Raw genomic sequence first — 57,671 nt, forward strand, 5'->3', positions numbered from 1 at the left:
ACATTGATGGGTGCGAAGAGGATGCTCATGGACTCTTACGCACACATCTTTACTTGTACATACAAGCATATGCAAGGTTGTTGCCAACTCGACGTGTCGTTAAACAGAGAGGCCTGTAAGGCGCTGAAACACTTGAGTTGCGAGGCCAGCCCTCCGCGAACCCATTGCGCGAATCAACCTTGGCGAGGAACTTGCGCACGGTATTGAGGCACAAAGTAACAATCTGCCAGAAGCTGGTGCGCGCACGAGTAACATCCCACGGCATTGACCCGCGCGCGTGCACCTGTGGTCACAACCCGTTACTGTCGACCCTGGAAAGATCAGGCCCGCGGCGAAAACACGCACTCAAGGCTTTTGAGATTTTCGTGCCAAACCACGGTTTTTCGTACCCAGCCCAGAAATTTGAGAGAAAATGCAAACCCAGCACACGGTCCGTTGTCATTTGCCCCATGCGTAAACTTCTTGGCTTCACCCTCATCATGGCCCTGGTCGCCGCCGTTTCCGCCTATCTGGTCTGGACCCAGGAGCGCCCCGTGGGCCATTACCTGTCCGACCTGCGGATCAACCTGGCCGTCGACCAGGGCGTGCCCGCCGACCGCGGCAACCTGCTGGGCATCCAGCCGGAACTGTTCCCCGCCGACTACCAGAGCCTGGAACGCCTGCACCTCAAGCTGGCGGCCTACCTGCAAAACGCCCGTGACCAGGGCCTGATCAACGACAAGACCATCGTGGTACTGCCGGAACATATCGGCACCTGGCTGATGGTCAGCGGCGAAAAGAACGAGCTGTACCAGGCCACCAACCTCAAGGAAGCGATGAACTGGTTGTCGGCGAGCAACCCACTGCTGTTCCTGCGGGCCTTGATCAGCGCCAAGGGTGACGACCGCATCGACGACGCCTACCTGCGTATGAAGGCCCCGGCCATGGCCCGCGACTATCAAGTGCTGTTCGGTGGCCTGGCCAAGGAATTCGGCGTAACCCTGGTGGCCGGCTCCATTGCCCTGCCCAACCCGAGCGTCAGCCAGGGCCAGCTGCAGATCGGCCATGGCGCGCTGTACAACACCAGTGTGGTCTTCGACCGCGATGGCTTGCCGCTGGGCCAGCCGCAACGCCAGCTGTATCCGATTTTTGACGAGCGCGGCTTTATTGAGCCGGGCGATGAAAACAGCGTCAGCGTGGTCGACACCCCGGCCGGGCGCCTGGGCATCCTGATCGGCAGCGACAGCTGGTACCCGGACAACTACCGCAAGCTCAACGAGCAAGGCGCCCAGTTGGTGGCGGTGCCGGCCTTCGTGATTGGCCGCGAGACCTGGGACAAGCCGTGGCGCGGCTTCAAAAGCGTGTCGACGCCGCCGGAAATCAGCCTCAAGCCCGAAGAACTCAGCGAAGGCGAAGCCTGGCACCGCCTGACCCTGATCAGCCAACAACCCATCAGCCAGGCCACCGCCGGCATGAGCGTGTTCCTGCGCGGGCAGTTCTTTGACATGGGCAGCGCCGGGCAAAGCTTCCTCAGCAGCAACGGCCAGGTGTTCGCCGACGGCAATGCCCGTGGCGCGCGCCTGCTGAACGTGTGGCTGTAACACGATGAAACCGGTGCGGCTTGGGGATTTGTCGGTGGGCTTCGTCCACACCTTGGCCGATGCGATCCACAGCCATGGCCTCGACCCGCAACCGTTGCTGCTGCAATACGGCCTTGACCCGGCACGCCTGGCCGAGGCGGGTGCACGCTTGTCGATCCCGCGCTATATGCGCCTGGGCTTTGCGGCCATCCAGTTGACCGGCGACGCCAGCCTGGGCCTGCGCATGGGCCAGCTCAGCCGCCTGAGCCAGGCCGGGCTCGCCGGGGTCACCGCCGCCCAGGCGCCCACCGTGCGCGAAGCCGCCCGTACCCTGACGCGCTTCGAAGCCTTGTACGGCTCCAACTATCGCGGCCAGTCGAGCTTTCACGAGGACACGGATGGCGCCTGGTTGCGCTTCTATTCCATCAGCCCCTACAACGCCTACAACCGCTTTGTGGTGGATTCGATCATCGCCGGGTGGCTGCATCAGTTGTCGAGCCTGAGCCTGCAACCGGTGCAGGCGCAACGCATCGAAATCGAATTCGAAGCACCGGACTACAGCGAGCGCTACAGCGTGCTGGGGGACTGCCCGATCCAGTTTGGCGCCGAGCACAACCAACTGCGCCTGAGCCAGCAAACCCTGGCCCTGCGCAACCCGGAACACTGCCCGAGTACCTGGCAATTACTGGTGCAATTGTGTGAACGGGAACTGGAGCAGTTGACGCGCACCCGCAGCCTGCGCGAGCGCATTACCCGCTTGCTCGGGCCGATGCTCAATGGTGGCCGGGAACCCGACCTGGAAGAAGTGGCGTCACGCTTGAAACTGCCGACCTGGACCCTGCGGCGCAAGCTGGCGGAAGAAGGGACTCAGTTCCGGGCGATTCTCAACGACACTCGCCGCGACCTGGCCATGACCTACATTCGCGATACCGAACTGGCGTTCGGTGAAATTGCCTATTTGCTCGGTTTTGCTTCAGCGGAAGCCTTTCAACGGGCGTTCAAGCGCTGGAACAGCCAGACCCCAGGGGAATTTCGCCGCAGTCAGCGGCATTCCGCCTGACGTCTGTCTTACAGCTCGGTGGCATCATCGGCCGGATCCAGCGGATCCAGTTCAAAGGCGTGGTACTCGAGCAATTCTTCCTGGTAATCGTCCATGGTTGACTCCTTGTTTTATGAAAAGGGGTTGCTTAGTGACCTGCACAACCAGCCTAAAGTGCCGTCATGACGAAAAAATGTCCGTGGCATGACGTTCCTGCACTTCAGGATTAAACGTAGCAGGATTGCCTTGATTTAGCCGGATGAATTTTAGATGCAACTGCAATCATTGCAATTGCAATCGTAAGCCGAATTCCTTTAGGGTATGGGCACCCGTTGCCAAGCGACCCTGCTCATGACTGCCAGCACCGAACGCTCTGCCCTGATCTGCATCGACGCCCTGAATGCAACGCAGCAGCCCCGCTGCTCGCCCCTGTATAGCGTGATGACCATGGCCAACACCCTGGAGTCCAGCCGGCAGGCGTGGGTGATTCGCGGCCAGTCGCGCTCACGCCGAGTGGTGAGCTGGCCCACCTGGTTCGCGCGCAATACCGGGGAAAAACCCATGCTGTACCTGCACACGGCCGCATCATCGGCGCAGTTGCGCGCGCTGTCCGGCGAGACCCGTCAGCGGGGCATCCTGTGCAACGACAATGCAACCCAGCCCTCCCCTTCACTGCCCTTATGGCTGGCCAGCAATCCTCACTGCACACCTTATGACCCGGCCTCCGGCGAGGAAGCCCGGGCGATTGTGCTGGCGGGTTTGCAGGCGCTGTATGTCGACGGCGAGCCGGGGTTCTACTACCTGGCACTGCACGATCAACACGAAGGGCCAGGGCTGAGCCCGCAGGATAGTGAGCATGCGCTCAGGGGCATGTACCGGGTCCGGCGCTCATACACGAGTGAATTGAGGGTGCGGTTGCTGGGTGCGGGTCGAGCGTTTGAAGAAGTCGTGCACGCCGCGCAGTTGCTCGAGACGGATTGGAACGTCGAGGCGCAACTGTGGAGTTGCCCCAGCTATACACGGCTGGCCCGCGAAGCGGATGCAGCGCAACGCTGGAATCGCCTGCACCCGTTGGCACCGAAGCGCAGTTGTCATCTAAGGGATTGCCTGGCTGGGGATGGCGCGCCGGTGGTCGCAGTCACCGGGAATCCGCAGCCTATCGTTGACCAGTTGGCAGGGCATGTGGATGCGCGTTTTGTAGCGTTGGGTGCGGGCTCCGTGGAAACGTCAGCACCCAGTCGATATTGGGTAGCGGTGCTGGCATTGAAGGCGTTGGCGGATGACGGCTGGATCGAAGCAGAACAGGTGGAGACCGCCCTGAATCGATATCACCTGAAATGACGATCTGCAATCCATCGCAGATCAAATGTGGGAGCGGGCTTGCTCGCGAAGACGGTGTGCCTGTTGATATTACTGTTGCTGACACACCGCTTTCGCGAGCAAGCCCGCTCCCACACGGAATCCGCGTCGCCTGGAGTCTTTGCTTCAGGTCTTACGTCGCCCGCGGGTCTGCACGCCCGCCTCCATCGCCAGCCCCGCGGTACGTTCCAATGCCTCGGCAAAAACCCGGCGTTGCTCGCTGTCGAGCTGCGACAAAAACAATTCATCCACGCTGCTTTCGTAGATTTTCCACATCTTTTTACGCAATACCCGGCCCGCGTCGGTAATTGAGACAAAGGCAGCACGCCCGTCACCGTCGGAGCGCGAACGCACCACCAGGCCGTCCTTTTCCAGGCGGTCGACCAGGCGCGTCAGGTTGTAGCGTTCGATGGCCAGCACATCGGCCAATTCGTGCATGCGCCGGGTGCCATCGGGGCCACTTTCCAGGCCCCACAAAGCGTCGTACCAGGCATACGGCGGCAGACCGGCATCGGCCAGGCGCCGTTCGATTTCACGGATGACCGTCCTGTGGGCCCGAACAAAACGGAACCAGACATCAGGCTCTTTCGACGACATGCAACACCATCCGGGGAATTTCAAGAAGGTTGCAATAGTAGCTCATCCCGCGCTAGATTCAGCCATGTAGTTGCAATTGCAACTACATTCGCAAAGCTCCCACAAGGAGCCCACACGCTGAAACCCGTCCACCCTGGAGCCTGACATGACCCCGAACACTGCAGTACGCCTCGACGACGATCCACAGGAAACCCGCGAATGGCTGGAGTCCATCGAATCGGTGCTGTCCACCGAAGGCCGCCCGCGCGCGCATTACCTGATTGATCAGTTGCTGGATTTCGACGTGGCGCGGCATGGCGACTTCTACGGGCGGGTGACCACCCCGTACGTCAACACCATCCCGGTAGACCGCCAGTTGCCCTACCCCGGCAACCTGGCCACCGAGCGCCGGCTGAATGCGTTTATTCGCTGGAACGCCATGGCCATGGTGCTGCGCGCGGGCAAACATTCCGGCGTGGGCGGGCATATCGCAACCTATGCGTCGGCTGCGGTGCTGTATGACGTAGGCTTCGACCATTTCTTCCGTGGCCGAACTGAAAGCTTCGATGGCGACCTGGTGTACATCCAGGGCCACTCCGCGCCGGGCATTTACGGGCGGGCGTACCTCGAAGGCCGGATCAGCGAAGCGCAGCTGGACAACTTCCGCCGGGAAGCCGGTGGCGACGGTTTGTCATCCTATCCGCACCCTCGCCTCATGCCAGACTTCTGGCAGTTTCCTACGGTTTCCATGGGCCTCGGACCGATTACCGCCGCGTATCAGGCGCGCTTCATGCGCTACCTGGAGTTCCGCGACCTCAAGCAGCACCAGGGCCGCAAGGTGTGGGCGTTCCTCGGTGATGGCGAGATGGATCAGCCGGAATCCCTGGCAGCCATTTCCCTGGCCGGGCGCGAGAAGCTCGACAACCTGATCTTCGTGGTCAACTGCAACCTGCAACGCCTGGATGGGCCGGTGCGCGGCAATGCCAAGGTGATCCAGGAATTCGAAAGCCTGTACCGCGCCGCCGGCTGGAACGTGATCAAGGTAATCTGGGGCGGCGGTTGGGATGCGCTGCTGGAAAAGGATAAAAGCGGCTTGCTGCGCCAGCGCATGATGGAGTGCGTGGACGGCGACTATCAGAACTACAAATCACAAAACGGCGCCTACGTGCGGGAACACTTCTTCGGCAAATACCCGGAGTTGCTGGCGCTGGTGGCAGACATGTCCGACGACGACATCTGGAAACTCTCACGGGGCGGCCATGACCCGGACAAGGTCTACAACGCCTATGCCGCCGCCGTGCGTCACAGCGGCCAGCCGACGGTGATCCTGGCGAAAACCGTCAAGGGCTTCGGCATGGGCGAGGCCGGCGAAGGCCAGAACATCAACCACCAGCTGAAAAAGATGGGCGCTGAAGCCGTCAAAGCCTTCCGCGATCGCTTCGGGCTGGAAGTGGCCGACGACCAACTGGCTGAAATCCCGTATCTCAAACCGGCCGCCGACAGCGAAGAGGCCCGCTATTTCGCCGCCCGCCGCCAGTCACTGGGCGGCTACGTGCCGGCTCGCCATAGCGCGGTCGAGTCGCTGAAGATCCCGGAACTGGATGCCTTCGCCACCCAGCTCAAGGACACCGGCGAACGCGCGATCTCCACCACCATGGCCTTTGTGCGCATCCTCGGCACCCTGCTCAAGGACCCGAACCTGGGCAAACTGATCGTGCCCATCGTGCCGGACGAGTCCCGCACCTTTGGCATGGAAAGCCTGTTCCGCCAGATCGGCATTCACTCCGCCGTCGGCCAGCTCTACACCCCACAAGATGCCGGCCAGCTGTCCTACTACAAGGAGAGCAAGGACGGACAGATCATGCAGGAAGGCCTGAATGAATCCGGCGCCATTTCCTCGTGGATCGCAGCAAGTACGTCCTACGCCAACCACGGCTTGATGACCGTACCGTTCTACATTTTCTATTCGATGTTCGGCTTCCAGCGGGTCGGCGACCTGGCCTGGGCCGCAGGTGATGCACGGGCGCGGGGCTTTCTGCTGGGGGCGACGGCCGGGCGCACCACGCTGATGGGCGAAGGCCTGCAGCATGACGATGGCCACAGCCATGTGCTGTCGTCGGTGATCCCGTGCTGCATTTCCTACGATCCGACGTTTGCCTTCGAGCTGGCGGTGATCATTCGCGAAGGCATGCGCCGGATGTACGTCGAGCAAGAGGACATCTACTACTACATCACCCTGCTCAACGAAAACTACCCGCACCCGGCGATGCCCGAAGGCGTCGAGGACGGGATTCTCAAGGGTATGTATCGGTTGAAGGCGGCTGAAGACACCACGCAACCACGGGTACAGCTGATGGGCAGCGGTTCGATCATGCGGGAAGTCATCGCCGCCGCGGACCTGCTGCGCGATGATTTTGCCGTGGCCAGCGATGTGTGGAGTGTCACCAGCCTGACCGAGCTGCGCCGGGAAGGCCATGCCGTGGAGCGCTGGAACCTGCTGCATCCTGAAAGCGAACCGCGTACCAGCTATGTCGAGCAGTGCCTTGAGGGCCAGCCCGGACCCGTGGTGGTCGCCACCGACTACATGAAAATCTTTGCCGATCAGATTCGCCCGTTTGTACCGGGCCGGCGCTTTGTGGCGCTGGGCACCGATGGCTTCGGGCAATCGGATACCCGCGAAACCTTGCGCCAGTTCTTCGAGGTGGACCGGTATTTCATTGCCCTGGCGGCCTTGAAGGCGCTGGCGGATGACGGCCTGATCAGCCGCGCCAGGGTGGCGGAGGCGATCAGCCGCTACGGGATCAACGTCGACAAGGCCAACCCCGTAGCGGTGTAGTTACTGCGCAGGCGTCGGCAGAGGCGGAATCGCTTCGGTCGGCGCCGGCAGCGCAGGACTGGTGGCCTCTGGCGCAGGTGCCGGGGCTTCCTTTGGTGCAATCGGCGCAGGTTCCGCCGGTGGTACCACCGGCTCCGATGCCGCTGGCACTACCGCCGGCGTCACTGGGGCTGCCGGTGTGGCCGGCGCTTCTTTTGGCACTTCTTTCGTCGCTTCAACCTTATCGGCCTTATCGGCCGCCGGAGCTGCCTTAGGTTCCGGGATGCCCAGGTCAGCCTTGGGCTTCTCTGGAATATGCGCTGCCTTTTTCACTTCCTGGGGCAGGAAAACGTCCACCAGGGCGAAATAACGCTCATAAAATTTCGGCGCAGACACCGTCTCGCTGGCCACCTTGACCATGGAGTCGTCGGTGGAGCCAATCGGCATCGACACCGAACCCAACACACCCACACCGAGGCTGGCGGAGTTGTTGACCTTCTTCAAGGCGTAGCGATCCTGCAAGGCGTTGGCGAACATCGTCGAGTGATGATTGCCGCTGCCATCGTCGGCACACACCACGTTGAAGCTGATCTGCAGGTGAGTTTCGCCGGTCTGCTGGAAGCTCTTGTTACCCGCCACCAGCTTTGGATCGCTGCTGGTGATGATGTAACCCTGGCTCAACAGCGCACGCCGCGCCGCTTCGCAGGCCGCCGTGTCACTGACCGGGTAATCACGGGAAAACGTGCCGGAGTCGTCGAAGTTCTCATGTTCATAAATAGCGGTCTTGGGTGACGAGCAGCCCGCAGCGCCCGCCAGCACCAGCGCCAACCCGAGGCTACGCAAGTGAAATGATGTCGACATCGAAAATCCTGAGGAAAACAGTCAGGGCGGTATTGTGCAACAGAACGTGGCCTCGGCGCGCGAATTCCTGTCGGTAAAACGTCACAGCCTTACGGGACGGTGTCCGCAGGAAAAAGCCGCTCGCCCATATGGTCGATAAACACGCGCAATTTCGCCGAGGCATGGCGACTTGATGGCCAGAGCATCCAGAAGCTGCCGCTGTGCTCCAGGTAATAGTCCAGCACCCGTTGCAGCCGGCCCTGCTCCACCGATTCGCGGACCATGAAGTCTGGCAGGCAGGCAATCCCCAGGCCTTCATGGGCCACGTGCATCAGTGATTCGATGGTGGTGGAGACCAGCGGCGCACGCAGGGTCGGCTCCGGCAGGCCCGACTCCGGGCGCAGTGGCCAGGTTTCCAGCTTGCCGGTGGCGCAGAATTTGTGGCGCAGGCAGGCGTGGTCGCTCAAATCCCGGGGCTGGCGCGGCGTACCGTGCAGGCGCAGGTACTCCGGGGACGCCACCAGCACCAGGCGGTAACACCCGAGGTGGCGCGCCATCAAGCGTGAGTCCTCGGGTTTGCCGGTGCGGATCACCGCGTCGAAACCCTCCTCGATCACATCCACCATGCGGTCGGAGAAGTCCACGTCCAACTCGATCTCGGGATAGGCGCGCATGAAATCCGTCAGTACCGGCATCAACAAGCCGCGCACTTGCGGCAGGCTGACGCGCAACTTGCCTCTGGGGGTGGCGGATGCCTGGCTCAGTTCCTGTTCTGCGGCTTCGACTTCCGCCAGGATGCGCCGGGAGCGTTCGAGAAACAGCGCGCCCTCGCTGGTCAACGTGATACTGCGGGTGCTGCGATGGAACAGCCGCACCCCCAGGCGCTCTTCGATGCGCGCGATGCTTTTGCCAATCGCCGAGGACGACACCCCCAGCATGCGCCCGGCCTCGGTAAAGCTGCGGGTTTCGGCCACCTGCACAAACACTGAAATACTGCCCAGGCTGTCCATCGTCTCGCTCCCGAGGATTGCGGACATTGGCGTCCGATAAGTTCGGAACCTTAGCCTGTTTTTCTCCACCGTGCAGCACCCTACTCTGGCTCCCTGCCCTTTCGTCTGAAAACCGGAGCCAAAAAACATGAGCGACAGCGCCCTATCTTCCACGACCCCCACGGTGAGCCGTGAACGACTGCCTCTGGGCGGCCTGTTGGCATTGGCTACCGCCGGCTTCATCACCATCCTCACCGAAGCCATGCCGGCGGGCTTGCTCCCGCAAATGGGCGCCGGCCTCGGGGTGTCCGAAGCGTTGGTGGGCCAGTTGGTGACCCTGTACGCCCTGGGCTCGCTGTTGGCCGCGATTCCCCTGACCATCGCCACCCGGGGCTGGCGCCGGCGGCCATTGCTGATGATTGCCATCGGCGGGTTTGCCTTGGTCAACAGTGTGACGGCGTTTTCCAGCGATTACCTGCTGACCCTGGTGGCCAGGTTCTTCGCCGGGGTGTTCGCGGGATTGCTCTGGGCGCTGCTGGCCGGTTATGCCAGCCGCATGGTTGCGCCGCACCTGCAAGGCAGGGCCATTGCCGTGGCCATGCTCGGCGCGCCATTGGCGCTGTCACTGGGTGTACCGGCCGGGACATTCCTGGGCACCACGGTTGGCTGGCGCCTGAGCTTCGCGATCATGTCCGGCCTGACGGTTGTGCTGCTGGCCTGGGTGCGCTGGCAGGTCCCGGACTTTGCCGGGCAACAGGCGGAAAAACGCCTGGGGCTGCGCCAGGTGCTGGCACTGCCAGGGATTCGTCCGGTGCTGTTGGTGACTTTCACCTACGTGCTGGCTCATAACATTCTCTACACCTATATCGCGCCGTTCCTGGTACCTGCCGGGATTGCAGCGGACATCGACCAGGTGCTGCTGGTGTTTGGCCTGGCGGCGCTGCTGGGTATCTGGATCGTCGGCGCGCTGATTGATCAGCGGCTGCGCGCCTTATTGGTAATCAGCTGCGCAATGTTCGCGCTGTCGGCCCTGGCGCTGGCGTTCTGGATCACCTCGGCGACGGTGATCTACACCACGGTGGCGTTATGGGGGCTGGCGTTTGGCGGTTTGCCGGCATTGCTGCAAACGGCGCTCGCCAAGTCGGCCAGGGATTCAGCCGATGCCGCGCAGTCGATGCTGGTGACGGTGTGGAACCTGGGCATCGCCGGTGGCGGACTACTCGGCGGCATGTTGTTGCAAGGGTGGGGAGTGACATCGTTTCCATGGGCGGTCGCCGCGTTGGTCGTACTGGCGCTGATCGCGACGCTGCGTTTAACCGATGTTTAAACGAAACGTGACGTGATGTTTCTTAACTCTTATGATCGCACCGGGTGCGCTGCTGCATACGGCACAGCGCAGGTTAAAGTATAAGCATTGGTCGGGCCGCCAATGGAGACTTGTCGTGCCTGATAAACACCCTGCTATTCCGCGCCCCCAGGTTCTGGTCGAAGGCGCCCTGTCCGCATTGGAGCGGTTTTCAAGGATCGAAGCAGTCAGCGGTATCGTGTTGCTGCTGGCAGCGATCGTCGCGCTGGTCTGGGCCAACAGCCCCGTCGCAGATTCCTACGAACACTTCTGGAACACCCCACTCACTATCGGGCTGGGAGACTTCACGGTCTCGCGCTCGTTGCACTTCCTGGTGAACGATGGGCTGATGACCATCTTCTTCCTGGTGGTGGGCGCCGAGATTCGCCAGGAGATCAGGGACGGCGCACTCGCCAACCTGAAACTGGCCACCCTGCCCCTCGGCGCTGCGCTGGGTGGCGTGCTGATGCCGGCACTGATTTACACCCTGCTCAACCATGGCACGGTAGCGGCCAGTGGCTGGGCAGTGCCCACTGCCACCGACATTGCATTTGCCGTGGGTGTGCTGGCGCTGTTGGGTAAATCCATCCCCGCCGGCGTGCGCATCCTGCTGCTGGCGCTGGCGATCATTGATGACATCGTCGCCATCCTGATCATCGCGATTTTCTATACCGCCAGCCTGGACTACATGGGCCTGGTGATCGCGGCCTGCGGGCTGGCGCTGGTGCTGATTTTTCAGCGGATGGGAATTGGCAAGGCGGTGGTGTACCTGTTGCCGGGGGCGATTGTCTGGTTTGGGCTGCTCAAGACCGGCGTGCATCCGACGCTCGCGGGCGTAATGCTTGGCCTGATAACGCCCGTGACTTCCAGACCGACTCGGGAACGCCCTCTGGACACCATCGGGCGCACGTTCAACGAGCTGATGGAGCGGCTTTCACAATCGGCTGAAAGTGCCCATCAAGTCGCCAAACCGTTGAAGCAATTGAGACAGGCCCAGCGGGAAATGCTGCCGCCGGTGCAACGTATTCAAGCGAGCTTGCACCCCTGGGTGGCCTTTGGCGTCATGCCACTGTTTGCCCTGGCCAACGCCGGAGTGAGCCTGCAAGGGTTCAACCTGGACGATCCACTGCCCCACGGCGTGTTCATGGGGGTCATCCTGGCCCTGGTGCTCGGCAAGCCGCTCGGTGTGATGCTGGCGAGCGTGGTGCTGGTCAAACTGAACATCTGCCAATTGCCGGAGGGCGTGACCTGGAACGGCGTCGCCCTGGTGGGCCTGCTGGCGGGAATTGGTTTCACCATGTCGATTTTCATCTCGTCGCTGGCCTTCTCCGATCCGACGCTGCTGTCGGCTGCCAAGCTGAGTGTGCTGAGCGCTTCGACCCTGGCGGCTGTGATTGGCCTGAGTTGGGGCAAGCTCAAGTTTGCGCGTTGAATCAAGACTGGTTGAGTCAGCTGATTAGTGGATAAAAAAAGACCCCGGCCTCTTCAGGCCGGGGTCTTTTTATTCAGGCTGTTACGAGATCAGAACTTCTTGATCTCAGCCTTGGTTTCCAACTGCTTGCGATAGGCGGCGAAGTCTTGCTGGCCGACACGGGACGCGAGGAAGCGGCGGTACTGAGCCTTCTCGTCATCGGTCGGTGCAGCGGCTTCATTGACCGCGTTCAAGCGCACGATCACCAGGCTACCGTCTGGCAGGGTCACGCTGGTGAAGGTCGGCTTGTCCTTGGCCGCAGGCTTTGGCATACGGAACAGGGCTTGCAGCACGGCTGGCTCGACGCCTTCCTGGCCACGGGTGGCCGCTTCGGTGACTTTCCAGGCCTGGCCATCCACCGGCTGGTTCAGCGGTGTCTTGCCATCACGCAGGTTGGCAATCAGCTCGTCCGCGTGAGTCTTCGCCGCAGCGCTCGCGCGCTCCTTGGTCAACTGGGCACGGATGGCAGTGGCAACGCTTTCCAGCGGCAGCTGGGTAGGCTTCAGGTGCTCTTTGGCACGCAGCACCACGATGGTTTCCGGATCCAGCTCGATGGCGGTGCTGTTGGCACCTTCATCCAGTACTTCAGGGCTGAATGCAGCGGTCACTACGGCACGGTTGGCAGCGATGCCTTCGCCACCTTCACGGCCAAACGGCGCGGAAGTGTGCACGGTCAGCTTCAGGTCCGACGCCGGCTGGGCCAGGTCGGAAGCTTCGAATGCAGCGTCTTCCAGTTGCTTGGTCGCATCGACGAAACGCTGTTCAACCTGTTGGGTCTTGAGCTCGCGGGTCAGCTTGTCTTTCAGGCTGGCGAACGATGGCACTTCTGGTGCTTCAACGCCCAACAGCTTGATCAGGTGCCAGCCGAAGCTGGAGCGCACCGGTGCCGAGACCTGGTCCTTGTTCAGTGCATACAGCGCTGTTTCGAAGGCAGGGTCGTAGACACCAGGGCCAGCGAAACCGAGGTCACCGCCGTTGTTCGCAGAACCCGGATCCTGGGAGAACTCCTTGGCCAGGGCTTCGAACTTCTCGCCCTTGGCCAGGCGCGCCTGGATTTCTTCGATCTTGGCCTTGGCCTGCTCGTCAGTGGTCTTGTCGTTGACTTCAATCAGGATGTGCGCCGCGCGACGCTGTTCAGCGAGGTTGGCGGTTTCTTTCTGATAGAGGGCTTGCAGCTCATCGTCCTTGACCGCGACCTGGTCGAAGAAGGAAGCCTTCTTCAGCTCCAGATAGTCGATGACCACCTGGTCCGGGGTCATGAACTCCTTGGCGTGCTGGTCGTAGTAAGCCTTGACCTCGTCGTCAGTGATCTTCACTGCTGCAGGGTCGGCCTTGACGCTGACGGTGGCGAAATCGCGGGTCTGTTTTTCCAGACGGGCGAACGCGAGCACTTCGGCATCAGTCACAAAACCGCTGCCGGCAATGCCTGCACGAACCTGGCCGATCAGCATTTCCTGGCTCAGCATCTGACGGAATTGCATACGGCTGTAGCCCAGCTGACGGATCACCTGGTCGAAACGCTCAGCGTTGAACTGGCCATCCACCTGGAATTCCGGCGTCTGCAGGATCACTTGATCCAGCGCAGCTTCGGAGAAAGCGAATTTCGAATCGGCCGCGCCTTGCAGGAGCAGCTTGCGATCGATCAGGCCCTTGAGGGCGGCGTCGCGCAGCAGCTTTTCGTCCAGCAAGGAAGCATCGAAGTCCTTGCCCAGCTGTTGCATCAGCTGGCGACGTTGCATGTCGACGGCCTGGCCCAGTTCGCTTTGGGTGATTTCTTCACCGTTGACCTTGGCCACGTCCTGCTTGTTGTTGGTCGAAGCCTGAAAAATAGCCTCGATACCGGTGAACGCCATCAATGCGACGATGATCCCGATAATGGTCTTGGCAATCCAGCCTTGTGAATTGTCCCTGATATTCTGCAGCATGCGTCCCCCAGAAACGGTTGAACTTCAAAATTAGGCAACCGTGGAGCGTGGGTAGAGTCCGGATAGAAGAAAGGCGCATCCGAGGATGCGCCTTCTCGTAACTGGCGGAGCGGACGGGGGTTTGAACCCACACCCCCGGCGTGGCGACCCGATGGATACTCGGGTCAGCTGCCGCTCCGCTGCCAGGTCAGACCTGCGTCCGACCCGGATGGGTAAGGCTTGAGCGAAGCTTAGTTAACGGCTTCTTTCAGGGCTTTACCGGCTTTGAAACCTGGTTTTTTGGCAGCGGCGATTTGCAGAGCCTTGCCAGTCTGTGGGTTACGGCCAGTGCGAGCTGGACGATCGGTCACAGAGAAAGTACCGAAACCAACCAGTACCACAGAGTCGCCGGCCTTGAGAGCGCCAGTGACGGATTCGATTACTGCGTCCAGCGCACGGCCAGCAGCGGCTTTCGGGATATCAGCAGATGCAGCGATAGCATCAATCAGTTCCGACTTGTTCACTCTAAGTCCCCTTATATCTATTGAGTATGATTCTAAGTTTTTTGGTGAAAGCAAAAACCAGTGCTGAATGGCCTACAGACACTTAAGAGCCGCTTTATAACAAGGGCTCTAAAAAGCTGTCAAGGAAGCCCCCAGGCTTAAACGTATTAATGCGTGCTAATTCTTTCCTTAGAGTCAGTCTCGCGTTTTTCATCCTTTGCAACTATCTCCGGAGCCACATCCGGCAAGGGCTCCGGCGCGTATTGCAGCGCAATTTGCAGGACCTCGTCAATCCATTTAACCGGTTTAATCTGCAGATCCTGCTTGATGTTGTCAGGAATCTCCTTCAAGTCGCGAACATTCTCTTCAGGAATGATCACAGTCTTGATACCACCGCGGTGTGCAGCCAGCAATTTCTCTTTGAGGCCACCAATGGCCAGTACCTGACCACGCAGGGTAATTTCCCCGGTCATGGCGACATCGGCGCGCACCGGAATGCCGGTCAGGGCTGATACCAGTGCCGTGCACATGCCTACGCCTGCGCTAGGACCGTCTTTCGGCGTTGCCCCTTCCGGCATGTGGATGTGGGTGTCGTGCTTCTCGTGGAAGTCCAGGGGGATCCCCAGGCTCTTGGCGCGGCTGCGCACCACGGTCTGCGCGGCGGTGATGGATTCAACCATCACGTCACCCAGGGAACCGGTCTTGATCAGTTGCCCTTTGCCCGGGATCACGGCGGCCTCGATGGTCAGCAATTCGCCGCCCACCTGGGTCCACGCCAGGCCAGTGACCTGGCCTACCTGGTCCTGCTGCTCAGCCAGGCCGTAGCGGAATTTGCGCACGCCCAGGAAGTGTTCCAGCAGGTCAGCGGTGACCTTCACCGAGAAGCGTTTTTCCAGCGCATGTTCCTTCACGGCCTTGCGGCAGATCTTCGCCAGTTGACGCTCAAGGCCCCGTACACCGGCCTCGCGGGTGTAGAAACGAATGATGTCGCGGATCGCGTCGGCATCAAATTCGATCTCGCCTTTTTTCAGGCCGTTGGCCGCAATCTGCTTGGGCGAGAGGTATTTGACGGCGATGTTGATCTTCTCGTCTTCGGTGTAACCCGGCAGACGAATCACCTCCATCCGGTCCAGCAAGGCTGGCGGAATATTCATCGAGTTGGAGGTGCACAGGAACATTACGTCGGACAGGTCGTAGTCGACTTCCAGGTAATGGTCGTTGAAATTGTGGTTCTGCTCGGGGTCGAGCACTTCCAGCAAAGCAGACGCCGGGTCGCCACGCATGTCGCTGCCCATCTTGTCGATTTCATCGAGCAGGAACAGCGGGTTGCGCACACCCACCTTTGTCATCTTTTGAATCAATCTTCCTGGCATCGAACCGATGTAAGTCCGGCGATGACCACGGATTTCCGCTTCATCACGCACACCGCCCAGGGCCATGCGCACGAATTTGCGGTTGGTGGCGTGGGCAATCGACTCCGCCAGCGAGGTTTTACCCACACCAGGAGGACCGACCAGGCACAACACCGGGCCACGAATCTTCTTCACGCGCTTTTGCACGGCGAGGTATTCGAGAATGCGTTCCTTGACTTCTTCGAGGCCGTAGTGATCGGCGTCGAGAATATCTTCGGCGCGGGCCAGGTCCAGGCGCACCTTGGTCTGGGCCTTCCACGGCACCTGCACCAGCCAGTCGATATACGAACGAACCACGGTGGCTTCGGCCGACATCGGCGACATTTGCTTGAGCTTGTTCAGCTCGGCAGTGGCCTTGGTCAACGCGTCTTTCGGCAGGCCGGCGGCATCGATGCGCTTTTTCAGCTCCTCGATTTCGTTGTGGCCTTCCTCGCTGTCGCCCAGCTCTTTCTGAATGGCCTTCATCTGCTCATTCAGGTAGTACTCGCGCTGGCTGCGCTCCATTTGCTTTTTGACACGGCCGCGAATGCGCTTCTCAACCTGCAGCAGGTCGATTTCGGCATCCAGCAGCGCCAGGACGTGTTCGACCCGGGCCGACAAATCGATGATCTCGAGAATGTCCTGCTTCTGCTCGATTTTCAGCGCCATGTGCGCGGCCATGGTGTCGACCAGGCGGCTTGGCTCATCAATGCTGTTGAGGGAAGAAAGGACTTCTGCGGGGACTTTCTTGCCCAGTTGCACGTATTGCTCGAACTGGGACAGCAGGCTGCGAACGAACACTTCGGATTCGCGCTCAGGGGCGTCGACTTCGTCGATCAGCGCCACTTCGGCACGCAGGTGGCCGTCCACTTCCATGAAGCGCTCGACCGCACCGCGCTGCTCGCCTTCCACCAGCACCTTGACGGTGCCATCAGGCAGCTTGAGCAGTTGCAGGACAGTTGCAACGGTACCAACGCGATACAGGGCATCTTCGCCCGGATCATCGTCAGCAGGATTTCTCTGGGCCAGCAGCAGGATCTGCTTGTCGCCCGTCATCGCGGCCTCGAGGGCTTCGATAGACTTCTCGCGCCCCACGAACAGCGGGATAACCATGTGCGGATAGACGACGACATCACGCAACGGCAGGAGAGGCAATTCGATGGTTGTCTTCATGATTTCGCCTCTATGACAGATGAAAGTAAGCTTGAAACCAAGATGGGGGCTGCCTGCAAAAAAAACAAGCGTAATGGCATCAGTTAAACGCAGTAAAAACAAAGGGGCCCCTTAAGGCCCCTTTATTTTGTACAGCTCGGCGGTGCAACGCTTACGCGTCTGGCGCAGCCTTGGCAGCCGGCTCACTGTTTTCGTAGATATACAGTGGCTTGGACTTGCCTTCTATAACGCTTTCGTCGATCACCACTTTACTCACCTCGGACTGCGAGGGGATTTCGTACATGGTGTCGAGCAGTACGCCTTCGAGGATCGAGCGCAAACCACGGGCGCCGGTCTTGCGCTCCAGTGCCCGCTTGGCCACCGATTTGAGCGCGTCAGCACGGAACTCGAGGTCCACACCTTCCATCTCGAACAGCTTGGCGTATTGCTTGGTCAGGGCGTTTTTCGGCTCGGTGAGGATCTGCATCAACGCAGCCTCATCCAGCTCGTCCAGCGTCGCCAGGACCGGCAGACGGCCAACGAATTCCGGGATCAGACCGAACTTGACCAAATCGTCAGGCTCGACTTCACGCAGGGATTCACCGACTTTCTTGCCTTCTTCCTTGCTGCGTACTTCTGCACTGAAGCCAATGCCGCCACGGGTGGAACGGTTTTGAATAACCTTTTCCAGGCCGGAGAACGCACCGCCACAGATGAACAGGATGTTGCGCGTATCAACCTGAAGGAATTCCTGCTGCGGGTGCTTGCGGCCGCCTTGTGGCGGTACGGAAGCAACCGTGCCTTCGATCAGTTTCAACAGCGCTTGCTGCACGCCTTCACCGGAAACGTCCCGGGTGATCGACGGGTTGTCGGATTTGCGCGAAATCTTGTCGATTTCATCGATGTAGACAATGCCCATCTGGGCCTTCTCCACGTCGTAGTCGCATTTCTGCAGCAGCTTCTGAATGATGTTCTCGACGTCTTCACCTACGTAACCGGCCTCGGTAAGAGTGGTTGCGTCGGCGATGGTGAAGGGAACGTTCAGCAGGCGAGCCAGGGTCTCTGCAAGCAGGGTTTTACCCGAGCCTGTAGGGCCGATCAGCAAGATGTTGCTTTTGCCGAGCTCGACGTCGTCACTTTTCTTGTCACGCTGGTTCAGACGCTTGTAGTGGTTGTACACCGCTACGGCCAGAACCTTCTTTGCACGCTCTTGACCAATCACATACTGATCAAGGATGCCGCTGATTTCTTTAGGCGAAGGCAATTTATGCGCGCTGCTTTCGGCCTGGGCTTCCTGCACCTCCTCACGGATGATGTCATTGCACAGGTCGACGCACTCGTCGCAGATAAAGACCGAGGGGCCGGCAATCAACTTGCGTACTTCATGCTGGCTTTTGCCACAGAAGGAGCAATAGAGCAGCTTGCCGTTGTCCTCGCCGTTGCGGGTGTCAGTCATTCGTTCGATCCAAATCCGATAGGCTTGCAACACAAGATGAAGGCTATTGAGGGCTTTTTCAAGTCCACTGGTGGTCGGACCTGCCGACCAGCCCTATTTTGAGCTGCTTATATTAAGCGGGGCGCTTTTCGATCACTGCGTCGATCAACCCGTATTCACGAGCCGCTTCGGCGCTCATGAAATTGTCACGGTTGGTATCGCGCTCGATCTCTTCCAGGGTATGCCCGCTATGTTTGGCCATCAGCGTGTTGAGACGCTCACGAATGAAGAGGATTTCCTTGGCATGGATTTCGATGTCCGATGCCTGGCCCTGGAAACCGCCCAGTGGCTGGTGAATCATCACGCGTGAGTTCGGCAGGCAGTAACGCTTGCCCTCAGCACCAGCGGTCAGCAGGAAAGCACCCATGCTGCACGCCTGACCGATACAGGTGGTCGATACGTTCGGCTTGATGAACTGCATGGTGTCGTAGATCGACATGCCCGCTGTCACCGAACCGCCCGGGGAGTTGATGTAGAGATGGATGTCCTTGTCCGGATTTTCCGCTTCAAGGAACAGCAGCTGCGCACAAATCAGGTTGGCCATGTAGTCCTCTACCGGACCAACCAGAAAGATCACTCGCTCCTTGAGCAGGCGCGAGTAGATGTCATAGGCGCGTTCGCCACGAGCAGATTGCTCGACAACCATCGGGACCAGGCCGCCAGCGGCCTGGATATCAGAGTTCTGCTGAATATACGAATTACGGAACATGCTCTGCAGTTACTCCCAAATAGTCATGTCTTGAATACGCATAAGCCAGCGCGAGGCTGGCTTATGGGTGTATTTTCAAACGAGTTGAGCGATCAGTCGGCTTGTGCTGCTTCAGCCGGCTTGACTGCTTCTTCGTAAGAGACCGCTTTATCGGTCACCTTAGCCTTCTGCAGAACAGTATCCACAACTTGCTCTTCCAGCACAACCGAACGCACTTCGTTCAGCTGCTGGTCGTTCTTGTAGTACCAGGACACAACAGCCTCAGGCTCCTGGTAGGCCGAAGCCATTTCCTGGATCATTTCGCGAACGCGGGTTTCGTCAGGCTTGAGGTCGAATTGCTTGACCACTTCAGCCACGATCAGACCCAGTACAACGCGGCGCTTGGCCTGTTCTTCGAACAGTTCGGCCGGCAGTTGGTCAGGCTTGATGTTGCCGCCGAACTGCTGAACAGCCTGCACGCGCAGACGATCAACTTCGTTGGACAGCAGGGCCTTCGGCACTTCGATCGGGTTGGCAGCCAGCAGACCGTCCATCACCTGGTTCTTGACCTTGGATTTGATGGCCTGGCGCAGTTCACGCTCCATGTTCTTGCGAACTTCGGTGCGGAAACCTTCGATGCCGGTTTCCTTGATGCCGAACTGGTTGAAGAACTCTTCGTTCAGTTCTGGCAGCTTGGGCTCGGAAACGGTGTTGACGGTCACGGTGAACTCGGCGGTTTTGCCAGCCAGGTCCAGGTTCTGATAGTCAGCCGGGAAAGTCAGGTTCAGAACGCGCTCTTCGCCGGCTTTGGCGCCAACCAGGCCGTCTTCGAAACCAGGAATCATGCGGTTGGAACCCAGCACCAGCTGAGTACCCTTGGCGGAGCCGCCAGCGAATGCTTCGCCGTCAACCTTGCCTACGAAATCGATGTTCAGCTGGTCTTCGTTCTGGGCAGCACGATCGGCCACTTCAAAACGGGTGTTCTGCTTGCGCAGGATTTCCAGCATGTTGTCCAGGTCGGAGTCAGCAACATCAGCGCTCAGGCGCTCGATGGCGATCGAATCGAAACCGGCAACTTCGAACTCAGGGAACACTTCGAAGATTGCAACGTATTCCAGATCCTTGCCTGCTTCCAGGGACTTGGGCTCGATGGAAGGCGAGCCAGCCGGGTTCAGCTTTTGCTCGACAACGGCTTCGTAGAAGGAAGCCTGGATCACGTCACCTACAGCTTCCTGACGTGCATCAGCACCGAAGCGGCGCTTGATTTCGCTCATTGGCACTTTGCCTGGACGGAAACCAGCGATCTTGGCCTTTTGGGCAGTCTGCTGCAGACGCTTGTTGACCTGGGTCTCGATGCGCTCGGCCGGCACGGTGATGCTCATGCGGCGCTCAAGAGCAGAAGTATTTTCAACAGAAACTTGCATGGATATTCCTCGTTGCACAGACGTTAGCTGGCCGTTTCCGACCCCAGAATCAAGGGCATGCATTCTAGTGGGTCAAACTCAAGAAGTCACCCTACTGAAAACGGGTAAAAAAACAGCAGGCAATTTATAGGTGCGAATGCACGAGTGCAGCTCGCCCCGGTGGCAAATACATCCCATCATGCCAGGGCTCTGCGCCAACCCTTCTATATATAGAAGCGGTTGCCAATCATCTCCCTGACAACCGACCCTGCGGACAAGGCCGGCAAGCAGTGCGGCATCATCGCGAAACATAAATACGACGAAACGCCCTGCCCTGCAGCCCAACACCTGCGACTGCGTTGAAACTCAAACCGCTGAAACAAAAAAGGCGCCAGACTATTAATCTGGCGCCTTTCGAAATATGGGGTGGACGAAGGGGATCGAACCCTCGACAACGGGAGTCACAATCCCGTGCTCTACCAACTGAGCTACGCCCACCATATTGCGTGACCAAAAAGCCCGTCAAAAAGGCTATTTGTTGAGCTTCGCGCCGACCCGCAGGCCTTCACGAAACTTTATTTGGTGCGGATGAAGAGACTCGAACTCTTACACCTTGCGGCGCTGGAACCTAAATCCAGTGTGTCTACCAATTCCACCACATCCGCGCTTGAAGCTTTTAAAGCAAAGGCGCCAGACTATTAATCTGGCGCCTTTTTAAATATGGGGTGGACGAAGGGGATCGAACCCTCGACAACGGGAGTCACAATCCCGTGCTCTACCAACTGAGCTACGCCCACCATATTGCGCTACTTGTGCCAAAGCTGCCTAATGGCGCACCCGGCAGGACTCGAACCTGCGACCATCCGCTTAGAAGGCGGATGCTCTATCCAGCTGAGCTACGGGCGCCTTATTAATCTGTACTCTTGGAGGATTACAAACTAACCAGTGCTAGGCTGTGCCCGACAAGTGCGACGAATAGTATAGATGGACCCGAAACCCGTCAAATCCTTTTTATAAAAAATTCATTTTATTTAAGGGGTTAGGGGAATTTGCAGACCAAGCGCCTTTGCCCTCACGCCATGGCATGCGAGAATGCGCGCACTTTTCTTCCCCCTCTCGATGGTTAATCACGCGTAATGACTGCACAACTTATCGACGGCAAATCAATCGCCGCCAGCCTGCGCCAGCAGATCGCCAAACGAGTCGCCGAGCGCAGCCAACAAGGCCTGCGCACGCCGGGCCTCGCGGTGATCCTGGTCGGCAGCGATCCTGCCTCTCAGGTTTATGTCTCGCACAAGCGTAAAGACTGTGAAGAGGTCGGCTTTATTTCCAAAGCCTACGACTTGGCTGAAGACACCACCCAACAGGCCCTCACCGACCTGATCGACAGCCTCAACGACGATCCGGCCATCGACGGCATCCTGCTGCAACTGCCATTGCCCGAGCATCTGGACGCGTCGAAATTGCTCGAACGCATCCGTCCGGACAAGGACGTCGACGGTTTCCACCCTTATAACGTCGGCCGCCTGGCCCAGCGTATCCCGCTGCTGCGCCCGTGCACCCCGAAGGGCATCATGACCCTGCTGGAAAGCACCGGCGTCGATCTGTATGGCCTGGATGCCGTCGTCGTCGGCGCCTCGAACATCGTCGGTCGCCCGATGGCCATGGAACTGCTGCTGGCCGGCTGCACCGTGACCGTCACCCACCGCTTCACCAAGGACCTGGCCGGCCACGTTGGCCGCGCCGACCTGGTGGTCGTCGCCGCCGGCAAGCCGGGCCTGGTCAAGGGTGAGTGGATCAAGGAAGGCGCTATCGTCATCGACGTGGGCATCAACCGCCAGGACGATGGCAAGCTCGTGGGCGATGTGGTGTATGAAACCGCCCTGCCCCGTGCCGGCTGGATCACCCCGGTACCCGGTGGTGTCGGCCCGATGACCCGTGCCTGCCTGCTGGAAAACACCCTGTACGCCGCCGAAACCCTGCACGTCTAATAACCAGCCGTTCTGAAAGAGCCCTGCCTTATCGCAGGGCTTTTTTATTGGCCGAAAAAAAGTAGTTTTTTCTTTGTTTTTAAGGGGTTTCATCTGTTTCTAGAAGAACATTCGACAGTTTCTGATCCATACTTCTAGAATGTAACGTTATTTGTCAGAACCTCCGTTGCAGAACGGTATATCCCTACTTTTTTTAGCGAGTTCATCCGCGTGAAAATTCATCTTTCCATTGTCAGCCTATTTTTTGCATTGACAGGCACCTTCGCGAGCGCAAGCGAAACCACCACCGCTCCCCGCGACATGTCCACCCTGCACATCGCCTCCGGCAGTGCGATGGTGGTAGACCTGCAGACCAACAAAGTCATCTATGCCAGCAACCCGGATGTCATCGTGCCGATCGCCTCGGTGAGCAAACTGATGACCGGCCTGATCGTGCTGGAAGCCAAGCAGAACATGGATGAATACATCGACATCAACATCAAGGACACGCCAGAGATGAAAGGCGTGTTCTCCCGGGTCAAGATCGGCAGCGAGATGCCGCGCAAGGAGATGTTGCTGATTGCCCTGATGTCCTCGGAAAACCGCGCCGCCGCCAGCCTGGCCCACCACTACCCGGGCGGCTACCCGGCCTTCATCGCAGCGATGAACGCCAAGGCCAAGGCACTGGGCATGACCAGTACCCATTATGTGGAACCTACCGGCCTGTCGATCCATAACGTGTCCACCGCCCGCGACCTGAGCAAGCTGCTGGCCGCCGCACGCAAGTACCCGATGCTCAGCCAGTTGAGCACCACCAAGGAAAAGACCGTCTCGTTCCGCAAACCCAACTACACCCTGGGTTTCTCCAACACTGACCACCTGATCAACCGCGCCAACTGGGACATCAAGCTGACCAAGACCGGCTTTACCAACCAGGCCGGCCATTGCCTGGTGCTGGTGACCAGCATGGGTAATCGCCCGGTGTCGCTGGTGATCCTCGATGCCTTCGGCAAATTCACCCACTTTGCCGATGCCGGGCGCATCCGCAGCTGGGTCGAAACCGGCAAGAGCGGCTCGGTGCCAGACGTCGCATTGCGCTACAAGGCTGACAAGAACCTGAAGAACCGCCCACGGGCGAATGTTCAGGTCACCGAGTCCCGCTGATCCGTAAATAGCGACATAAAAAACGGCGCCCTTGAGCGCCGTTTTTTTATTTGGCCTGACTGGCCAGTGCCTTGACTGCTTGGGCCGCCGCCTGTTCCTGGCCCGCCTGGGCTGTGGCGCTGGCAGCCTGCTGCCAGCGCTGGGCGTCGACCTTGACCGGCAACTGGGTGGGCCGCTGAATAAGTACCGCCCACTTGCCGCCGTCTTTCCACGCCGACTCAAACGCACTGAAATCCATCGGCATGCGTCGCGCCAAGCCTGAACGCAGCAGCACCATGCTCTTCTGCTTGTTATAACCCACCACCACGACATACCGCGGACCGGCCCAGAAGGTCGAGCCCTGGGTGATACGCGCCATCACCGGGTACCCGGCCGCGACCTGTGCCAGCAGCGCCGGCAGCTGATCTTCCAGCGGGTACACCAACATCCCGTATTCACGGGCCAGCACCTGCATGTTGCGCTCAAGGTCCGCTTCAGCGCCCGGCAAATGCAGTGGCTTATCCAATAGCCCCGGTGTAATCACAATGCCTTGTTGAGACAGCATGCTGGCCAGAGCGGCTGGGCCACCGAGGTAAGTCTCACCGCGAAACGCCGGCACGCCCTTGAGCTCGACACTCTCCGGCAGGCCCGGGATGCTCGTGGGTTTTGGATGCGAGGAACAGGCCGCCAGCCCCATGAAACAGGCGGCGACCCACCAGGAGGTTTTAATGTTCGAGGGAAACCGCAACTTCTTCACTCACTTGATCAACGGTCGACGTGGGCCCTGATCATAGGACGCTCCGGGGCGCGGGTATAGCCTTGCAGCGCAGTAAAAGGCCGGCGATAGAGCAAACAAGTTGGACGCACACGACCATTGGTCAATAGCAGGCAACCTGCGGATAGCTAGACTGTCCATTGAGAAGACAGTGTGTGCCCGGCACCGGGCGAAAGGAGGCACTTATGAGCCTGACAACAACGATTCTGCTTTTGATCTGTGGCTGGCTGGCCGTCGCCGCCGCCATGCTGTGGGGCGTGATGCGCGTGACCCGCCGGCACCATCACCCACACGTAAAACCCGCAGCACCCGGCAAGCTGCACAAACCCGCCGGGCACCACGCCTGACGCCTTAGCCAGGCATGCAACTGAAGTCTTCGGTCTGCGCCAATTCCTTGCCGTGGCTATCCTTCAACTCGGCACGCACCGACGTACCCAGGCTGGATTCCACCAGGGTGTAATGCTCGCCGGCCTTGAAGTTGCCGTAGGTCACATGCCCGCGACAATCCTGCTGGTTATCATCCCCCGCCTCTTCTTCAAACAAGGTGACGTCCAGGCGATGCGCGCCGGGTTTCACTTCGAAGTAGCGGCCATCATTAATGTTTTTACCGTCTACCCGCTCGGCCATCAGGTCGTTGGGTGCCTCCTCTTGCAAGCCGATCCAGGCTTCGCTCGGGTCCGCCTTCGGCATCGGGCCGGCACACGCCGACAACAACAGGACCGCACTCAAGGCCGGGATCAACAACAAGGGTTTAAGAGACATGGCAGAACTCCAAATGGATAAAGAGTGAACAGGCGAAACAGCTCCCGTTCGATCGGTATCCAGCTTGTTACTGTCACCATTGTTGAACAAATGAATACATATGAAAGGATCTTCAGCCGTTAACTAAATCTTCCTTCACCTGGCTGAAAGGTGCGTGTTAGGTGGGTCCGTCAAGACTGCGAGCGTTTGCAATCCAACTCCTTTGGAGGTTACGGCATGCTCGGGCTGGTAAAGACCGCACTGCTCAAGCCCTACACGTTTATCGTGCTGGCAATTTTCATCTGCATCATCGGGCCCATGGCGGCCTTGCGTACCCCCACTGACGTATTTCCCGATATTGGCATCCCCGTCGTTGCGGTGGTTTGGCAGTACAACGGCCTGTCTCCGGACGCCATGGCCGGTCGCGTGATCTACACCTACGAACGCTCGCTGAGTACCACCGTCAACGACATCGAGCACATTGAATCGCAGTCGTTACCCGGCATGGGCATCGTGAAGATTTTCTTCCAGCCCGGCGTGGATATCCGCACCGCCAACGCCCAGGTAACAGCGGTGTCACAAACCGTGCTCAAGCAGATGCCACCGGGCATTACGCCGCCGCTGATCCTCAACTACAGCGCCTCTACGGTGCCGATTCTGCAGATGGCGTTCTCCAGCCCCAGCTTGTCGGAAGCGAAGATCCGCGACCTGGTGCAGAACAACATCCGCTTGCCCCTGAGCGCCCTGCCCGGCCTGGCCATGCCCACGCCAATGGGCGGCAAGCAACGCCAGATCACCCTCGACCTCGACCCACAGGCGCTGGCCGCCAAAGGTCTCTCGGCGCAGGACGTAGGCAACGCCCTGGCCCTGCAGAACCAGATTATCCCGGTGGGTACCGCCAAACTCGGCCCCAACGAATACACGATTTTGCTCAACAACAGCCCGAAGGCGATTGATGAGCTCAACGACTTGCCGATCAAGACAGTCGACGGTGCGATCATCACCATCGGCCAGGTGGCCCACGTGCGTGACGGCTCGCCGCCGCAGACCAACATCGTGCGCGTCGACGGCCACCGTGCGGTGCTGATGCCGGCCCTGAAAAACGGCAGCATCTCCACCCTGTCGATCATCGACGGCATCCGCCAGATGCTGCCGCGCATCAATGAAACCCTGCCGCCGTCGCTGAAGACCTCGCTGCTCGGCGACGCCTCGGTGTTCGTCAAACAGTCGGTGGGCAGCGTGGCCCAGGAAGGCATCATCGCCGCCTTGCTGACCAGTGCGATGATCCTGCTGTTCCTCGGCAGCTGGCGCTCGACCATCATCATCGCCGCGTCGATTCCCCTCGCGGTACTGTCGGCCATCGCCCTGCTGGCGGCCACCGGGCAAACCCTCAACGTCATGACCCTCGGCGGGCTGGCGTTGGCGGTGGGGATCCTGGTGGACGACGCCACAGTGACCATCGAGAACATCAACTGGCACCTGGAACAAGGCAAGGCGGTGAAGGACGCGATCCTCGACGGCGCCAAGCAAATCGTCGGCCCGGCGTTCGTGTCCCTGCTGTGTATCTGCATCGTGTTTGTGCCGATGTTCATGCTGCAAGGCATCGCCGGCTACCTGTTCCGCCCGATGGCATTGGCGGTGATTTTCGCCATGGCCAGCTCGTTCATTCTGTCGCGGACCCTGGTGCCGACCCTGGCGATGTTCCTGCTCAAGCCGCACGTGCCGGAGCAAGGTGAAGGTCATCACCCGGAAGATGAATTCATCAACCATCACGAGGGCGACCAGCACAAACCGCAGCGCAACGCGGTGCTGCAATCGGTGCTGAATTTCCAGCAGGGTTTTGAGCGTCACTTCTCCAACGTGCGGGACGTTTATCACGGCCTGCTGACCCTGGCCCTCGGCGCCCGCAAGCGCTTCATCATCGGCTTCCTGGCGTGCATCCTCGCCTCGTTCCTGCTGCTGCCAAGCCTGGGCCAGGACTTCTTCCCGGCCACCGACGCCGGGGCCATGGCCCTGCACGTGCGCTTGCCGCTGGGCACACGCATCGAAGAGAGCGCGGCGGCCTTTGACCGGATCGAAGCGCGGATTCGCGAGATCGTTCCGGCCGACGAACTGGACACCATCGTCGACAACATCGGCATCCCGCTGAGCGGCATCGACATGGCCTACAGCAGCAGTGGCACCATCGGCCCACAGGACGGCGATATCCAGGTCACCCTGAAAAAGGACCATGCGCCCACCGCCGACTACGTGAAAAAACTGCGTGAAGCGTTGCCCGAAAGCTTCCCCGGCAGCCAGTTCGCATTCCTCCCGGCAGACATCAGCAGCCAGATCCTCAACTTCGGTTCGCCGGCCCCGCTCGACGTGAAAATCTCCGGGCGCAGCGATGAAGAAAACCGCGCCTACGCCATCGAACTGGAACGTCGCCTGAAACACATACCGGGCATTGCCGACCTGCGAATCCAGCAGTCCACCGGCTACCCGTCACTGCAAGTCAACGTGGACCGCATGCGTGCCAACGGCCTGGGCATCACCGAGCGTGACGTAACCAACAGCATGGTTGCGTCCCTGGCCGGCAGCTCGCAAACCGCGCCAACGTTCTGGCTCAACCCGGCCAACGGCGTGTCGTATTCGATCGTGGCAGCCACCCCGCAATACCGCCTCGACAGCCTGCCGTCCCTGGAAGCGTTGCCGGTAACCGGTGCCGATGGTCAGTCGCAGATCCTCGGCGGCGTGGCGACCATCTCGCGGGTACAAAGCCCGGCGGTGGTGACCCACTACAACATCGAGCCGACCCTGGACCTGTACGCCAACGTGCAAGGCCGCGACCTCGGCGGCGTCGCCAGCGATGTGCAAAAAGTGCTGAACGACATGGCCCCGATGCGCCCCAAAGGCGCGACCATCAGCCTGCACGGGCAGATCGATGCGCTGCATGAAGCGTTCAACGGCTTGAGCTTCGGCCTGCTCGGTGCGGTGGTGCTGATCTACCTGCTGATCGTGGTCAACTTCCAGTCCTGGACCGACCCGTTCGTGATCATCACCGCACTGCCGGCAGCGCTGGCGGGGATCGTGTGGATGCTGTTCCTCAGCGGCACGTCATTGTCGGTGCCCGCACTCACGGGGGCCATCCTCTGTATGGGCGTGGCCACCGCCAACTCGATCCTGGTGGTGAGCTTCTGCCGAGAGCGCCTGGCCGAACATGGCGATGCACTCAAGGCCGCACTGGAAGCCGGCTACACCCGTTTCCGCCCGGTCTGCATGACCGCCCTGGCGATGATCATCGGCATGTTGCCGCTGGCCTTGTCCGAAGAACAAAACGCGCCGCTGGGACGTGCCGTGATCGGCGGCCTGATCCTCGCCACCACTGCCACTTTGCTGTTTGTACCCGTGGTCTTCAGCCTGGTCCACGGTCGTCACCCTACTCGCGCTGCTGCTGGAGAAACTTCACATGTCGTCTGATCACAAACCCTCGCGCAAGCGTCTGATGCTCATGGGTGTCGGCGGCCTGACACTGGCCGCCCTGTTGGTCGCCAACGGCCTGCACGCCCGTACGATGCATGAAAAATCCGTCACCGCCTGGACCGAAACCGCCGCCGTGCCGCAGGTGCTGGTGTTCCAGCCCAAACAGAACGCGGCCGGCGACACCCTGCGCCTGCCCGCGCATCTGGAAGCCTGGAGCAAGGCACCGATTCATGCGCGGGTCAGCGGTTACCTGAAAGACTGGAAAGTCGACATCGGCAGCCAGGTCAAGGCCGGGCAGATTCTCGCCGAGATCGACAGCCCCGACCTCGACCAGCAAGTGGCGCAAACCCACGCGCGCATGGTCCAGGAACAGGCCAACGCACGCCTGGCGCAAACCACCGCCACCCGCTGGAAAAACCTGCTGGACAGCCATTCGGTATCGCGCCAGGAGGCCGATGAAAAAACCTCGAATGCCCTGGCCGCCAAGGCCAACGCCCAGGCCGCCGAGGCTGACTATGCGCGGCTCTCGGCGCTGGAAGACTACAAGACCATTCGCGCGCCATTCGCCGGTGTGATCACCGCGCGCAACACCGACATCGGCCAGTTGATCAAGGCTGACAGCGACAGCGATCCGGAACTGTTCGACATCGCCGACACCCACCAACTGCGCCTCTACGTGCCGGTGCCGCAGAACTACGCCGCGGTGATTCATCCCGGGCTGGCCGCCCAACTGACGGTACCCGAGCACCCCGGCGAACACTTCAGCGCGAAGCTGATGGGCGACTCCACCGCCATCGACCGCCGCTCCGGCACCCTGCTCGCACAGTTCGTGGCCGACAACCCGGACGGCAAGTTGCTGCCCGGCGACTACGCCGAAGCCACCCTGGCGATTCCGGCGGATACCCATGGCGTGAGCATCCCGGCCAGCGCCCTGATCTTCCGCGCCGAAGGTACCCAGGTCGCAGTACTGGACGCCAAGAACCACGTGCACCTGCAAGACATCCACATCGGCCTCGACCTCGGCGAGCGCCTGGTGATTGACCAGGGCCTGAAACCCACTGACCGCGTAGTCGACAACCCACCCGACGCACTGCGCGAGGGCGACGCCGTGCAAATGGCCGATGCCGGAGGTGCCCATGCGCCCAAGGCTTAAACCCCTCGCGGCCCTGGTATTGGTGGCACTGCACGGTTGCTCGCTGGCGCCCACCTACAAGGCGCCGACCATCGACCTGCCCGCCAAGTACCGCGAACAGACCAGCGACGGTCCGTGGCACAGCGCACAACCGTCCGACCAACTGGCGCCGAAGTGGTGGCAGCTGTATCAGGACCCGCGCCTGAACGACCTGCAGGAACAACTGCTCAAGGCCAACCCGGACCTGGCCGCAGCGTTGGCGCATTTCGATGCGTCACAAGCGTATGCCAGCCAACTGCATGCCGGGCTGTTCCCGCAAATAACCGCCAGCGCGCAACCGTTGCGCCAGCGGCAATCGGACAATCGGCCACTGCGGGGTGATACCCAGCCTTCGGTGTACAACAGCAACACGGCGGGGTTTGCGCTGAGCTTCGATCTGGATCTGTGGGGCAAAATCCGCAACCAGGTGGCGGCTGGCGATGCACAGGCCCAAGCCTCCGGGGATGACTTGGCGGTGGCACGCCTGAGCCTGCAGCATCAGTTGGCGACGCTGTACGTGCAGCTCAACGGGCTGGATGCCCAGAGCCGGATTCTCAGCAGTTCGCTGGATGATTTTGGCCAGGCGCTGAAACTGACCCGCAGCCGGTACGAGGGGCAGATCGCCTCGGAGCTCGACCTGACCCGGGCGCAGAATCAGCTGGCTGAAGCACAGGCGCAGCTTGACGATGTGCGCGGTCAACGCAATCTCACCGAGCATGCGATTGGTGAATTGGTGGGCGTATCCGCCAGTGAATTCCAGCTGCCGCCGAGCCAGCAATTGATCGCGCTGCCGGGGATTCCGCAACAACTGCCGAGCCACCTGCTGCAACGCCGGCCGGATATCGCGGCAGCCGAGCGACGGGTGTTTGCGGCCAACGCGAATATCGGCGTGGCCAAGGCGGCGTGGTACCCGGATTTCAGTTTGACCGGCTTGATTGGCGGGCAGACCCAAGGTGTGGGCAACTTGTTCTCCGCCGCCAATCGGTATTGGGCGCTGGGGCCGCTGGTGAATCTGCCGATCTTTGATGGCGGTCGGCTGAGCGCCAATGAGCGCCAGGCCAAGGCAGAGTTTGAAGAGGCTTCGGCGCACTATCGCAGCCAGGTGTTAAGAGCCGTGCGTGAGGTGGAAGACAACCTTGGGCAACTGCGCGACTTGCAGCAGGAGGCGATGGACGAACAAGCCGCCGCGAATGCCGCCGAGCACACACAGGCACTGGCGATGAACAGTTATCAGGCGGGGGCTGTGAGTTACCTGGATGTGGTGACGGCGCAGACGGCGGCGTTGCAGGCGCAGCGCACGTTGCAGGCGGTGCAGACGCGGCAATTGCAGGCGAGTGTGGGTTTGGTGACGGCGCTGGGCGGCGGCTGGTTGCCTGGGGCGTGAGGTTGCTTCCTACAACCGGGATCACATACGGGAGTTTTGTTGATCCGGACGTCAGGGCGCCAAGTAGGCTCCCACAGCCTCGAGTGCTCGAAGCTTCAAATAATCCGCCTTGATGACCGCGTTGTCGGCATGCACCAAATAAATGGTACCCGGTTGGCTGAATACGTCTTTGGTCATGCCAATCGGCTGCCCGCTGCCAACGTAGAACACCGAATAAAAATAGGACTCGAGCTTCAGAAGCTCGCTTAAAAACAGCTCTTTGGTGAAACAACCCGGCGAACGATTGATTAGGCAGACGTTATAGCTGTGCAGCAACAATTCATAACCTACCTGGGCGTCAAGCAAGCGCTCAAATTGTTCCGGCTCAACGATGGACATAACCGTGGCGCGAATCTGCCCCAGTCCTGTCGTCTGTTCGGATACTTCAGGACGAAGAATTCCGTCGGTGCGCGCTGCGATCTCCACAAGTCTGGGACCTTTTTCGGTCAGCATAACCTCCGCGTGGCTAGGGCCATTTTCAATGCCCAGGCTTCTGACGACCTTGCGGGTGTAGTCGACCAGCAGCTCACACTCAGGCTCGGCAGGGCTGACCAGTTCATCAACGTCGTAAATGACGCTACCGCTGTCCAGCCGCTCCTTTCGGTATCTCACCACTTCAGTGACCATCTGCCTCGCGCCCAGGGAGACCATATTCACAACATATTCCACACCAACTAAATATTCCTGGATCAGGACCTGAGCGTTCCTAATATTGAGTCGATTGGTCGTTCCCAAAACCTTTCCGAAGGCGACCTCACAATCTTGCAAATCATCGCAAATATAAACCCCATCCGCGCCTGCACTATCCAGAGGTTTCAGCACCACGGGAAACCTGCCATGCCCCAGGATCCAGGCCTTGGCCGCATTCCATGACTCAACGATAGCCTGTTGCGCGGCTGGCAGCCCAGCGTCGGCGACACAACGGATCATTTCAAACTTGTTCCTGCGCGCCTGAGTTCGGTTGAATTGGTTGCGATAAGGAAGATTGAGCTGCTCGTTGAGCCAATCAGACAACAACACACCGGTTTCAGCCCCAGCGATGATGTACTGGGGATCGAACGTCGCAACGCGTTCGACCGTCGCTTCCAACTGCTTATTGACGATCAGACATTCATAAATCGAGGCATCGAAACCCATGTAGTAATAATCATCGAGCGTCGCGGACGACGCCACATGGATCAACGTACAGCCTCGCTCACGCAACGCTTTCGCGACAAACTTACCGGATGAAAAACCATCGACTATCACGACTCTGCTCATCTCAATCCCCGCCTTTCGAGATACAGACTTGCGATTGCTCGTCCAGAGAGTAAAAAAATAATGACGCCAACCGCCGTGACACTGGCTGCCGAAAACTCCACTCGTGTGTCGAGATATTGAAGCAGCAGGACAAACACCGGCAGTGTCAGCAGTAACAGCGATACATGGATAGCACTGAGATAATGAATGGTTTTTTGAATCAGATAAATCGGCAGCAAATGGCCAATCACCACTAACGTCAGCATCGGCCAGAACAGCTCAGGGCCCAAGGCAAAACCGACACCCGTCGCGGGAATCAAGACGACACAGGCAATGATCGTCACCACATTTCGGACCGCCAGAATTTCATAAACAGCCCACTGTCGAGCGAATAGCTTTTTCGAGACGATCGTATACATCACGGTGCCCAACGCGCACACCAGAACGCTGACGATGCCAAGCATTCGCTGCCCGGTAGTGGTGGAAGACACACCACTGTCACCCATGAATGACTTGAACAACATGATTCCCACGGAAATCAGTACCAGCCAGGAAATCAATGTATCCGCCAACGCGGTTTTAACCCTGTTGTTATCAAGAGCAGAGAGGATGAGCGTTAGCGCCGGCCCGCATGCCACTGAGGCCACGCCGACAACGGCAGGTTCCAGATAACGGAGTGCGTAGAATAGGCCGCCCCAGTTCAATAGAACTGCAACATTGACTAAAAAAACTAACAATATGTTTTCGCACAGTTTTAAGATAAGTTTTTTGTTACTTCGCAAGAGCGTAAAACTTAGAAAAAAGGCTCCTGAAAAACTGAAGCAGTAAAAAATGACTACCAAGGGATTTATCATTTGGGTAACAAAAGCCACATACACGTCAAATGCAGCACTGATAAAGCAAAAAATCAGCCCAAGCACCATTCCGCGCCGCATCAAGCTACTCATTTAAATCACCAGATGGTGTGCAACCTTGACGGGCTTCGAATTGTTTCATCGTATCGATGCCATGCTTTAAGAAGTAACGTATCTTCTATATCACCTAGCTTCATTACTCCTCCTTCAATCCAAAAATTTATTCCGATGCATTTAACCCTATCAAAACATTGCAAAAGTAAATAGCTAGCAAAACGGTTAGGTGCTTGCAAAAAAACTAACACCTTCAGGTAGCACCGATAACGGAAAAATGAAAAAGGGAACTTTCACACAAGCTGCTCGGATGTGACCTTCATACTATTTAACCCATTATCTGCAGTTACCAGTACCCACTGGGCTCTGGGGCCCTTGGTAAACCTGCCGATCTTCGACGGCGGGCGCCTGAGTGCCAAGCCAAGGCCGAATTTGAAGAGGCCTCGGCCCACTACCGCAGCCAGGTTTTACGCGCCGTGCGCGAGGTGGAAGATAACTAGGGGCAACTGCCGGATTTGCAGCAGAAAGCGCTGGATGAACAGTTATCTGGCGGGGCTCTGAGTTATCTGGATGTGGTGACGGCGCAGACGGCGGCGTTGCAGGCGCAGCGCACATTGCAAGCGGTGCAGACGCGGCAATTGCAGGCGAGTGTGGGTTTGGTGACGGCGCTGGGCGGAGGCTGGAAGCCCGACGCCTGATACAAATCTCGAGCCCACCCTGGATCAAATGTGGGAGCTGGCTTGCCTGCGATAGCGGAGTGTCAGACACTGCAACTGTGTCTGAAACACCGCTATCGCGGGCAAGCCCGGCTCCCACATTTGAGAGGAGTGAAGCCTGTCGACTCAGGCGGCCGGTTTGCCGCTGGCAATCGCCACCGACGTGGGTCACGTCAAACATCTCTAGACTGACCCACCGCCAATTTCAATCTTCCGGCCGACTATTCAGAAAAACACTCACCGCTGTGTAATCGCTGCCATCGGCATGTCGATACAGCGAACTGCTGTGATAGTCGGATACATCCCCCACCACCGACACATTGATCGTACGGCCCTGAACATCAACTTTTGCCGATGCGTCACGCGTAATTAGAAATGGACTGGCATCCCTCAATGCAGCCAATACTTCACTGTCGTCCTCCAAGGCGCGGTAAACGTAATATCAATAGCTGAGATGATGAGAGGCCGATGAACAAAGGAGACTTCGTACAAAGGAGCAGGACATGCCTTACAACCCATCCTCGAAGCGACATATTTCCTACGCTTCTTTCGGGTTGCTGGTCGGAACGGGCACCACTAGTCTTCGCCAGTCGCTGCCAATTCAGCGACCGGACGTGAGAAATCCGAACGACTCCATTGGCGCAAAAGCGCCCGCCGTATACAGTGCAGGCGCTTTTTCTGTGCTCGCTGTTATGGCGGCTGTGCGCGGGCACGCTTCGGCGTGGCCAAGCTCCTGGGGTCTTGGTTTTCTCACTCCGCGTACAGCTGCCACCTTCGTTCGTGAGAAAAACCTGGTGGTAGTCTCTAACTCTCCAGGAACTGCATCATGATCAAAGACAGTCCAAATCCTCCTTCCGATTCAAACCTGCTCTTCACCCTCCGCCCTGGTCTCGATACCGAAACCCTGCTGCTTAATGCCTCTCAGGATCTGGAATCCATCAATGCCATCGCCGCGCACTTGGCCTTTGAGGTTGATGGTTCACAGCGCAGCGTGATGCTGGGGATGTGTCGGATGCTGGAGGGTGTGCAGTTGCTTGTAGATCGGGTGGTGGATGCGAGGGTAGCCGTGAGCTGACCCATAAATGTGGGAGCTGGCTTGCCTGCGATAGCGGAGTGTCAGGCACTGCAACTGTGTCTGAAACACCGCTATCGCGGGCAAGCCCGGCTCCCACATTTGAGAGGAGTGAAGCCTGTCGACTCAGGCAGCCAGTTTGCCGCTGGCGATTGCCACCGAAGCTGCCACCATCGCCCTCAGCAACACCGCACACCCCGCCGCCAAATCATCCGGCGCCGCGTTCTCGATTTCGTTATGGCTGATGCCACCTTCACACGGCACAAAGATCATCCCCGCCGGCCCCAGTTCCGCGACGAAGATCGCGTCGTGCCCTGCCCCGCTCACGATATCCATGTTGGACAACCCCAACCCATTGGCCGCATCACGCACGGCATCCACGCAGCCTTTGTCGAAGTATAGCGGCGGGAAGTCAGCGGTGGGTGTCATCTCGAACGTGAGGCCGTGCTTGGCGCAGGTTTCGTCAATCACTTTGCGCACCTGGGCAATCATCGAATCCAACCGCGCCGGTTCCAGATGGCGGAAGTCCAAGGTCATGCGCACTTCGCCAGGAATGACGTTGCGTGAGCCCGGATACGCTTGCAGGCAACCGACGGTGCCGCAGGCGTGAGGCTGATGACCCAACGCCGCCGCGTTAACTGCAGCCACCACGGCCGCGGCACCGACCAGGGCATCCTTGCGCAGGTGCATCGGGGTCGGCCCGGCATGCGCCTCGACACCCCGCAGTTTCAGGTCGAACCATTTCTGGCCAAGGGCGCCCAGCACCACACCGATGGTTTTCTTTTCATCCTCAAGAATCGGACCTTGCTCGATATGTGCTTCGAAATATGCGCCCACCTTGTGCCCGCTCACCGGGCGTGATCCGGCATACCCAATGGCATTCAGCGCATCGCCCACGGTCACGCCGTCGGCATCCGTCTTGGCCAGCGTGTCGGCCAGGGTGAATTTCTCGGCAAACACCCCGGAGCCCATCATGCATGGAGGAAAGCGCGAGCCTTCTTCGTTGGTCCACACCACCACTTCCAGCGGCGCTTCGGTTTCCACCTTCAGGTCATTGAGGGTGCGCAATACCTCAACGCCCGCCAGCACACCAAAACAGCCATCAAACTTGCCGCCGGTGGGCTGGGTGTCGATATGGCTGCCGGTCATCACCGGCGGCAACTGGGGATTGCGCCCGGGCCGGCGGGCGAAGATATTGCCGACGCCATCGATGGTCACGGTACAGCCCGCTTCCTCGCACCACTTCACAAACAGGTCGCGGGCCTGGCGATCGAGGTCGGTCAGGGCCAGGCGGCAGACGCCGCCCTTGGGGGTGGCGCCGAGCTTGGCGAGTTCCATCAGGGACAGCCACAGACGATCGCGGTTGATGTGCTGATGGGTGGATTGCAGAACATCTATGGCAGCGTTCATGGGGATCTCCTCAGGCAGTAGTTCTTATGAATTTGACCAGACTCTCACTGGAGGACTGCGATCAAAAATGTGGGAGCGGGCTTGCTCGCGAAGGCGGTGATTCAGCTAACACATCTGGCGACTGGCACACCGTATTCGCGAGCAAGCCCGCTCCCACATTTGATTGCATTCCACATCGATTAAAGCGGTGTTTTCACCGCAACCACACGAGCCCCGCGTTTCATGCAGAGGGCGTAATACAACAGGCCACCGAGCGCCGAGCCGGTGAACCAGCCATAGCTGTAGAACCAGCTGAACGCATCGCTGCCCAGGGACAGCAACGTCAGCACCACCGGCACGCCAAACGCCAGGAAGCCATGCCAGTTCCACGCCGGGTACACGTCATCGCGATACAAACCGGCGAGGTCCAGTTGCTGTTTCTTGATGATGAAATAGTCCACCACCATGATCCCGGCGATCGGCCCCAAGAGGCTTGAGTAACCCAGCAACCAGTTGGAATAGACGGTTTCCAGGCTCACGTCGGAGATGATCAGCCCGAGCTTTTTCAGCAGCTCATGGGCCATCAACGCCAGGCCCACCAGGCCGGTGAGCACCACCGCCGTGGTGCGGTTGATCAGCTTGGGCGCGATGTTCTGGAAGTCGTTGGTGGGTGAGACGATGTTCGCTGCGGTGTTGGTGGACAAGGTGGCGATGATGATCAGCGCCATGGCCACGGCTACCCACACCGGGCTCTGGATATGGCCGATCAGGGTCACCGGATCGGAGACGCTGACGCCCACCAGTTTTACCGAGGCGGCGGTCATGATCACGCCGAGGGCGGCGAACAGGAACATGGTCAGCGGCAGGCCGAAAATCTGCCCGAGGATCTGGTCTTTCTGGCTCTTGGCGTAGCGGCTGAAGTCGGGGATGTTCAATGACAAGGTGGCCCAGAAACCCACCATCGCCGTCAGGCCTGCCATGAAGTAGCCGGTGAGGCTCGCGCCTTCGGGACGCTTGGGCGGGATCGCCATCAACTCGGTCAGCGAGACATTCGGCAGCGCCCACACCAGCAGCCCGATTCCCACCGCTACCAGCAGCGGAGCAGACAGGGTTTCCAGCCATTTGATCGACTCGGCGCCACGCAATACCACCCACAGGTTCAGGGTCCAGAAGATCATGAAGCCGATCACTTCACCGGTGCCACCAAGGGACTTCCAACCCTCGAAAACCGAGCCCAGGAACAGGTGAATCGCCAACCCGCCAAACATCGTCTGGATGCCGAACCAGCCGCACGCCACCAGGGCGCGAATCAGGCACGGCACGTTGGAGCCAAGCACACCGAAGGACGAGCGCAGCAACACCGGGAACGGGATGCCGTACTTGGTGCCGGGGAAGGCGTTGAGGGTCAGTGGGATCAACACCACGATATTGGCCAGCAGGATCGCCATCAGCGCCTCGCCCACCGACAACCCGAAGTACGCGGTGAGCACGCCGCCCAGGGTGTAGGTCGGCACGCACACCGACATGCCGATCCACAGCGCGGTGATGTGCCACTTGTTCCAGGTGCGTTCGCGCACCTTGGTCGGTGCCATGTCGTGGTTGTAGCGGGGGCTGTCGAGGACGTCGGGGCCGGCGTCGAGTTCGTACAGGCCGTTGCGCTCAATGACTTGCGATCTGTTCTGTTGCATGGCCGCTCCACGGTTTTTTCGAATTATTTTTGCTCACCCCGTGACGTGCACGGGATGGCCGGAGTACCTCGTTGACAACATGACATCCGGGACCCGGCCAACCGCCACCGCACTCAATAACCGTGCCGTAAACCGTCAACCTGCCCGCACCGCTTATATAACTTGCTGATGTTTATCAGCTTTATTGTCTCGACCGAAGAGCCCCTCGTTACTTTCAGCGTTACTCAGGCCAACTAACGCAGAAGTTGTCCGAACCCTCAGGACTCAATCTGGTGCAACACAATTATTTTTATTTACCGGCCCCGTCAAGAGGCATGTCTCAAGCGTCTGATTTGCAATAGGAAATGTTGCTCATATTGGGAACCTGTCAAGTGCGTCAAAATGGTGAGAGGCCGCTACATTTTGGTGATTTTGATTTTTTATCGTTAAAATTCAATAAGTTATTACAGACATAAGCTTATAGAAAATATTCTTGCTCATTCGAAAAACTCGGGCTAGTTTCTATTCCTGTCACCGCTGACAGGAATTAATTTTCCAGCGGCGCGATGCATGACAACACTTAGAACTGGCACAAGCCGGTCAAGCCTGTGAGGAACTCGACATGTCGCTGTTGATCCGTGGCGCTACCGTTATTACCCATGATGAAAGTTACCGAGCCGATGTTTTATGCGCAGACGGTCTAATCCGCGCCATTGGCACTGATCTGGATATTCCCGCCGGCACCGAGATACTCGACGGCAGCGGTCAATACCTGATGCCCGGCGGCATCGACCCCCATACCCATATGCAGCTGCCCTTCATGGGCACCGTGGCCAGTGAAGATTTTTTCAGTGGCACGGCCGCCGGGTTGGCGGGCGGCACCACGTCGATCATCGACTTCGTGATTCCCAACCCGCAGCAATCCCTGCTGGAAGCCTTCCATCAGTGGCGCGGCTGGGCCGAGAAGTCGGCGTCCGACTACGGCTTTCACGTCGCCATTACCTGGTGGAGCGAGCAGGTCCGCGAGGAAATGGCCGAGTTGGTGAGCCAACACGGCATCAACAGCTTCAAGCATTTCATGGCGTACAAGAACGCGATCATGGCCGCCGACGACACCTTGGTGGCGAGCTTCGAACGCTGCCTGGAACTGGGTGCGGTACCGACGGTGCATGCCGAAAACGGCGAGCTGGTGTATCACCTGCAACGCAAGCTGATGGCCCAGGGCATTACCGGGCCTGAAGCGCATCCGTTGTCGCGGCCTTCGCAGGTGGAAGGTGAAGCCGCCAGCCGGGCGATCCGGATTGCCGAAACCATCGGCACGCCGCTGTACCTAGTGCACGTGTCCACCAAGGAAGCGCTGGATGAAATCACCTACGCCCGCAGCAAGGGCCAGCCGGTGTACGGCGAAGTATTGGCCGGGCATCTGCTGCTGGACGACAGCGTGTATCAACACCCCGACTGGCAGACCGCCGCCGGCTATGTGATGAGCCCGCCCTTCCGCCCGCGCGGGCATCAGGAGGCACTGTGGCATGGCCTGCAATCGGGCAACCTGCACACCACCGCCACCGACCATTGCTGCTTCTGCGCCGAGCAAAAAGCCGCCGGGCGGGATGACTTCAGCAAAATTCCCAATGGCACTGCCGGTATCGAAGACCGCATGGCGCTGTTGTGGGATGAGGGCGTGAACACTGGGCGCTTGTCGATGCAGGAATTCGTTGCGCTGACGTCTACCAACACCGCGAAGATCTTCAACCTGTATCCACGCAAAGGAGCGATCCGCGTGGGGGCCGATGCTGACCTGGTGCTGTGGGACCCGCAAGGCACACGGACCATTTCCGCGAAGACTCACCACCAGAAAGTCGACTTCAACATCTTTGAAGGCAAGACCGTGCGCGGCGTGCCGAGCCATACCATCAGCCAGGGCAAGCTGGTCTGGGCGGATGGGGATTTGCGCGCCGAACGGGGTGCGGGTCGGTATATCGAACGGCCGACGTATCCGCCGGTGTTTGAGCAGTTGAGCAAGCGGGCGGAGCGTTCCAGGCCGGTTGCTGTGAAACGCTGAGGCCGCCATTCGCGAGCAAACCCGATCCCACATTCGCCCCCATTCCAACAGGATAAATGCAGTCGAATGTGGGAGCGGGCTTGCTCGCGAAGAGGCCGGTACAGGCAACAAAAAAACCACTGCCCACCAGAGGCAGCACCTCAAAAACCGTGAGGCCAATACCGTGATCCAGACCCTGAACCATCTTCCCCACCCCCATGAAGATGCGGCGACCCTCGCCGCGCATTTCACCGACCTGGCGCCGCCGCTCAATGCCCGGCAAGCCCAACTGGAAGCCTCGCGCTGCCTCTACTGCTACGACGCGCCGTGCGTCAACGCGTGCCCCAGCGAGATCGATATCCCGTCGTTCATCCGCAATATCCACACGGAGAACGTCCAGGGCGCCGCACAGAAGATTCTCTCGGCGAATATCCTCGGCGGCAGTTGCGCCCGGGTCTGCCCGACGGAAATCCTCTGCCAGCAAGCCTGCGTGCGCAACAATGCCGAGGAATGCGCCCCGGTGCTGATCGGCCTGTTGCAGCGTTACGCGGTGGACAACGCGCACTTCAGCGAACACCCGTTCCAGCGCGCCGCGCCCACCGGCAAGCGCATCGCGGTGGTCGGCGCCGGGCCTGCGGGTTTGTCCTGCGCCCATCGCAGCGCCCTGCACGGCCATGACGTGGTGATTTTCGAAGCCCGGGAAAAAGCCGGCGGCCTGAATGAATACGGGATCGCCAAGTACAAGCTGGTGGATGACTTCGCGCAAAAGGAACTGGATTTCCTCCTGCAAATTGGCGGCATCGAGATCCGTCACGGCCAGCGCCTGGGCGACAACCTGACCTTGAGCGAACTGCACCAGCAGTTCGATGCAGTGTTCCTCGGCCTTGGCCTGGCTGCCAGCAAACAGCTCGGCCTGCCACACGAAGACGCCCCCGGCCTGCTCGCCGCCACCGACTACATCCGTGAACTGCGCCAGGCCGACGACCTCAGTCAACTGCCCCTGGCCGACCGTTGCATCGTGCTCGGCGCCGGCAACACGGCCATCGACATGGCGGTGCAAATGGCCCGCCTCGGTGCCCGTGACGTCAACCTGGTGTATCGCCGTGGCCTGGCTGAAATGGGCGCCACCGGCCATGAGCAGGACATCGCCAAGGCCAACCAGGTACGCCTGCTGACCTGGGCCCAGCCCGAAGAAGTGTTGCTCGACGACCAGGGCCATGTGCGCGGCATGCGCTTCGCCCGCACCCGCATGGTCGATGGCCGCCTGCAAGCCACCGGCGAGACCTTCGAACTGGCCGCCGACGCGATCTTCAAGGCCATCGGCCAAGGCTTCGACGACGAGGCGCTGCACGACCCGCTGGCCCACCAACTGCAACGCCAGGGCGATCGGATCTTCGTCAACGAACAGCTGCGCACCAGCATCCCCGGCGTGTACGCCGGCGGCGATTGCGTCAGCCTCGGCCAGGACCTCACCGTCCAGGCCGTGCAACACGGCAAGCTGGCCGCTGAAGCCATGCACGCCCAACTCATGCTGAATGTGGAGGCTGCGTAATGGCCGATCTCTCGATTGTATTCGCCGGTATCAAAGCCCCCAATCCGTTCTGGCTGGCCTCCGCGCCGCCTACCGACAAGGCCTACAACGTGGTCCGCGCCTTTGAAGCAGGCTGGGGCGGCGTGGTCTGGAAAACCCTCGGCGAAGACCCGGCAGCGGTCAACGTCTCATCGCGCTACTCGGCGCACTTTGGCGCCAACCGTGAAGTGCTCGGCATCAACAATATCGAGCTGATTACCGACCGCTCCCTGGAGATCAACCTGCGGGAAATCACCCAAGTGAAAAAGGACTGGCCGGACCGCGCGCTGATCGTGTCATTGATGGTGCCGTGTGTTGAGGAGTCGTGGAAGCACATCCTGCCACTGGTGGAAGCCACCGGCTGCGACGGCATCGAGCTGAACTTCGGCTGCCCCCACGGCATGCCGGAACGCGGCATGGGCGCGGCGGTGGGCCAGGTGCCGGAGTATGTGGAACAGGTGACGCGCTGGTGCAAGACCTATTGCTCGCTGCCGGTGATCGTCAAGCTCACGCCGAACATCACCGACATACGCGTGGCGGCGCGGGCAGCGTATCGTGGGGGCGCGGATGCGGTGTCGCTGATCAACACCATCAACTCCATCACCAGTGTCGACCTGGAGCGCATGGTCGCCCTGCCGATGGTCGGCACCCAAAGCACCCACGGGGGTTACTGCGGCTCGGCGGTGAAACCCATCGCGCTGAACATGGTGGCGGAGATTGCCCGGGACCCACAGACACAAGGCTTGCCGATCTGCGGGATTGGCGGGATTGGCAACTGGCGCGATGCAGCGGAATTCGTCGCGCTGGGCTGCGGCGCGGTGCAGGTGTGCACGGCGGCGATGCTGCACGGGTTTCGGATTGTCGAAGAAATGAAGGACGGGCTGTCGCGGTGGATGGACAGCCAGGGTTACAGCAGCCTGCAGGAATTTTCCGGGCGGGCGGTGGGCAATACGACGGATTGGAAGTACCTGGATATCAATTACCAGGTGATCGCCAAAATTGACCAGGCGGCATGTATTGGCTGTGGGCGTTGCCATATTGCCTGTGAAGACACGTCGCACCAGGCGATTGCCAGCTTGAAGCAGGCGGATGGGACACATAAATACGAGGTGATCGATGATGAGTGCGTGGGGTGCAACCTGTGCCAGATCACCTGCCCGGTGGCGGACTGTATCGAGATGGTGCCGGTGGATACCGGGAAGCCGTTTTTGAACTGGACGCAGGATCCGAGGAACCCCCACCGCGAGGCGGTGTAGCCTGAATGATCGTTCCCACGCTCCGCGTGGGAATGCATCCGTTGACGCTCCGCGTCACGACCTTAAGAACGGACGCAGAGCGTCCAGGCGGCATTCCCACGCGGAGCGTGGGAACGATCTAGGGCTCCAACCCGATCCCCCGCAGGATCACACTCGTCACCGTCTGCACCGCCCGCTCGAACTGCATGTCCGACAACGGCTGATGGTCATTCAGGATCTTCACCTGATGGTCAAAGTCGGCATAGTGCTGGGTCGACGCCCAGATCATATACAGCAGGCTCGACGGCTCCACCGGCAAAATCCGCTTGTCCTCCACCCACTGGCGAATCTTCGCTTCCTTCATCTTGGCCCAGTCATACAGGCTCACATCCAGCGCCTCCCCCAGGGTTGGCGCGCCGTGGATGATTTCATTCGCCCAGACTTTCGAACCATAAGGCCGGCTGCGGGAATGTTGCATCTTGGCGCGGATGTAGCTGCTGAGCACCACCCGCGGGTCGTCGAACATCTCGAAGCACAAGGCGTCCTGCTTCCACACCTCGAGCAGGTCGAACAACACCGCGCTGTACAGCTCGCTCTTGGTACTGAAGTAGTAATGCAGGTTGGAGCGCGGCAGTTGCACTTCTTCAGCGATGTCGGCCATGGCGGTGCTGCCATAGCCCTTCTCGGCGAAGACCTTTTCAGCCGCCAGCAGAATCTTTTCGACGTTGACCCGACGAATACCGATCTTGTGATTGCCCATAAGGGCTCCCTGACAACAACATGGCTTCAAGACTACCATCCGCTCTAGATCGCGGCGACACGCCACTGTGAAACTTCGTACAAGAACCTTCCCCGTCGATAGCGGATTGGTTAGCATCGCCATCCCCTCGAAGGATCATCCCCCATGACTATTCGACAGCGAAGCGCGTGCGACGACCCGGTGCTGGGTGCACTGTGGGAACGCTCGGTGCGCGCCACCCATGACTTTCTCAGCGAAGACGACATCCAGCGCCTGCTGCCCCTGGTACGCGACTGCTACCTGCCGATGCCCGCACTTGAAGTGTGGGTGTACGAAGATACCCAAGGCATTGGCGGCTTCGTCGGCACCGGCGGCAATAATGTCGAGATGCTGTTTATCGACCCGAACCGACGCGGCCAGGGCATCGGTCGCCAGTTGCTGGACTTCGTACGCGCCCGCCACGACACCCTGCGGGTCGACGTGAACGAGCAGAATCCACAGGCCGTGGGTTTCTACCTGCACTATGGTTTTATCCAGACCGGGCGCTCGCCCGTCGATGGCGAAGGCAAGCCCTTCCCCTTGTTGCACATGGCACTACCGAACGACTGACTCTCACCTGAAGGTATTGAACAATGTTGATCAAGAAGACCCTCACCACCGTTGCCCTGCTCGCTTCCCTGCTGGGCGCCTCGGCCGCGTTTGCCCACGCCCACCTGAAAAGCTCGGAGCCTGCCGCCGACAGCAGCGTCGCCGCGCCCAAGGACCTGCGCCTGACGTTCAGCGAAGGCGTTGAAGCGACCTTCACCAAGGTATCCCTGAGCAAGGACGGCACCGAAGTCGCGATCAAGGGCCTGGAAACCCCGGACGCCGACAAGAAAGTATTGGTGGTGACACCGGCCGCACCCTTGGCCGCCGGCACCTACAAAGTGGTGTGGAACGCGGTCTCGGTGGATACCCACAAGAGCAACGGTGAATACAGCTTCAAGGTCGGCCAATAATCCATGGCCACCCTGCTGGTGCTGTGCCGTTTCCTGCATTTCATCGTCGTGCTGTTGATGTTCGGGGCCTGTGTGTTCAGGCCCTGGCTGCTGGGCGCGGGACCGCAACCGGTGCTGGACCGCCAACTGTCGCGCATCACCCAAGGGTTGGCGTGGCTGGCATTGGTGTCGGGGGTGGCGTGGCTGCTGTTGATCAGCGCGAGCATGGCCGGTGTCGGGCTGGGCGCGCTGGAATGGTCGACCGTGCAGTTGGTGCTGGGCAAAACCTTCTTCGGCCAGGTCTGGACCTGGCACTTGCTACTGAACGTGCTGCTGGTGCTGGGCCTGATGACGCCGTGGAAGGCGTTGCGCCTGCCGCTCTGTGCATTGCTGCTGGCGACACTTGCACCGGTGGGCCATGGCGCCATGCTCAATGGCATGGCCGGACAGTTGCTGATCCTCAATCAGGTGGTGCACCTGGTGTGTGTCGGTGCCTGGCTGGGCGGCCTGCTCCTGCTGGTGTTGATCCTCAGGCAATCGCCCCGCTATCCGTTGGAACCGATCCTCAAGCGCTTCAGTGGCATCGGTTATGGCCTGGTGACAGGGCTACTGGTGACCGGCCTGATCAACGTGCGGGTGCTCACCGGGCAGTTCTGGCCGACGCCCTTGTTCACAGGGTTCGCCCTGATCCTGTTGATCAAGGTGCTGCTGGTGTTCGGCATGCTCGCCCTGGCGCTGCTGAACCGCCTGCGGATTCACAACTGTGAGCAGCGGCTGCCTGCCTTGAAGGCCAGCGTGATGATTGAATGGTTACTAGGTGTTTCAGCGGTAGCCGCCGTCTCGCTGCTTGGCACCTTGCCGCCCATGGTTGCAGCGGGATAACTCCTTCCCCACTGACTCCCTTCACGCAGGGAGTCATCGTATAACTTTCGATTGACAACCCCCTGAAACCTCGCAAATATCGCCCTCAATGTTGTACGACAACGTATAACAAAAAATAAAAACAACAAAAAGACAAGGGAGCGTCACTGTGAGCCAACACGTCCGCCAGTTCTCCGGCACCACCCGTTTTGCCGCCATCGGTTTGAGCAGCCTGGCCTTTACCCTCCCCGCCACCGCCTCGGCAGAAGGCTTCATCGATGACGCCACCGCCACGCTCAACCTGCGCAACGCCTACTTCAACCGCAACTTCACCAACCCCGCCTACCCCCAGGGCAAGGCCGAGGAGTGGACGCAAAACTTCATTCTCGATGCCAGGTCCGGCTTCACCCAAGGCACCGTCGGTTTCGGCCTGGACGTGCTGGGCCTGTACTCGCAGAAACTCGACGGCGGCAAAGGTACCGCCGGCACCCAACTGCTGCCGACCCGCAGCGATGGCCGCCCTGCCGATAACTTCGGGCGCCTGGGCGTGGCGCTGAAAACCAGGCTGTCGAACACCGAATTGAAAGTCGGCGAATGGATGCCGGTACTGCCGATCCTGCGCTCGGATGACGGCCGCTCACTGCCGCAAACGTTCCGCGGCGGCCAGGTAACGTCCAGGGAAATCGCCGGCCTGACCTTGTATGGCGGCCAGTTTCGCGGCAACAGCCCGCGCAACGACGCGAGCATGGATGACATGTTTCTCAACGGCAAAGCCGCATTCACCTCGGACCGCTTCAACTTTGGCGGCGGCGAATACACCTTCAACGACAAGCGCACCCAGGTTGGCGTGTGGTACGCCGAACTCAGTGACATCTACCAGCAACAGTATTTCAACCTGACCCACAGCCAGCCCGTGGGCGACTGGACCCTGGGCGCCAACCTCGGGTTCTTCACCGGCAAGGAAGACGGCAAGGCCCTGGCCGGCGACCTCGACAACAAAACCGCGTTCGCCCTGCTCTCGGCCAAATACAAAGGCAACAGCTTCTATATCGGCCTGCAGAAACTCACCGGCGACAGCGCCTGGATGCGGGTCAACGGCACCAGCGGCGGCACCCTGGCCAACGACAGCTACAACGCCAGCTACGACAACGCCAAGGAAAAGTCCTGGCAGGTGCGGCACGACTTCAACTTCGTGGTAATGGGCATTCCCGGGTTGACCATGATGAACCGCTACATCAGTGGCGATAACGTGCACACCGGGGCGATCACCAATGGCAAGGAGTGGGGCCGTGAGTCGGAGCTGGCCTACACGGTACAAAGCGGTCCACTGCGGGACCTGAATGTGCGCTGGCGCAACGCAACGATGCGCCGGGATTTCAGTACCAACGAGTTTGATGAGAACCGGATATTCATCAGTTACCCGCTGTCGCTGTTATAGCGGTTTACAAACAACCGGAAAGGCTTTTGTGGCGGGGGAGATTGCTGTGGGGAGGTAGATTGCTGTGGCGAGGGAGCTTGCTCCCGCTGGGCTGCGCAGCGGCCCCAAAATCTTGGGAGCGCTTCGCACTCCAACGGGAGCAAGCTCCCTCGCCACAGGACAGCGATGAGCCTCTATCAACTTCGACCAATAGTGCGTTGACAAGTGTAGGAAACCCTAAGGATACTTCGGATCAGTCATACGACAACCTACAACAATAACGGGATCACCATGACCACCACAACCGCCCCTACCCCGTTCAACCGCTTGCTGCTCACCGGTGCCGCCGGTGGCCTGGGCAAAGTCTTGCGCGAACGCCTGCGTCCTTACGCCAAGGTACTGCGCCTGTCGGATATCGCCGACATGGCCCCGGCCGCTGACGACAGCGAAGAAGTATTGCCTTGCGATCTTTCCGACAAACAAGCCGTGCACCAACTGGTGGAAGGCGTCGATGCGATCCTGCATTTCGGCGGCGTATCGGTGGAACGCTCGTTCGAGGAAGTGCTGGGCGCGAACATCTGCGGGATCTTCCACATCTATGAAGCGGCGCGCCGCCATGGGGTCAAGCGCGTCATCTTCGCCAGCTCCAACCACGTGATCGGCTTCTACAAGCAGGACGAAGCCCTCGACGCCCACTCCCCGCGCCGCCCCGACAGTTACTACGGGCTGTCCAAATCCTACGGCGAGGACATGGCCAGTTTCTACTTCGATCGCTACGGCATCGAGACCGTGAGCATCCGCATCGGCTCCTCGTTCCCGGAACCCCAGAACCGCCGGATGATGCACACCTGGCTGAGCTTCGACGACCTCACCCAACTGCTCGAACGCTCGCTGTACACACCGAATGTCGGGCATACCGTGGTCTACGGCATGTCGGATAACCTCGATGTGTGGTGGGACAACCGCTTCGCCGCGCACCTGGGCTTCACCCCGCGGGATTCTTCCGAAGTATTCCGCAAACAGGTGGAAGCCCAGCCGATGCCCGCTGCCGACGACCCGGCGCGGGTGTACCAGGGGGGCGCGTTTTGCGCCGCCGGCCCGTTCGGTGACTGACCACAGACCAACCCAAGGGAATGAGTGGCCATGCAAGCAGAACTGATTGTCGACGCCCGCAACGCCGTGGGTGAATGCCCGGTGTGGGTACCCGGGGAAAACGCCCTGTACTGGGTGGATATTCCCACAGGCGAACTGCAACGCTGGAACGCCACCAGCGGCCAGGCGCAGGCCTGGAAAGCTCCGCAGATGCTCGCCTGCATCGCCCGCACCTCGGCGGGCGATTGGGTTGCGGGCATGCAAACCGGGTTTTTCCGGCTGACGCCCCACAACGATGGCAGGCTCGACACTGCGCCCCTGGCCAGCGTCGAGCACGCCCGCCCGGACATGCGCCTGAACGATGGCCGCTGTGATCGCCAGGGCCGGTTCTGGGCCGGCAGCATGGTGCTGAACATGGCCGAGAATGCGGCCGACGGTGCACTGTACCGCTACGAAACAGGCCGGGCGGTTCACACCGCACTCAACGGTTTCATCACCCCCAACGGCCTGGCCTTCAGCCCGGACGGGCGCACGATGTACCTCTCGGATTCGCACCCGTTGGTCCAGCAGGTCTGGGCCTTCGACTACGACATCGACAGCGGCACGCCGTCCAATCGGCGGCTGTTTGTGGATATGCACCAGTTCCTCGGCCGCCCCGACGGAGCCGCCGTGGATGCCGAAGGTTGCTACTGGATCTGCGCCAACGATGCCGGGCTGATCCACCGCTTTACCCCCGACGGCCGTCTCGACCGCTCACTGGCCGTGCCGGTGAAAAAACCCACCATGTGCGCCTTCGGTGGCAACCGCCTGGACACCCTGTTCGTCACCTCGATCCGCGACGACCACAGTGCCCAGTCGCTGGCCGGCGGCGTGTTTGCCCTCAACCCCGGGGTCACCGGATTGCCGGAGCCGACCTTCATCCTCTAGCTGCATCGCTGTGCCTTGAATAAAACAATAACAAGACTGGAGAGACACCCCATGGACTTCAAACGCACTTTGCTCCTCGCCGCACTCCCCTTCACCTTCGTCTTCGCCGGTGCCGCCCACGCGCTGGAAATCAAATTCGCCGACATCCACCCCGCCGGCTACCCCACCGTCGTCGCCGAAGAACAGCTGGGTAAAACCCTGGTGGCCGAAAGCAACGGCGGCCTGACCTTCAAGATGTTCCCCGGCGGCGTGCTGGGCTCGGAAAAGGAAGTGGTGGAACAGGCCCAGGTCGGCGCGATCCAGATGGCCCGGGTCAGCCTCGGCATCGTCGGCCCGGTGGTGCCGGACGTGAACGTGTTCAACATGCCGTTCGTGTTCCGCGACCAGGTGCATATGCGCAAGGTCATCGACGGCGAGATCGGCGATGAAATCCTCGCCAAGATCACCGACTCCGAATTCAACCTGGTGGCGCTCGCCTGGATGGACGGCGGCACGCGCAACCTCTACACCAAGAAACCGGTGCGCAAGATCGAAGACCTCAAGGGCATGAAGATCCGCGTGCAGGGCAACCCGATCTTCATCGAAACCATCAACGCCATGGGCGGCAACGGCATTGCCATGGACACCGGCGAGATCTTCAGCGCCCTGCAGACCGGCGTGATTGACGGCGCGGAAAACAACCCGCCCACCCTGCTGGAACACAACCACTACCAGAACGCCAAGTTCTACAGCCTGACCGGCCACCTGATCCTGCCCGAGCCCATCGTGATGTCGAAAATCACCTGGAACAAGCTCACCCCCGAGCAACAGGTGCTGGTGAAGAACACCGCCAAGGCCGCGCAGATCCAGGAGCGCGAGCTGTGGGACGCCAAGTCTGCCAGCAGTGAAGCCAAGCTCAAGGCTGCTGGCGTCGAGTTCATCGACATCGACAAAAAACCGTTCTATGAGGCCACCGCTTCGATTCGCGACAAGTACGGCGCGCCTTACGCCGACCTGATCAAGCGCATCGAAGCCGTCGAGTAACCCTTTTTCCTCTCATAGATAAGGCCCGGCGCGGTCGGTACCGACGCGCCCGGTTACGGTGAACGCCATGAAGAATTTACTGCTGCGCATCAACGACCGCATTTACATGAGCTGCATCTGGATCGCCGGCCTCGCCGTTCTCGGCGTCGCGCTGATCATTCCCTGGGGCATCTTCGCCCGCTACGTGCTCGGCACCGGCTCCAGCTGGCCGGAGCCCACCGCCATCCTGCTGATGCTGGTGTTCACCTTTGTCGGCGCCGCCGCCAGCTACCGCGCCGGGGCGCACATGTCGGTGGCCATGGTCACCGACCGCCTGCCGCCCGGCCAACGCCGAATCGTCGGCATCGTCTCGCAATTGCTGATGGCAACCATCTGCCTGTTCATGACGATTTGGGGCAGCAAATTGTGCCTGTCGACCTGGAACCAGTTCATGAGCGCCATGCCGACCTTGCGGGTGGGCATCACCTATATGCCGATCCCGATCGGTGGCTTGCTGACCCTGGTTTTTGTGCTGGAAAAACTCCTGCTGGGTGACCAGAGCAACCGTCGGGTCGTGCGCTTCGACCTGGTTGAAGAAAGTGAAGGGGCTGCCTGAATGGACGCATTGATTCTGTTGGGCAGCTTTATCGCCCTGATCCTGATTGGCATGCCGGTGGCCTACGCCCTGGGGCTTTCTGCGCTGATCGGCGCGTGGTGGATCGACATTCCGTTCCAGGCCCTGATGATTCAGGTGGCCGGCGGGGTGAACAAGTTTTCGCTGATGGCGATTCCGTTCTTCGTGCTGGCCGGGGCGATCATGGCCGAGGGCGGCATGTCGCGCCGGCTGGTGGCGTTTGCCGGGGTGCTGGTGGGCTTTGTGCGCGGCGGCCTGTCCCTGGTGAACATCATGGCCTCGACGTTTTTTGGCGCGATCTCCGGCTCGTCGGTGGCCGATACGGCGTCTGTCGGTTCGGTGCTGATTCCGGAAATGGAACGCCAGGGCTATCCCCGTGAATTCGCCACCGCCGTCACCGTGAGCGGCTCGGTACAAGCCTTGCTGACGCCTCCGAGCCACAACTCGGTGCTCTACTCCCTGGCGGCGGGCGGCACCGTGTCCATCGCCTCGCTGTTCATGGCCGGCGTGGTCCCGGGCCTGCTGATGAGCGCCTGCCTGATGGTGCTGTGCCTGATCTTCGCGAAAAAGCGCAACTACCCCAAAGGCGAAGTGATCCCCCTGAAACAGGCACTGAAAATCTGCGCCGACGCATTGTGGGGCCTGATGGCCATGGTGATCATTCTTGGCGGGATTCTGTCGGGCATCTTCACCGCCACCGAGTCGGCGGCGATTGCGGTGTTGTGGGCGTTCTTCGTGACCATGTTCATCTACCGCGACTACAAATGGAGCGAGCTGCCCAAGCTGATGCACCGCACGGTGCGCACGATCTCCATCGTGATGATCCTGATCGCGTTCGCCGCCAGCTTCGGCTACATCATGACCCTGATGCAGATCCCGGCGAAGATCACCACGATGTTCCTGACCCTGTCGGACAACCGCTACGTGATCCTGATGTGCATCAACGCCATGCTGCTGTTGCTGGGTACGGTGATGGACATGGCGCCGCTGATTTTGATCCTCACGCCGATTTTGCTGCCGGTGATCCTGGGGATTGGCGTCGACCCGGTGCACTTCGGCATGATCATGCTGGTGAACCTGGGGATCGGCCTGATCACCCCGCCGGTGGGTGCGGTGTTGTTTGTGGGGGCGGCGGTGGGCAAAGTCAGCATCGAGAAGACCGTGAAGGCGTTGCTGCCGTTTTATGGCGTGCTGTTTTTGGTGCTGATGGCCGTGACCTACATTCCGGCGTTGTCGTTGTGGTTGCCGGGGTTGGTGTTATAAGCCCCACACTGCGTGTAGCGAGGGAGCTATTGTGGAGAGGGAGCTGCTGTGGCAAGGGAGCTTTCTGTGGCGAGGGAGCTTGCTCCCGCTGGAGTGCGAAGCGCTCCCGCTTTTTTGGGGCCGCTCCGCAGCCCATCGGGAGCAAGCTCCCTCGCCACACAAGCATTCATCATTCAATAGGTCTGCTGACACTCATGATGCTTGAACTCGAAGACAACCTGACCCACCTGACGCTGGCGCCAGCGTTGGGCGGGAGTATCGTCAACTGGACAGTACGCAGCAGCGGCCAGCCCTTGCTACGCCACACCGATCAACAGTCGCTGGCCAGCGGCCTGCCGGGGAAGCTTGCGTGCTTCCCGCTGGCGCCCTGGTCGAACCGGGTTGCCGAAGGTGGCTTTGATAACCCATCAGGGTGGTTGGGACTTGAGCCCAACAGCCCGCTGGACCCGCTGCCAATTCATGGCAGTGCCTGGCAACAGGTGTGGCAGGTGGTCAGCCAGACGTCAGACGAAGTGGTGTTGCAACTGGACAGCAGCACACCCTTTGCGTATCGCGCCGAGCAACGGGTTCAGTTGAAGGGCGGCAAGTTGAGCATCACCTTGCGCGTCACGCACCTGGCGGAAACGGCGACGTGGCTTGGGCTGGGATTGCATCCGTATCTGCCCCGCAGGCCGGGCACGCAATTGCAGGCAAAGGCTTCGCAGGTATGGATGAGTGATGCGGCGAAATTGCCGACAGGCCTGGCTGCCGTGCCCGCCGAGTGGGATTTTCAACACCCAGAATCGTTGCCCGAGACACTGGTGGACAACGGTTTTTGCCAGTGGGACGGGCGCTGCGTCATCCAGCAGCCAGACCTGGGTTACACCCTGGAATGCCAGGCCACCGGCAGCGACTATTACCTGCTGTATTGCCCGCCGGGGCTGGATTTTTTCTGCTTCGAGCCGGTGAGTCATCCGGTGAATGCCCATCACCTGCCGGGTAGGCCGGGATTGAAGCTGTTGGAACAAGGCCAGTCGGCAGAACTCAGTTTCAGCCTGCAATACAAAACCCTCTAACAACACAAAACCCATGTGGGAGCGGGCTTGCTCGCGAATGCGGTGGATCAGTCAACACATCTGCGACTGACACTCCGCATTCGCGAGCAAGCCCGCTCCCACATTTTTGATCTCCATTGTGTCTTAGGGAGGGGTGTTTTTCAGGCGCCCCGCCGTGTCGATACTCACCACCACCGATAACCCCGGTCGCAGCCGTTCACTCTGCTCCTGCCCCGGATCCACGGTAATCCGCACCGGCACCCGCTGGGCGATCTTGACGAAGTTGCCGGTAGCATTGTCCGCCTGCAACAGGCTGAACTCCGACCCGGTCGCCGGGGAAATGCGCTGCACCGTGCCGTGAAACTTGCGGTGGTCCAGGGCATCCACGGTAAAGGTCACCGGCTGGCCAACCTGCACGTTGTCCATCTGGGTTTCTTTCATGTTGGCGATCACCCACAGCTGGTTCGGCACCAGCGCCATCAACTGCGCGCCGCTGTTGACGTAGGCCCCGAGGCGCACGCCAATCTGGCCCAGTTGCCCGTCACGCGGGGCGATGATCCGGGTGTTCGACAGGTCGATACGCGCCAGCTCCACTGCCGCATCGGCACTGGCCACCGCCGCCTCCAGCGAACCGCGATTGACGATCACTGTCTGCAAATCCTGCCGGGCGATTTCCAGGTTGGCCTGGGCCTGGGCCACGGCCGCGATGGTTTGCGCATTGGCGGCGCGGGTCACGTCCAGCTCGCGTTTGGACACCGACCCATCGCTGATCAACTCCTCATTGCGGCGCAAATCCGCGGTGCTTTTGCGGGCCTGGGCCTGGCTGTCCATCAAGGCCGCCTGGCGCAGCTTGATGGTCGCCTCGGCGCTGTTGCGTTGCTGCACCACATTGGCCAGGGACGCCTGCTGCACCGCCAGTTGCGCCTGGGCCTGATCAAGGCGCTGCTTGTAGATACGGTCATCGAGGCGCACCAGCAAATCCCCGGCCTTGACGTACTGGAAGTCCGTCACCGGCACTTCATACACGTAACCGCTGAGCTGCGGCCCGATGATCGTCACCTGGCCGCGCACCAGGGCGTTTTCGGTGGTTTCCACGGCGCTGCTGAAGGGCGGCAACTGCCAGGCGTAGAGCACGATCAGCACGCCGATAATCGCAATCGCGGCAAAGCCCATGGAAGAGATGATGCGCACCCGCAAGGAGCGCGGTTCGGTGGCCGGCATGCTCGGCGGCGCGGTGCCTTCCGGCGTGGAAGCGATGGCGTTGGTGGTGGTCGTGGTCGGTTCGGTCATGAAGAAAGTGCGCCGCTGGGTTGAACGGGAGGCGCTGCACTGGCGGCAGCTTTAGTGGTACTCATCAGCCAGAGGCTGCGGATAAAGATCCAGATCATGGTGAGTATGGCGATGATCGCGATCAGCATGAACACATCGTTGTAGGCCATCACATTCGCCTCGCGGGTGGCGGCCGTGGCCAGGCTGCGAATGCCCATGAGGTTGCGCAGCTCGGGGTCGGCGATCACCCCGCCATAGGCCGAGCCGCCGCTGGCCACCCGTGCGGCCACACGCGGGTCGAGCAGGGTCAGGTGTTCGACGATCATGCTGGAATGGAATTTCTCCCGCACGATCTGGAACGTACCGAGCAATGCCGCACCGATCAGGCCGCCGAGGTTCTGGCAGATCCCGAACAGCACCGAGAAACTCACCAGGTTCCTGGGGTTGGTCAGTACGTTCTTCGTGCCCAGGACCATGGTCGGCCCGAGGAAGAACGTGCCGCCAAAGCCTAGCAGGAACTGGCTGATGTACATGTTTTGCGGACGCGTGAGGTTGCTGGAGAAACTGTCCATCACCGAGCCCACTGCCATGAAGGCCAGGGAGATGATCAGCGGCATCAGCAAATGCGCGGGGTTGATGGTCAGCGCGCTCACGGCCAGGCCGGCAATCGCCCCCGCCAGCATCACCCAATACAGCGTGCGCATCTGCTCGTTGCTCATGTTCAGCATCTGCATGAAGCCCACGGCACCGGTGGACTGCTCCGAGAGCACCATGCGAATCAGCACCACCGCCAGCGCCAGGCGAATCATCGCCCCGCTGCCCAGCCAGCGGGTCATCAGCAACGGGTTGGAGCGGTTATGCTCGATGGCCAGGCCGGCCATGATCAGCACCAGTGAACAGGCCGAGGCGATACCAATCCACGGGGCCTCCAGCCACCAGTCGATACGGCCCAGGGACAGCACCGCGCAGAGCAAGGCGACGCCGGTGGCGAGGATGGCGAAGGTCAGGAAGTCGAGTTTTTCGAAGGTCTTGAAGCGGTCGCCCGGTGGCAGCTTGAGCAGGAACACACAGCCCAGGCAGGTCAGCGCCATGCCCAGTTCGAACAGGTACAGGCCGCGCCATTCGGCGATTTGCAGCAGGTCTTCGGAGAACAGTCGGGCCAGGGGCAACGCCAATTGCGCGGTGCCCAGGCCGAGCACCAGGGCTTTCATCCGCCACTTTGCGGGAAAGGCCTGGATCATGTAGTAAAGGCCCAGGGAACTGAGGGCGGCGCCGACCATGCCGTGGGCCGCGCGTACGGCGATGGCCGAGCTGAGGTCGTTGACGAACAGGTGGCCGAAGGTGACCAGGGCGTAGAGCACCAGGAACACTTCGGTGAACGCACGCAGGCCGAATTGCTGGCGGAATTTTACCAGCAGCAGGTTCATGGAGACGTTGGTCATGACGTAGGCGGCGGGGAGCCAGGCCATCTCGGCCGTCGTCGCGCCCAGGGCGCCCTGGAGGTACACAAGGTTGGCGATCACCAGCGAGTTGCCGAGGCCACCGGTGATTGCCACGAGTACGCCGACGAGGGCGTAGGCCCAGCGCTTGCGGGTGGAATGCAGCGGCGTCGACGGCGAGCCCGGCAGGCTCGGGCGCTCGTGGGGCTGCCAGGTGTGGGGGGTGTATTTGTCCATTCGGTGGCCTTGATGACCGGCGTTTGGGGCCGGTGGAACGGTTACTCAGGGAGTAGTAAACCTGAGTGGAGTTCAACTTGCCATCTTGGGAGGGATTTGGGCGGTTGGGGTGCATATCCGTTGCTGCGGTAACGGCTGCTTATGGTTCCGCTCTTACAGCGGCTCACTTCTTAACAGCGCAAAAGTAAGCAAAACGCTCTTGCCCCACCACTCGGCACCTCGCTAATGCTCGGTTTGCCCGCACTCCGGCCAGCGTGGTTAACGGGGCCCTAAGATCAAGATCAAAAGCANNCTACCGGCCGGCTTGAGTGTTGTAAATCAACAGCTAAAGCGGGCACGGTCAAATGTGGGAGCGGGCTTGCTCGCGAAGGTCGTTAACGATGACGCGGGCATCCTGAATGAACGCGGCGCTCTCAGGTTCTTCGCGAGCAAGCCCGCTCCCACAGAAAAGCAGCTCTGCTTTCGCTCTGGATCTTGCCTCTGTTTTTAACACTCAAGCCGGCCGGTAGGCCGCTGTGCTTTTGCTTTTGACCTTGATCTGACTGCCCCAATGAGCCCGAGGCCGAACGCAGGCAGTGCGAAGCGGGCCGCTGTAAGAGCGGAACCATAAGCGGCCGTTACCGAAATAACGGATATGCCCCCCACCTCAAATCCACCCCAACCAACTCCAATACGTAGCCGCAAACACCAACATCAACCCATACCCAATCAACGTCACCAAAATCCCGACCTTGGCAAACTGCCGCGCGGTAAACGTGCCGGTCCCCAAACACACCATATTCTGCGGCGCATTGATGGGCAGGATAAACCCGTAGCTCATCACAAACCCCAGCAACATCGTCATCCCCAGCCGACTGAACTCCCCGGGCAACGTCTGCAACACCGCAATCAAAATCGGCAACAACGCCGAGGTCAACGCCGTGGCACTGGCAAACCCCAAATGAATCACGATCAAAAACGCCCCCAGAATCGCAAACACCCCCAGCGGCCCCACCTGGTCCAACCCGGTATGCGCCACCACCTGCGACCCCAGCCACTGCCCCGCCTGGGTGGTCAGCAACGCCGTACCCAGGCTGATGCCAACCCCAAACACAATCACCGTGCCCCACGGAATCCGCGACTGCACATCCTTCCAGGTCATCACCCCAATCCCCGGCATCAGCAAGAACACCAGCCCGGCATACGTCGTCGAGGTCGTATCAAAGCTGTGCAACCGCCCTTCCGTGGCCCAGGCCAACAACAGCAACACCGACACCGTCAGCAAGCGCTTCTGCGGCCCCGTCATCGGCCCGATGTCCACCAGCGATTGCGCCACCGCCTCCTTGCCTCCGGGAATGCTGTCACTCTCCGGCGGCAGCAGCTTCAACACCAAAAACAACAACACCGCCGACATGATCAGCGCCCACGGCGCCCCGGCGATCAACCAGTCGATCCACGACACCCGCTGCCCCAGCATCTTGTCCATGAAGCCAACCGTCAGCAGGTTCTGCGCCGCCGCCGTCTGGATACCGACGTTCCAGATGCTCGTACCCTGGGCCACGACGATCATGATCCCGGCCGCAATATTCGAACGCTTGTCCACGCCAAACGCGGCAATCACCCCCATCATGATCGGCACCACACACGCACTGCGGGCCGTGGCGCTGGGCACCACCAGGCTCAAGAGGATGGTCACGGCAACTGCCCCGACGAGAATGCCCCGGGTGCTGGTACCCACCCGGGTCAGGGT

45 protein-coding genes, 4 tRNA genes and 1 pseudogene (1 of these 50 running past the window's edge) are annotated in these 57,671 nt (G+C 60.1%); 27 read left to right on the top strand and 23 right to left on the bottom strand.

Going from position 1 to position 57,671, the window contains the following annotated elements:
• Window positions 1-449 precede the first annotated feature (449 nt).
• The 3 genes from HX818_RS27095 (at window position 450) to HX818_RS27105 (ending at window position 3,939) form a co-directional block, all read left to right on the top strand.
• On the top strand, window positions 450-1,580 hold the full coding sequence (locus tag HX818_RS27095; RefSeq protein WP_177021049.1) for a carbon-nitrogen hydrolase family protein: 1,131 nt from the start codon (window positions 450-452) through the stop codon (window positions 1,578-1,580).
• A gap of 4 nt (window positions 1,581-1,584) precedes the next feature.
• Window positions 1,585-2,619 carry an AraC family transcriptional regulator gene (locus HX818_RS27100; protein ID WP_177021050.1) on the top strand — a complete coding sequence of 345 codons (1,035 nt, stop codon included), beginning with the start codon at window positions 1,585-1,587 and terminating at the stop codon, window positions 2,617-2,619.
• Between the two features lie 300 nt (window positions 2,620-2,919).
• Window positions 2,920-3,939 carry a pyruvate dehydrogenase gene (locus HX818_RS27105; RefSeq protein WP_177021051.1) on the top strand — a complete coding sequence of 340 codons (1,020 nt, stop codon included), beginning with the start codon at window positions 2,920-2,922 and terminating at the stop codon, window positions 3,937-3,939.
• A gap of 144 nt (window positions 3,940-4,083) precedes the next feature.
• Here HX818_RS27105 and HX818_RS27110 read toward each other — a convergent pair whose 3' ends face one another.
• Window positions 4,084-4,554 carry a MarR family winged helix-turn-helix transcriptional regulator gene (locus HX818_RS27110; RefSeq protein WP_003207868.1) on the bottom strand — a complete coding sequence of 157 codons (471 nt, stop codon included), beginning with the start codon at window positions 4,552-4,554 and terminating at the stop codon, window positions 4,084-4,086.
• 145 nt (window positions 4,555-4,699) lie between these two features.
• On the opposite strand from HX818_RS27110, the gene aceE reads away from it, so the two are divergent.
• Complete coding sequence (gene aceE, locus HX818_RS27115; protein WP_177021052.1) at window positions 4,700-7,369, top strand: pyruvate dehydrogenase (acetyl-transferring), homodimeric type; 2,670 nt, start codon at window positions 4,700-4,702, stop codon at window positions 7,367-7,369.
• On the opposite strand, the gene HX818_RS27120 is transcribed toward aceE, so the two are convergent.
• Both HX818_RS27120 and HX818_RS27125 read right to left on the bottom strand, forming a co-directional pair.
• Window positions 7,370-8,209, bottom strand: a complete 840-nt coding sequence (locus tag HX818_RS27120) for a DUF2242 domain-containing protein (protein ID WP_177021053.1) — start codon at window positions 8,207-8,209, stop codon at window positions 7,370-7,372. It lies immediately after the preceding gene.
• A gap of 89 nt (window positions 8,210-8,298) precedes the next feature.
• Window positions 8,299-9,198 (bottom strand): LysR family transcriptional regulator, encoded by a 900-nt coding sequence (locus tag HX818_RS27125; protein WP_177021054.1) that lies wholly within the window; start codon window positions 9,196-9,198, stop codon window positions 8,299-8,301.
• Between the two features lie 127 nt (window positions 9,199-9,325).
• Here HX818_RS27125 and HX818_RS27130 point away from each other — a divergent pair, with 127 nt between their 5' ends.
• Together HX818_RS27130 and nhaA are read left to right on the top strand one after the other, a co-directional pair.
• Window positions 9,326-10,504, top strand: coding sequence for an MFS transporter (locus HX818_RS27130; protein ID WP_177021055.1), 1,179 nt, complete (start codon window positions 9,326-9,328; stop codon window positions 10,502-10,504).
• Window positions 10,505-10,619: 115 nt separating this feature from the next.
• Window positions 10,620-11,954, top strand: a complete 1,335-nt coding sequence (nhaA, locus tag HX818_RS27135) for a Na+/H+ antiporter NhaA (protein WP_177021056.1) — start codon at window positions 10,620-10,622, stop codon at window positions 11,952-11,954.
• An 89-nt stretch (window positions 11,955-12,043) separates the two neighbouring features.
• Here the strand turns inward: nhaA and HX818_RS27140 are convergent, their stop codons facing one another.
• The 10 genes from HX818_RS27140 to HX818_RS27185 all read right to left on the bottom strand — a co-directional run bounded on the left by HX818_RS27140 (window position 12,044) and on the right by HX818_RS27185 (window position 21,435).
• Window positions 12,044-13,918, bottom strand: coding sequence for a SurA N-terminal domain-containing protein (locus tag HX818_RS27140; RefSeq protein WP_003207860.1), 1,875 nt, complete (start codon window positions 13,916-13,918; stop codon window positions 12,044-12,046).
• A gap of 230 nt (window positions 13,919-14,148) precedes the next feature.
• A complete protein-coding gene (locus HX818_RS27145; protein WP_003174819.1) occupies window positions 14,149-14,421 on the bottom strand; it encodes an HU family DNA-binding protein in 273 nt (90 codons plus the stop codon).
• Between the two features lie 146 nt (window positions 14,422-14,567).
• Entirely contained in the window at window positions 14,568-16,964 is a 2,397-nt protein-coding gene (gene lon, locus HX818_RS27150; RefSeq protein WP_003207858.1) for an endopeptidase La, read from the bottom strand.
• A gap of 151 nt (window positions 16,965-17,115) precedes the next feature.
• Entirely contained in the window at window positions 17,116-18,399 is a 1,284-nt protein-coding gene (gene clpX, locus HX818_RS27155) for an ATP-dependent Clp protease ATP-binding subunit ClpX (protein WP_003207856.1), read from the bottom strand.
• A 112-nt stretch (window positions 18,400-18,511) separates the two neighbouring features.
• Complete coding sequence (gene clpP / locus HX818_RS27160) at window positions 18,512-19,147, bottom strand: ATP-dependent Clp endopeptidase proteolytic subunit ClpP (protein WP_003174822.1); 636 nt, start codon at window positions 19,145-19,147, stop codon at window positions 18,512-18,514.
• Window positions 19,148-19,239: 92 nt separating this feature from the next.
• On the bottom strand, window positions 19,240-20,550 hold the full coding sequence (gene tig / locus HX818_RS27165) for a trigger factor (protein WP_003207855.1): 1,311 nt from the start codon (window positions 20,548-20,550) through the stop codon (window positions 19,240-19,242).
• 401 nt (window positions 20,551-20,951) lie between these two features.
• Window positions 20,952-21,027 (bottom strand) — tRNA-His (locus HX818_RS27170).
• An 82-nt stretch (window positions 21,028-21,109) separates the two neighbouring features.
• Window positions 21,110-21,194: transfer RNA gene (locus tag HX818_RS27175), tRNA-Leu, on the bottom strand.
• A 56-nt stretch (window positions 21,195-21,250) separates the two neighbouring features.
• Window positions 21,251-21,326, bottom strand: a tRNA-His gene (locus HX818_RS27180).
• Between the two features lie 32 nt (window positions 21,327-21,358).
• A tRNA-Arg gene (locus HX818_RS27185) sits at window positions 21,359-21,435 on the bottom strand.
• 230 nt (window positions 21,436-21,665) lie between these two features.
• Here HX818_RS27185 and folD point away from each other — a divergent pair.
• Together folD and pbpG are read left to right on the top strand one after the other, a co-directional pair.
• Window positions 21,666-22,520: a bifunctional methylenetetrahydrofolate dehydrogenase/methenyltetrahydrofolate cyclohydrolase FolD gene (gene folD / locus HX818_RS27190; RefSeq protein WP_003207853.1), complete on the top strand. Its 855-nt coding sequence runs from the start codon at window positions 21,666-21,668 to the stop codon at window positions 22,518-22,520.
• 210 nt (window positions 22,521-22,730) lie between these two features.
• Window positions 22,731-23,663 (top strand): D-alanyl-D-alanine endopeptidase, encoded by a 933-nt coding sequence (pbpG, locus tag HX818_RS27195; protein WP_003207851.1) that lies wholly within the window; start codon window positions 22,731-22,733, stop codon window positions 23,661-23,663.
• 46 nt (window positions 23,664-23,709) lie between these two features.
• Here pbpG and HX818_RS27200 read toward each other — a convergent pair whose 3' ends face one another.
• Entirely contained in the window at window positions 23,710-24,339 is a 630-nt protein-coding gene (locus HX818_RS27200) for a peptidase C39 family protein (RefSeq protein WP_050550299.1), read from the bottom strand.
• Between the two features lie 263 nt (window positions 24,340-24,602).
• On the opposite strand from HX818_RS27200, the gene HX818_RS27205 reads away from it, so the two are divergent.
• The gene (locus tag HX818_RS27205; protein ID WP_003207847.1) at window positions 24,603-24,764 is read left to right on the top strand and encodes a hypothetical protein; all 162 of its coding nucleotides are present in this window, start codon (window positions 24,603-24,605) and stop codon (window positions 24,762-24,764) included.
• A 4-nt stretch (window positions 24,765-24,768) separates the two neighbouring features.
• Here the strand turns inward: HX818_RS27205 and HX818_RS27210 are convergent, their stop codons facing one another.
• The gene (locus HX818_RS27210; RefSeq protein WP_102369542.1) at window positions 24,769-25,179 is read right to left on the bottom strand and encodes a hypothetical protein; all 411 of its coding nucleotides are present in this window, start codon (window positions 25,177-25,179) and stop codon (window positions 24,769-24,771) included.
• Between the two features lie 216 nt (window positions 25,180-25,395).
• Between HX818_RS27210 and HX818_RS27215 the strand changes: the two genes are divergently transcribed.
• Genes HX818_RS27215 through HX818_RS27225 form a run of 3 tightly spaced genes read left to right on the top strand, consistent with a single transcriptional unit; the run spans window position 25,396 to window position 31,175 of the window.
• Window positions 25,396-28,617, top strand: a complete 3,222-nt coding sequence (locus HX818_RS27215; RefSeq protein ID WP_087693205.1) for an efflux RND transporter permease subunit — start codon at window positions 25,396-25,398, stop codon at window positions 28,615-28,617.
• Window positions 28,607-29,773 (top strand): efflux RND transporter periplasmic adaptor subunit, encoded by a 1,167-nt coding sequence (locus HX818_RS27220; protein ID WP_177021057.1) that lies wholly within the window; start codon window positions 28,607-28,609, stop codon window positions 29,771-29,773. The genes HX818_RS27215 and HX818_RS27220 overlap by 11 nt, the downstream gene beginning before the upstream one ends.
• Window positions 29,757-31,175 (top strand): efflux transporter outer membrane subunit, encoded by a 1,419-nt coding sequence (locus HX818_RS27225; protein WP_177021058.1) that lies wholly within the window; start codon window positions 29,757-29,759, stop codon window positions 31,173-31,175. The genes HX818_RS27220 and HX818_RS27225 overlap by 17 nt, the downstream gene beginning before the upstream one ends.
• Window positions 31,176-31,226: 51 nt before the next feature.
• Here the strand turns inward: HX818_RS27225 and HX818_RS27230 are convergent, their stop codons facing one another.
• Together HX818_RS27230 and HX818_RS27235 are read right to left on the bottom strand one after the other, a co-directional pair.
• The gene (locus tag HX818_RS27230) at window positions 31,227-32,474 is read right to left on the bottom strand and encodes an ATP-grasp domain-containing protein (RefSeq protein ID WP_177021059.1); all 1,248 of its coding nucleotides are present in this window, start codon (window positions 32,472-32,474) and stop codon (window positions 31,227-31,229) included.
• Complete coding sequence (locus HX818_RS27235; protein ID WP_177021060.1) at window positions 32,471-33,400, bottom strand: DMT family transporter; 930 nt, start codon at window positions 33,398-33,400, stop codon at window positions 32,471-32,473. The genes HX818_RS27230 and HX818_RS27235 overlap by 4 nt, the downstream gene beginning before the upstream one ends.
• Before the next feature lie 297 nt (window positions 33,401-33,697).
• On the opposite strand from HX818_RS27235, the pseudogene HX818_RS27240 reads away from it, so the two are divergent.
• Window positions 33,698-34,059, top strand: a pseudogene (locus tag HX818_RS27240) (RND transporter); the annotation flags it as partial.
• A gap of 844 nt (window positions 34,060-34,903) precedes the next feature.
• The gene (locus HX818_RS27245; RefSeq protein ID WP_177021061.1) at window positions 34,904-35,152 is read left to right on the top strand and encodes a DUF6124 family protein; all 249 of its coding nucleotides are present in this window, start codon (window positions 34,904-34,906) and stop codon (window positions 35,150-35,152) included.
• 123 nt (window positions 35,153-35,275) lie between these two features.
• Here HX818_RS27245 and HX818_RS27250 read toward each other — a convergent pair whose 3' ends face one another.
• A complete protein-coding gene (locus tag HX818_RS27250) occupies window positions 35,276-36,559 on the bottom strand; it encodes a Zn-dependent hydrolase (protein WP_087693198.1) in 1,284 nt (427 codons plus the stop codon).
• Between the two features lie 179 nt (window positions 36,560-36,738).
• Complete coding sequence (locus HX818_RS27255; protein WP_102369544.1) at window positions 36,739-38,226, bottom strand: NCS1 family nucleobase:cation symporter-1; 1,488 nt, start codon at window positions 38,224-38,226, stop codon at window positions 36,739-36,741.
• 601 nt (window positions 38,227-38,827) lie between these two features.
• Between HX818_RS27255 and hydA the strand changes: the two genes are divergently transcribed.
• The 3 genes from hydA (at window position 38,828) to preA (ending at window position 43,072) form a co-directional block, all read left to right on the top strand.
• Window positions 38,828-40,267, top strand: a complete 1,440-nt coding sequence (hydA, locus tag HX818_RS27260; RefSeq protein WP_003207833.1) for a dihydropyrimidinase — start codon at window positions 38,828-38,830, stop codon at window positions 40,265-40,267.
• Window positions 40,268-40,430: 163 nt separating this feature from the next.
• Entirely contained in the window at window positions 40,431-41,798 is a 1,368-nt protein-coding gene (locus HX818_RS27265; protein ID WP_177021062.1) for an NAD(P)-dependent oxidoreductase, read from the top strand.
• Window positions 41,798-43,072, top strand: a complete 1,275-nt coding sequence (gene preA / locus HX818_RS27270; RefSeq protein ID WP_177021063.1) for an NAD-dependent dihydropyrimidine dehydrogenase subunit PreA — start codon at window positions 41,798-41,800, stop codon at window positions 43,070-43,072. The genes HX818_RS27265 and preA overlap by 1 nt, the downstream gene beginning before the upstream one ends.
• A gap of 118 nt (window positions 43,073-43,190) precedes the next feature.
• Here the strand turns inward: preA and HX818_RS27275 are convergent, their stop codons facing one another.
• Window positions 43,191-43,811 (bottom strand): TetR/AcrR family transcriptional regulator, encoded by a 621-nt coding sequence (locus tag HX818_RS27275; protein WP_003207828.1) that lies wholly within the window; start codon window positions 43,809-43,811, stop codon window positions 43,191-43,193.
• 144 nt (window positions 43,812-43,955) lie between these two features.
• Here HX818_RS27275 and HX818_RS27280 point away from each other — a divergent pair, with 144 nt between their 5' ends.
• The 10 genes from HX818_RS27280 to HX818_RS27325 all read left to right on the top strand — a co-directional run bounded on the left by HX818_RS27280 (window position 43,956) and on the right by HX818_RS27325 (window position 53,018).
• A complete protein-coding gene (locus HX818_RS27280) occupies window positions 43,956-44,399 on the top strand; it encodes a GNAT family N-acetyltransferase (RefSeq protein ID WP_003207827.1) in 444 nt (147 codons plus the stop codon).
• Between the two features lie 23 nt (window positions 44,400-44,422).
• The gene (copC, locus tag HX818_RS27285; protein ID WP_003207825.1) at window positions 44,423-44,788 is read left to right on the top strand and encodes a copper homeostasis periplasmic binding protein CopC; all 366 of its coding nucleotides are present in this window, start codon (window positions 44,423-44,425) and stop codon (window positions 44,786-44,788) included.
• A gap of 3 nt (window positions 44,789-44,791) precedes the next feature.
• Window positions 44,792-45,649, top strand: coding sequence for a copper homeostasis membrane protein CopD (gene copD, locus HX818_RS27290; RefSeq protein ID WP_003207822.1), 858 nt, complete (start codon window positions 44,792-44,794; stop codon window positions 45,647-45,649).
• 148 nt (window positions 45,650-45,797) lie between these two features.
• Window positions 45,798-47,066 carry an OprD family porin gene (locus HX818_RS27295; protein ID WP_177021064.1) on the top strand — a complete coding sequence of 423 codons (1,269 nt, stop codon included), beginning with the start codon at window positions 45,798-45,800 and terminating at the stop codon, window positions 47,064-47,066.
• 270 nt (window positions 47,067-47,336) lie between these two features.
• Window positions 47,337-48,158 carry an NAD(P)-dependent oxidoreductase gene (locus tag HX818_RS27300; protein WP_003207819.1) on the top strand — a complete coding sequence of 274 codons (822 nt, stop codon included), beginning with the start codon at window positions 47,337-47,339 and terminating at the stop codon, window positions 48,156-48,158.
• A 30-nt stretch (window positions 48,159-48,188) separates the two neighbouring features.
• Window positions 48,189-49,064, top strand: a complete 876-nt coding sequence (locus tag HX818_RS27305) for an SMP-30/gluconolactonase/LRE family protein (protein WP_177021065.1) — start codon at window positions 48,189-48,191, stop codon at window positions 49,062-49,064.
• 51 nt (window positions 49,065-49,115) lie between these two features.
• On the top strand, window positions 49,116-50,087 hold the full coding sequence (locus HX818_RS27310) for a TRAP transporter substrate-binding protein (RefSeq protein ID WP_003207815.1): 972 nt from the start codon (window positions 49,116-49,118) through the stop codon (window positions 50,085-50,087).
• Window positions 50,088-50,154: 67 nt separating this feature from the next.
• Window positions 50,155-50,682: a TRAP transporter small permease gene (locus HX818_RS27315; RefSeq protein ID WP_003207813.1), complete on the top strand. Its 528-nt coding sequence runs from the start codon at window positions 50,155-50,157 to the stop codon at window positions 50,680-50,682.
• On the top strand, window positions 50,683-51,963 hold the full coding sequence (locus HX818_RS27320; protein WP_003207810.1) for a TRAP transporter large permease: 1,281 nt from the start codon (window positions 50,683-50,685) through the stop codon (window positions 51,961-51,963).
• A gap of 194 nt (window positions 51,964-52,157) precedes the next feature.
• The gene (locus HX818_RS27325; RefSeq protein ID WP_177021066.1) at window positions 52,158-53,018 is read left to right on the top strand and encodes an aldose 1-epimerase; all 861 of its coding nucleotides are present in this window, start codon (window positions 52,158-52,160) and stop codon (window positions 53,016-53,018) included.
• Window positions 53,019-53,141: 123 nt separating this feature from the next.
• On the opposite strand, the gene HX818_RS27330 is transcribed toward HX818_RS27325, so the two are convergent.
• The 3 genes from HX818_RS27330 to HX818_RS27340 form a co-directional block, all read right to left on the bottom strand.
• Entirely contained in the window at window positions 53,142-54,287 is a 1,146-nt protein-coding gene (locus HX818_RS27330) for an HlyD family secretion protein (protein WP_003207807.1), read from the bottom strand.
• Entirely contained in the window at window positions 54,284-55,942 is a 1,659-nt protein-coding gene (locus HX818_RS27335) for an MFS transporter (RefSeq protein ID WP_003207803.1), read from the bottom strand. Before HX818_RS27335 ends, HX818_RS27330 begins: the two co-directional genes overlap by 4 nt.
• Window positions 55,943-56,588: 646 nt before the next feature.
• Window positions 56,589-57,671, bottom strand: partial view of a DASS family sodium-coupled anion symporter gene (locus HX818_RS27340; protein WP_134327016.1) — the 3' portion only. It continues 396 nt past the right edge of the window; the window shows 1,083 of its 1,479 coding nt (coding positions 397-1,479); its start codon lies off the right edge, out of view; the stop codon is at window positions 56,589-56,591.

It is taken from the genome of Pseudomonas sp. F9001 (genome assembly GCF_013385435.1).
Lineage (GTDB): Bacteria > Pseudomonadota > Gammaproteobacteria > Pseudomonadales > Pseudomonadaceae > Aquipseudomonas.

What these genes read in the sequence shown, in the direction of transcription:
- HX818_RS27315 (WP_003207813.1), top strand. Translation starts at nt 50,155, where the DNA reads ATGAAGAATTTACTGCTGCGCATCAACGACCGCATTTACATGAGCTGC.
- HX818_RS27320 (WP_003207810.1), top strand. Translation starts at nt 50,683, where the DNA reads ATGGACGCATTGATTCTGTTGGGCAGCTTTATCGCCCTGATCCTGATT.
- HX818_RS27225 (WP_177021058.1), top strand. Translation starts at nt 29,757, where the DNA reads ATGCGCCCAAGGCTTAAACCCCTCGCGGCCCTGGTATTGGTGGCACTG.
- HX818_RS27310 (WP_003207815.1), top strand. Translation starts at nt 49,116, where the DNA reads ATGGACTTCAAACGCACTTTGCTCCTCGCCGCACTCCCCTTCACCTTC.
- HX818_RS27120 (WP_177021053.1), bottom strand. Translation starts at nt 8,209, where the DNA reads ATGTCGACATCATTTCACTTGCGTAGCCTCGGGTTGGCGCTGGTGCTG.
- hydA (WP_003207833.1), top strand. Translation starts at nt 38,828, where the DNA reads ATGTCGCTGTTGATCCGTGGCGCTACCGTTATTACCCATGATGAAAGT.
- HX818_RS27230 (WP_177021059.1), bottom strand. Translation starts at nt 32,474, where the DNA reads ATGAGCAGAGTCGTGATAGTCGATGGTTTTTCATCCGGTAAGTTTGTC.
- HX818_RS27325 (WP_177021066.1), top strand. Translation starts at nt 52,158, where the DNA reads ATGATGCTTGAACTCGAAGACAACCTGACCCACCTGACGCTGGCGCCA.
- HX818_RS27245 (WP_177021061.1), top strand. Translation starts at nt 34,904, where the DNA reads ATGATCAAAGACAGTCCAAATCCTCCTTCCGATTCAAACCTGCTCTTC.
- aceE (WP_177021052.1), top strand. Translation starts at nt 4,700, where the DNA reads ATGACCCCGAACACTGCAGTACGCCTCGACGACGATCCACAGGAAACC.
- HX818_RS27330 (WP_003207807.1), bottom strand. Translation starts at nt 54,287, where the DNA reads ATGACCGAACCGACCACGACCACCACCAACGCCATCGCTTCCACGCCG.
- copD (WP_003207822.1), top strand. Translation starts at nt 44,792, where the DNA reads ATGGCCACCCTGCTGGTGCTGTGCCGTTTCCTGCATTTCATCGTCGTG.
- HX818_RS27215 (WP_087693205.1), top strand. Translation starts at nt 25,396, where the DNA reads ATGCTCGGGCTGGTAAAGACCGCACTGCTCAAGCCCTACACGTTTATC.
- HX818_RS27210 (WP_102369542.1), bottom strand. Translation starts at nt 25,179, where the DNA reads ATGTCTCTTAAACCCTTGTTGTTGATCCCGGCCTTGAGTGCGGTCCTG.
- HX818_RS27200 (WP_050550299.1), bottom strand. Translation starts at nt 24,339, where the DNA reads ATGGGGCTGGCGGCCTGTTCCTCGCATCCAAAACCCACGAGCATCCCG.
- HX818_RS27275 (WP_003207828.1), bottom strand. Translation starts at nt 43,811, where the DNA reads ATGGGCAATCACAAGATCGGTATTCGTCGGGTCAACGTCGAAAAGATT.
- HX818_RS27110 (WP_003207868.1), bottom strand. Translation starts at nt 4,554, where the DNA reads ATGTCGTCGAAAGAGCCTGATGTCTGGTTCCGTTTTGTTCGGGCCCAC.
- HX818_RS27280 (WP_003207827.1), top strand. Translation starts at nt 43,956, where the DNA reads ATGACTATTCGACAGCGAAGCGCGTGCGACGACCCGGTGCTGGGTGCA.
- HX818_RS27335 (WP_003207803.1), bottom strand. Translation starts at nt 55,942, where the DNA reads ATGGACAAATACACCCCCCACACCTGGCAGCCCCACGAGCGCCCGAGC.
- preA (WP_177021063.1), top strand. Translation starts at nt 41,798, where the DNA reads ATGGCCGATCTCTCGATTGTATTCGCCGGTATCAAAGCCCCCAATCCG.
- HX818_RS27250 (WP_087693198.1), bottom strand. Translation starts at nt 36,559, where the DNA reads ATGAACGCTGCCATAGATGTTCTGCAATCCACCCATCAGCACATCAAC.
- copC (WP_003207825.1), top strand. Translation starts at nt 44,423, where the DNA reads ATGTTGATCAAGAAGACCCTCACCACCGTTGCCCTGCTCGCTTCCCTG.
- HX818_RS27125 (WP_177021054.1), bottom strand. Translation starts at nt 9,198, where the DNA reads ATGGACAGCCTGGGCAGTATTTCAGTGTTTGTGCAGGTGGCCGAAACC.
- HX818_RS27205 (WP_003207847.1), top strand. Translation starts at nt 24,603, where the DNA reads ATGAGCCTGACAACAACGATTCTGCTTTTGATCTGTGGCTGGCTGGCC.
- HX818_RS27095 (WP_177021049.1), top strand. Translation starts at nt 450, where the DNA reads ATGCGTAAACTTCTTGGCTTCACCCTCATCATGGCCCTGGTCGCCGCC.
- HX818_RS27305 (WP_177021065.1), top strand. Translation starts at nt 48,189, where the DNA reads ATGCAAGCAGAACTGATTGTCGACGCCCGCAACGCCGTGGGTGAATGC.
- HX818_RS27100 (WP_177021050.1), top strand. Translation starts at nt 1,585, where the DNA reads ATGAAACCGGTGCGGCTTGGGGATTTGTCGGTGGGCTTCGTCCACACC.
- HX818_RS27235 (WP_177021060.1), bottom strand. Translation starts at nt 33,400, where the DNA reads ATGAGTAGCTTGATGCGGCGCGGAATGGTGCTTGGGCTGATTTTTTGC.
- HX818_RS27300 (WP_003207819.1), top strand. Translation starts at nt 47,337, where the DNA reads ATGACCACCACAACCGCCCCTACCCCGTTCAACCGCTTGCTGCTCACC.
- HX818_RS27140 (WP_003207860.1), bottom strand. Translation starts at nt 13,918, where the DNA reads ATGCTGCAGAATATCAGGGACAATTCACAAGGCTGGATTGCCAAGACC.
- clpP (WP_003174822.1), bottom strand. Translation starts at nt 19,147, where the DNA reads ATGTTCCGTAATTCGTATATTCAGCAGAACTCTGATATCCAGGCCGCT.
- lon (WP_003207858.1), bottom strand. Translation starts at nt 16,964, where the DNA reads ATGAAGACAACCATCGAATTGCCTCTCCTGCCGTTGCGTGATGTCGTC.
- folD (WP_003207853.1), top strand. Translation starts at nt 21,666, where the DNA reads ATGACTGCACAACTTATCGACGGCAAATCAATCGCCGCCAGCCTGCGC.
- HX818_RS27130 (WP_177021055.1), top strand. Translation starts at nt 9,326, where the DNA reads ATGAGCGACAGCGCCCTATCTTCCACGACCCCCACGGTGAGCCGTGAA.
- tig (WP_003207855.1), bottom strand. Translation starts at nt 20,550, where the DNA reads ATGCAAGTTTCTGTTGAAAATACTTCTGCTCTTGAGCGCCGCATGAGC.
- HX818_RS27255 (WP_102369544.1), bottom strand. Translation starts at nt 38,226, where the DNA reads ATGCAACAGAACAGATCGCAAGTCATTGAGCGCAACGGCCTGTACGAA.
- clpX (WP_003207856.1), bottom strand. Translation starts at nt 18,399, where the DNA reads ATGACTGACACCCGCAACGGCGAGGACAACGGCAAGCTGCTCTATTGC.
- HX818_RS27220 (WP_177021057.1), top strand. Translation starts at nt 28,607, where the DNA reads ATGTCGTCTGATCACAAACCCTCGCGCAAGCGTCTGATGCTCATGGGT.
- HX818_RS27105 (WP_177021051.1), top strand. Translation starts at nt 2,920, where the DNA reads ATGGGCACCCGTTGCCAAGCGACCCTGCTCATGACTGCCAGCACCGAA.